Raw genomic sequence first — 57,671 nt, 5'->3', positions numbered from 1 at the left:
TACCCATTTCCAGGTATATTGCAGATGGCATAAGAACTATTTTTGCCCTATTTCGACTTTTATGTTCAATTAGAGAAATGTTACAGATAATAGAGAATCCATGAACCTTATCCCTATTTTTTGGCCACCTATTCTTTTGATCACAATGTAAACTGTGCCTGTCTACAGGGTAGAGATTTATGAGGTAAAAGAGGGAATGAATGGTAACAAAAACTCATGAAAATTAGCTAACGTAACTTTGAATGATTTAACCACTTTTTGTAACGACTGCCAATATGGCTGATATTGTAGGGAGGGCATTTTGATCAAAAGATGGCGGAGTTACACAAAAGGCAGGGATAAATTTTCTTAGTATTAATTTAAGCAATGTCTACCCCTACTATCTTTCAAATGTAGTATTGAAATTACTATTTAAGCTCCTCTCCTTTTAACAAATAACTGGTTGTGTATCCCCATTCGTCTATCACTCTTACAGAGCTTAGTTTATGTAGTTAGTAGAAAAACAGTGCATTTTTAAAGTTAATAGCGAAAAGGGCAAAAACACCCTTCTTCGATTTTAAAAAAATTCTCAAAATAATCTCTGCATTTTGGGTACTGCAGAATACAGCGAATTTTTAAAAACAAAAAACCGCCAAATTTCGCAAATTTAGCGGTTTTTATTGAGCCCCCAGTCGGAATCGAACCAACGACCTACTGATTACAAGTATAGCGCCTCTATGCTATCAGTCAAGTAGTTATAGGCCATGGGTCTGAAATAGGTCTGAAAAAATAATTTCTAAAACACCCTTTTTACCTCTTTTCGCTAGGAAAAATCAATGGCTTAAGGAGGCTAAAGAAGCATTTTGCACGGGCAATACCTGTTGAAAGATAGCCCTCTTCCCTCCTAGGCTATTGCTTCAGTTAAATGTACAAGTTCATAAATAATAGTGGATGTGATCCTGAGTATTTTTGCCGGCTTCTTTTTTAAGCAAGTCGCTCAGATAACTAGGTGATAAATGCACTTGTTTTGCCAGATACAACTTCCTCTTGCAAGTATTTATAGCAAAAGCTGGAAAAGTAAAGAGGCTAACTAAGTAATTATGATTTGATTGCTATAGTTGTATAATACATGCCAACATAGGCGCTTACTAAAACAAGCATGTAAAAACAAACAGTAAAGTATAGAGCGTATATGGTTATATGCCCTATACTTTACTGTTTGTTTTATGTATATGCATGTTCTGCATTATTGTACTATCTCGTATGCCCGGGATTTTGCGTGATTTGTCCAGGGTTTACATCTATTTGTCTTTGCGGTATTGGAAACAAAAGCTGGTACTCCTCTACAACTATGCCTTTAGAAGCCATTACTGGGATTGCTCTACCGGTACGTACCAGATCAAACCAGCGGTGGCCTTCAAAAGCTAGCTCCACCCTGCGTTCATTTTCTAATGCCAGTTTAAAGGCTTCATACGATAAATTTGCCACCGGAGCTACATTGGCCCGTTCTCTCACCAGATTCAAATATGTATATGCGTCTGTAGTAGGACCGTTGTTCAGTTCATTAAGGGCTTCGGAATACATCAAAAATACATCAGCTAGGCGTAGGACATACCAATTATCATCCGAATCGTTGTTCTGAAAGGGAGTATCGGAAAATTTCTTTATGTGTTTCCGTTCAATAAACTGGCCGTTTCCATTCAGGTACCCATGTGCCATAGATGCCTTAAACCGGACTGAATCCCGTAGGGCGATGTTGGGATTATTCAACTGATAGGCATCTTCCATATCCTGGGTGATAATATTATTCCCGCCAGTTCCGCCAACAGAAACTACAAAAGGTGCAGAAAATTCTGGCGCAAAGTTATTAGGGTAATTGCTGCCTTCGCCAAAGCCCCCTTTTTTGTACTGCACTTCAAATATAGATTCTTTATTGTTTGCATTGGATGGCTTGAACAAATCTGCATAACTGGGCAGCAATTCATATAGATTCAAGTCTATCACCTCCTTGAGAACTTTGGCTGCTGCCTGATAATCTCCACTGGCTTTTCTAGTTAAATACACTTTCCCTAGCAGGGCTTTTGCTGCTCCTTGCGTAGCTCTGCCTATGTCATTGCCAGTATAACTAGCAGGCAGGGCCGCTGAGGCTTCCGTTAAATCTTTAATAATTTGCTCATATACTTGTGCGGCAGGTGTCCGGCTGTGCCTATAGCCTTCACTTACAGAAGTTACTTCGTTCAAGACTAAGGGTACATCACCAAAAATTCTGACTAGGTTAAAATACATTAAGGCCCTCAGAAATTTAGCTTCTCCAATATAGCGGCTTTTCAGATTTTCATCCATTGAAACAGCAACAATGCGGTCGAGTACAGTATTCGCACGGGCAATACCCCGGTAGGTATCGTTCCAGCGTGCATCCAGGAAAGGATTGGTAGAACGGATGTAGAACTTATCAAACTCATCCATATCTGTTACCGAACCAGACAGCGGATTGGTGGTGTTGTCAGAAGGAATTTCTGAAAATACATACCAGTCGGTGTATTGTCCGGCAAGTTGTAGGGCTGAATAGGTTGCATTTACTGCTGCATTCATGTCGGAAGCAGTTTTATAAAAATTGTTCACATTGGTCTGTGAAACCGGCGACAAATCCAGGAAATCATCTTTGCAAGAAACCAAGGTGCTTCCAAGTATACTAAGGAATATTAAGGTCTTTTTCATAAAATTTGTTTGTAGATGATGAATGTTGTGCCTGATTAAAATCCGAGATTAAGCCCCAGCGTAAACGTACGCGGTAAAGGATACCCACCGTAGTCGGTACCGGGTGTCAGTGCCTGATCGCCGCCCAGGTTTACTTCCGGATTATAACCGCCATAGCTGGTAAAGGTATAAGCATTCTGTATACCCGCATACACACGGGCACTCTGCAGGAAAATTTTACTAGCTACCTCTTTGGGTACATTGTAGCCCAAGGTGATATTGCGTATCCGTAAGAAAGATCCCTCTTCAATCCAACGGGTAGAAACCTGATTGTTGTTACCTGTAGTACGGCTATTGGAGCGGGGAACCCGGCCATTGCCTGGCTGTTCAGGGGAACGCCAGCGGTCCAGTACCGTAGACCTTTGATTCTGGTTACCTTCCAGATTTTCCAGGAACCGCAGCGAGAGATTTAAAATATCCGCTCCTTGTACGCCTTGTAAAATTACGTTCAGATCGAAGTTTTTAAAGATGAGTGTATTGGTTAAGCCATAAATAAAGTCTGGCTGGTTATTACCAATCCTGGTGCGGTCGTTGGGTGTAATCAACCCATCTCCGTCAATATCTGTATATTTTACATCTCCTGGCCTTGCATCCGAAAACTTTGCACTGGCATCCAGGTCGGCCTGGTCGAGGAATATGCCTTCTTGTATATAGCCGAAGAAATTACCTAAAGGTTGCCCTACTTCTGTAATGTGGGTATCGCCAATACCTGACCCGCTACGGATAGGGTCGCCTTGTGGGCCTAGAGCCAGTACTTTGTTCCGGTTGAAAGAGATATTGAAGTTAGTTGTCCAGGTGAAGGCACCTGTCAGGTTACGGGAATTGATAGCAAATTCAAATCCTTTATTGTTTACTTTCCCAATGTTCTGTAATGCCGTAGAGAAACCAGTAGAGGTAGGCACCGGCACATTCAGCAGCAGGTCATAGGTATTCTTATCGTAATAATCGGCTGTAAAGAACAGGCGGTCTTCAAACAGGCCCCATTCCAGGCCAATGTCCAGCTGGTTACTGCGTTCCCAAGTGAGGTCTGGGTTAGAGATGGTAGTCTGGGCCAAGCCGTTTACCAAAGTACTAGTACCTGCTCCAAGAGAATAATTATCTGCTCCCAACAAGCCAATGGCTCCATAATTTGGGATGGTATTGTTACCTGTTAACCCATAACTTATCCTCAGTTTCAGATCAGAAATGAAGTTGACGTTCTGCATAAACCCTTCTTGTGAAATTCGCCAGCCGATAGAAGCCGAAGGAAATACACCATATTTATTATTAGCCCCAAATCTGGAAGAACCATCCCGGCGGATAGTAGCGGTTAATAGATATTTATCTGCAAAACGGTAGTTAATCCTGCCCAGGTACGAAACTAAAGACCATTCATCCTGGAATGACTGACCACCAGTGATGGTGCCTGCATTCAGTGTCCGGACTAAATCATTAGGAAAATTGGTGGCTGAGAGGTTGTTTCTTTCATACAGATTTTTCTGTGCTGTAAACCCAACCAATGCATCCAGGGCATGCCGTTCGTTGAAGGTGGTACTATAGGTAAGTGTATTTTCATTAAGCCAGTTTATTTCCTGCGATGTTTCCGAGCGGCCAGTGGCAATAGTAGGTGCCGGTTGCTGATTGGCAGGTACATTGGATGGCCGGTAGTAGTTATTTCTGTCCAGGTTAATGTCGGCTCCAAGTGTGGTACGTAACCGGAGATTTTTAATAATTTCAAGCTCTGCATATACATTTCCTAAATTTCGGAAGGTAGTAATAGGATTGTCTATCTCTCTGGCAATGGCTACCGGACTTGGGATACCAGGGGTACCAAAGCCGAAGTTTACCTGCGAAGCATACGATCCATCAGGGTTGTAAACTGGAATAGAAGGAATAATGGCTAAGGCCCCATTGATTACGCCATCGCTTGCCCAGTGCCCATCAGTGTTTACCCGGTTTTCCAGAGCATAGGAAGGAGCCATATTCAAACCTACAATTAATTTATCCGATAAGTTAGCTTCTACATTAGCTCTAGCCGTAAATCGTTTAAAGTCTGATCCGATCACAATACCTTTCTGGTTGAAGTATCCGGCAGACAGCAAAAAGCGACTTTTCTCACCGCCCCCAGAAGCGGTCACCTGGTAATTATGCATGGGAGCGGTTCTGAAAACCTCCCGCTGCCAGTCGGTTCCTTTGCCAAGCGAAGCAGGGTTTTCAAACTGATCCGGATACCGGAGCCGTTGCCCATCAGGCCGGGCACTGTTAGGGTCAGAAGCACTGCCGCCCCGGTCTATCCAGGCAGCATTGAACGCTTCTTTTGAGTGTTCGGCAAACTCGGCGGCATTAAGCATATTAATTACTCTTTCTGGTTGCTGAAGACCTGTGAAATAATCAAACTGGATACTTGTGCGGCCAGGCTTTCCTTTTTTGGTAGTAATTAATACTACGCCATTTGCCCCTCTGGAACCATAGATAGCAGCTGCGGAAGCATCTTTCAGTACTTCAATGGATTCAATGTCGTTTGGATTGATCAGGCTGATGTTTTGTGTACCTAAAGGATAGCCATCCACCACATATAAAGGAGAGTTGGCAGCACTGATAGAGCCTGTTCCTCTTACCCTGACCGTAAGGCCCCGTCCAGGTGCGCCAGTAGTTTGCTGCACTTGTACCCCGGCTACCTGTGCAGCCAGCCCTTCCTGGATAGAAGCTACCGGCAAATCTTTAATATTTTTGGCAGATACGGAAGCTACCGCGCCAGTAATGTCTCTTTTCTGCTGGGTACCATAGCCTACCACCACTACCTCACTTAACGACTTTACATCAGGCTGCAGGGTAACATCTATTACCGACTGATTATTAATAGGTACCTCAGAAGTGGTATAGCCAATATAGGAGAATACGAGGGTTCCATTACCATCGGGGGTATTTAACGTATAATCGCCTGTTACATTTGTAGTGGTACCAATACTGGTACCTTTTACCACCACGTTTACTCCAGGCAGTTCTTCCCCATTGTCTGCTCTAACTTTGCCGCGCACAGCAAATACTGGTGTAGAAAGGGTTCGAAGCACAGGCGTCTGAAATGTAGACAGATAATTATTTTGTACTAGATTATCCTGGTTGCCGATAGTGCTTTCCGTTAGGTTTACTTCTCTTTCAATTTTCTCCAGTGTTGTGCCGGCACTTTCTTCTTTAGGAGAGATAACATACGTATTTCCTTTAATCTTCTTATATTTTAAGTTTAGCTGAGGAAGCACTCGGTCGAGTACATCATCCACGGTAGTTTTATCGTTTCTCTCTAATTCGATCGTTTTACTCTTCACGAGTTTGGTTTCGAACACAAAGCTTACCTGATAGGCTTCCGTTAATTCCTCCAGCAAGTCGGACAAGTACAAAGTTTGCTTATTTCCTTCCTGCCCTTTGTTAGCTGCATAAGCTATAGTCTGGGCATGTATCTGCCCACTAACGCCATGCAGCAGCAGGACGAACAATACCCAATAGCGGGGTGTTTTTTTCATTTTCATGCGGGTGTTGGATTAAAAGGTGAAAATTTAGATTTATTTACTCTGTATGATTACCTGACGGTCTTTCCGAGTTAAGCGGATATTCAGGGATTCTGCTAATACTTCCAGCACCGTCTGTTCGTCGGTTGAAGAGATTTCCCCGGTAAGTTTCCGGTTGCGTAAAAGCGGATCTTGTATGGTGATTTTTAGCCCATAGGTGTCTTCCAGCATCTGGGTAATTTCCTGCAAGGTGTTATCGGTGAAATAGAGTTTATGATTGCGCCAGGAAGAGTATATATCCGGATTTACTTTCTTTCTACTAAAAGAAAGAGCGTTTTCTGAAAATTCCACCATCTCTCCAGGAACCATTACTACCCCACGTCTTTTCTTAGATTCTCCGGCAAGCAATTTTACTTTGCCTGAGTTTAAAACTACCTTGGTTTTTCCCCTCCGGCTGTTTACATTAAAAGCAGTCCCTAATACCTCCACATTGAGCTTATCGGTATGCACAATAAATTTGGCATCTCTGGCTCGGGGTTTCTTTACGACCTGTAAAAAAGCTTCGCCTTCCAGCCATACCTCCCTTGCCTGCGCACTGTTCCACCTACTTTGGTAGCGAAGGGTCGAATTGGCATTCAGGGTAACTTTTGAGCTATCGGGAAGCAGAATGGTTTTAGTCTCACCAAAGGACGTATGGTGAATTTGAATAGGGGGCGCCTGCAGCCATACATATATACTAACCAATAAAATACCTACAAATACAGCGGCTAGTTTATGCCAGTGCCCAAGGAAAAAAGATACCTGGTTTGTAGGGAAATATGAATGTACTCTATCAATTTCTAGCGAAGGCTGTTTTACAATAGATTCTATTTGTAACCATACTTCTGCAGTATCCTGATCAGAAAAGGTGGTTTCTTTAAGCTGGAGATTCTGCAAAAACTGCTTTGCTCTTTGGATGACTTCCTGCTTTTGCGGATGAAAAGCTATCCATTCTTCCCAAAATTGCGTATCCAATTCATTTTTGTCAAATACCCAATTGTAAAAAGAATGATCCAGAATGAAATCCTCTTCGGTATAGTTTGTGTAATCCATACAAGTCGTGTTGATCAGATATAAGCAACAATGATAAGAGCTGAGTTATTTGCTCACATAATACCAGTATGGGCATTTTGTAATCACTTTTGGAAGAAAAATTTTGGGAGAAGAATAACCTAAAGCTTGTCTCAGGAATTCTAATTACTTGGTACATAAAAAGAATGCTGTTCAAGCAAGAGAAGTATAGCCAATACAATATCTACTTTTTTTCGAAGGGTTTTAATGGCTTTACACGCATAATTGCGAACTACCTGATAGTTGATAGCCATAACATCTGCAATTTCCAGATAACTTAAATTATTGAAAAACCGCAGGTAAATAATTTCTTTCTGTTTGGCAGGCAGAGCATTCAAGCTTTTCAGCAACCATTCCTGCTGTTCAGCCTGGGTATGGCTGAGTGTTAGGTTGTCTTGCAGTGTAAAATTAAATTCAAAACACGGAAGATCTGGGTTAAGGGTTTCCCAGCTAATTTTCTTTTGTTTCTTGAGAATTCGTATGAGCTTTCCGCGCAACGATTTTAACAGATAAAAGTGTATGGCTTCCGTATAGACAAGCTTGGTTCGGTTATGCCACAAATGAATAAATACCTCTTGTACACAATCTTTAATCAGGTCTTTGTCTGGAATGATCTTATATCCGTAGTTACATAATTTTCTAAAGTGCAGATTAAAAAGTTCAGCAAAAGCCTGTTCATCACCGTCTATAAAACGTTGCCAGCGTATTGCTTCTGGAGTACATATCACTAATTTTTTTTGCATGTAACTACAAGCTGGAGGTATCCGGGCAAGAACATTGCTTAAATATAAAATTTATTTTAGATAAACTATAAATAAACTTATAAGTAGCCCTATTCAGCTTTAATAGGATACACAAATGGCTCTTAGAATGCTTTATAATGAATGTTTCTGTCTGTAGTACCTTATCATAGCTAAATTTTGTTGAAATGATTTTATATTATTCACTCCTTATGCACCCATACATCCCTACATGGCTTATAAAATTAGAGCAGATGGGGTATTATTATTGCTATTAGAAGGTTGTCATAAGGAAGCTATATTATTGAATTAATATAAAATACTGCTATCAACTAATAACCTCCTCCTAATAAATTAGACATATTATATTATAAGTAAAGCGAAAGGGGAGGTTAATTTAACTACGCTTTAGCTTTACTAACTTACAACTCAATTCTTCTTTACATTTGTCGGTAAAACTGTACAAAAAGCAATGAACCATTGATTATGATAGTTGCTAATACAATTTTAATTGAGAGATAAAGTTCAGGAATATCCCGGAAAGCTGTAGCATTAGCATTTTTATATAGTGGAGATTCGTACAGTATCATTACCATATAAGAATCATAGAGATTGTAGCCTCATATTAAGGCGGTGTTATGACAATTGCGCTTTCTAGCACTTCTATCCTCTTAATGAAATGAATATAACATGGACATGAGGACAGAGAATCACCCTTGCTCAACTAATTCTCAAATACAAGGCTCTACTTATCAGTTCATTATAAAATAATACAATAGCTATATTTTTTGGTATTCTTTCTAGAGATTTCAAAAAAAGATTTCATTTGTATGTATAAACATATATCTTAAGCGCTTATCCATATCTGGCCTGCAGTTTTGCTACAGGGTGACGCAGCCAAAAACAGCGTCTATATAAATAATAAAAGCCCTCATTATCAATGAAGGCCTTTATAGATATACACTTTTTGCATGATGAATCGCTTCATAACTGGTGAAAATCTACATATTTATTAGATACGCATGTGCATTTTTATCGAAAATATTTATGAGGTCAAAGGCAGTCTATGTAGTTCTTATATAGGCTGCTTTTTTGCTTGTAAGATGGGAAAGTCCATTCATCCAATTCCGGCTGAATATGAAAAATATTTTCCAGAGACGACACTAAACCTTTATAAGAAAGCATATGAAGAGTTGCCAACGACCAAAAAACAATTCTACTCTATTCCTAGCGTGGCTTTTCCATTAAACTCTGTAACAGGTAATCAAAAAAAATAGCCTTAGTGGTAGACAATCTATGTGGAAGCTCCACAGAATACTTCTTTTATCTATCAAAAGAAAGTGCTAAAACTACCAGTTACGGAGTGAATACGTTTGGTATGATGGATTATGAACGGGCTTCTTCTAACCTGCTACCCTATGCTAATTTTAGGGTGAGTATTCCTATTGTAAAATCAAGCTAGACAGATAGCAATCCTATAGATAGAACAGGTTTTACCCCTGATGTTATATTGGACAAAGCAAAGCCTGAAAGCTGGATAAAAGATATCCAAAAAAGGTTGGAGAGGTAAAACAACTCACAATTGAGGTACTGTCTTAAAAAGCAAGTTTTAAATAGAAGTCTTTTAATAATTTTGTTTTACGGGAAAGAAAGCTTGGGGTGACTTATTGCATTTAGAAGTTAGAATTTTTTATATGTATGGGATACATATGGAGCGAATTTAGCACTCCATTCTAGAGTAATAACAAAGGGGTCTGGGTGTTGCACAACTGCTGATTTGAAATCTGCCTTTTGAGTGGTAAATTCAAGAATGGTAGGCAAAAGAAAACAGTTCAACAACACTTGCCCTTCACTGATAGTGGAAAATTATGTTCCCAAGAATAATTTTTATCGCCAAATCAAGCCGTTACTCAAGTTAGACTTCCTCTATCAAGCAGTAGCCCCTTATTATGGCAAGTGTGGGCAGAAATCTGTAGATCCGGTTGTCTTTTTCAAACTACAGCTGGTAGCCCATTTTGAAAATATCTGCTCTGATCGGGCTCTTATTGAAAAGAGTGGGTTACGCTTAGATATCCTTCATTTTTTAGATTTCAATGTAGGGGAACGGCTTCCATGTCACAGCACCCTATCCCGCACACGCAAGCGCTTACCGGCAGAGGTGTTTGAAACTTGCTTTCAGTCTATTCTTACTGCATGTGTAGAGGCAGATATAGTCAGTGGACACACCCAAGTTGTGGACGCAGCCTTAGTGGAAGCCAATGCTTCTACTGACAGCCTCAAGCGAAAAGCCATATTAGAATGGCAACTGCTCCAAGGGGAAGCAAATCTAAGTACACCTGCCGAGCTTACAGAGCAAGTTTCGCCTTTTCCCTTGATAGAAAAGACAGTTAAGCCTAAAAGCTGTCCAAGAAATAATCGAACGCATATCAGTATGAGTGATGCTGAGGCAAAGATCACCCAAAAAACAGGCAAACCTTCTCGTTTATACTACTTGTCCAGTATGGCTGTCGATACAGCGGATGTGCTTTGCCATCCGTTCGCCATGTGATTACTCACATGCAAGCTAATTTAGCCGATGAAAAGGACTCACGACATTTAGTGGAAATAGTAAATAACCTGTCTAATAAACTCAAACAATACGGCCTGCCTCTTGATAATCTATTAGCAGATGCAGGCTTCGGATCGGGGGAAAACTACGCTTATTTAGAAGCCAACAAGATCAAAGGTTTTATTTCTTTACCAGGTAGTTATCACCCGGTAAGAGAAGGTTTCCATTATGATCCAACGCAAAACGCCTATATCTGTCGCAATGAAAAGTTGCTTTATTACCATGGTATTAGAATGGAAAAAGGCTTTGCTACTCATTACTATCATGCCAGAGTGAAGGATTGTAGTGTATGTCCTTTCAAAAAAGCATGCTGTGGCGCTAAAAGGCGGCAAAGCCTCACTTTTAGTGTCTACCGTCACTATCATTGGACCTGATGCTCCGCATCATCGGTCCATTACGTATGCAGGAGAGAGTAGAAAGCAAAGAAGGTAAAAAAATGATAGGACTAAGAATGTCTACCGTAGAACCTGTTTTTGGCAGTCTACTCAACTATTATGGAATGAAGAGAAGCAATGCCAAAGGAAAGCAAGCCGCTCATAAGTTCATGCTCATGTCAGCTACAGCTTACAATCTGCAAAAGTTGCTGCTTTGTTTAAATCATCCTAAAGCTAAAGCTCAAACCCTTGCTGTAAAGCAGGTCAATACCCTTTATTATTTTCTCTTTTACGTTGTGCAACATCCAGGGGTAAAATTAGTAACTATGTTCATAGTAGGTAATAATCAAAAAGTGTAGATTAGATCTTATAGCCAAAGACTCTCAAAATCAATATCTCCTATGAAGCAGGTATTACTATTTTTGGCACTGATAGTTCAATTAGTGGTTGCCTGCCTGACTTTTATCTGGATACTTGCTTTTCTAGGCTTTACCGATGAAACTAAAAAAAGGACTTCAGCAAGGGTGTTTGGCAAGCTTTTAGTCATACTCTGTGTGCTGCTGGCTATCCTACCTATAGGTATCACGCTTTGGGTAAGTGTTTGTTATTATTTCTTACCTGCTTTCTATAGACAGCTACCTCTTGGGCTTCTTTTACCGGTAGTAACTCTGCTTTGTAGTGTTCTACTCTGTGCAGGGATGATCTACTTATTTAAAGTAGTAGGATACAGAAACGGCAGCTAAGAACTAATATTGGTAATAAAATATCCCCCTTTGCTCATACTTCATTGCTTTGGCGAAAGAGGAGTTACATTTAAGATACCTTCTTACAACCTATAACAGGATAAGCTCATAAGGACAGTAACTTCAACTGTCCTTATGAGCTTAGTTGTGATTGTCGGAGTCTTTTGCTCCTACCAAAAGCTTTTTTCTTTGCCAAAAGTAACCATCATCGTAGCCATTTGTTCGTTGAGTTCCTGCCAGTTAATTTGCAGTTTATCCATAACGGCCTGTGAACGGTCTGATACAAGCATTACACTACTTTCGTTAATTTCTAATATCCGTATATTTACAAGGATATGCTCAATGAACTCTTTCGTAGCAGGGTCCTCATACTTCTCCATTACTAGTTGCGCAAACTCATCTAAAGATACCAATTTTACCTGTGGAAAATGAGGTTTAACTACCTGATGATAGAGATCATGTAAACTGTATGTATGTGTATTATAAACATAAAATACATTGTTTATGAGTGATTTTTCTTTAGCGAACTTTATAATAGCCTCGGCGGTGGTGTTAATAAAAGAAAAGTCATAAAACTTATCTCTCATATCTGGCATGATGCCTAAATTGATAAAAGAGCGTAATAGCATATAAAAAGCACTATTCTCAGTATTCTCCTGAAATTTTCCTGTATCATTGTTGAACACCAGATTGCCTGCTCTATAAATACTAGCCTCTACACCTTCTTCTATAGCTTTGAATATGATGTTTTCTGCATCGAGTTTAGACTGCAGATAAATGGTATTATTTACATCTGGAATCTTTTCTACCCGGTCGTATTCACTAAATACGTATTCCTGCCCAAACGATACGCCGGCTGTAGAAACATGGTGTATACGTTTAGGGCGACCTGATTTTGCCAGATTTACTAGTTCCTGCACACCAGTTGTATTTCCTTTGTAATCTACTTCTAGGCCGTAATGCTTTACATTGGCTGCAGGATTTACTATGGTATCAATGATTTCTTCAAGGGTTTTATAGATATTTTTATGAAGACCTAAGAATGGTTTTTCCATCTCGCCAGCCAGCGGGTGAATTCTATTTTTATATGCATCATAGAATTCAGATCCGAAGAAGAAAGAAATCTTTTTTAATAACCTGCCTTTGGCAGCAGCCTCATTTTCAGCCCTAATTAATAAATAGACGTTAGCAGTTGTAGTAGTCAGTAATTCATATAGCAGATGAATACCCAGGTACCCGGTGCTTCCGGTTAGTAATACTTCTCTTATTTCTTGCTGTTCACCTGGAATTTGGAAATTATCCTTTTTCATTCTCTCTTTGTACCATACTTTCCGCTCTTCTGCCTTACGTTTATCAGCCTCATTCAAAGGCTTTTTTTTGAGGCGCTGGAGTGTTTCCAGAAGATTTCCTTTTTTATACACAAGGTTTTGTGCTAGCTCCCTAATAGTGGGATATCTGAAGAGTGTGGTAAGCTTTAATTCGAAATCTTTGGAGAGTTTGTGGAGCACCTTCATTGCCTTCAATGAGTGGCCACCCATGTCGAAGAAGTTATCATGGACGCTTACTATAGAGACTCCCAAAACCTCCTTCCATATTTCCACTAGTTGCCTTTCTGTTTCATTGGCTGGCGCTTCAAATTTACTCTTACTTAGACTAATGGGGTCTGGGAGCTTTAACATATTTAGTTTTCCATTAGCATTAAGCGGTAATTCATCCAATTGCATCAGTGCAGATGGAATCATATAATCGGGTAGTTTATCACCTAACAGGTAGGCAACCTCTGCAGGGTCCATTTTTGTAGAAGCCGTAAAATAGCCAGTAAGAGACTTTTCATCGTTCTGATCCTTTGTTACCACTACACGTGCTTCCTTGATTCCATTAATATGTAGCAACTCATTTTCTATTTCTGAAAGCTCGATCCTAAACCCTCTGACTTTTACTTGCGTGTCGACCCTACCTAAAAATTCAAGTGCATACTCTTCATTAAATCGTACCAGGTCGCCAGTATTATATAATATTTCTCCTTGTTTGAATGGGCTTTGCACAAAGCGCTGCTGGGTAAGTTCAGGGCTATTTAAGTACCCTTTGGCTACGCCATCTCCACCTACATATAAAACACCCTCTGCCCCTGGTATTACTAGCCTTTGTTTAGTGTCGAGTACATAGCATGTAGAGTTGTGTATCGGCTTGCCAATTGGTACAGCTCCTGTATAAGGCTTGTTCACTAAATGAGCCGTTGAAACAACTGTATTTTCTGTGGGTCCATACAAATTGTACAGTTTGGTAGACTGGTTATGCTGTAAGAATTTATTTATATGCTTAGTAGACATAGCCTCACCTCCAGTCAATACATAGTTTAACCCATCGAAAATGGTTACATCCTGCTCTACCAGTGCATTGAAAGCGGCCGTTATGACAAAAGAAATAGTAATCTGATTTTGTGCGATATACTTTTTTAATCTTTCGGCATTCAGTAAAAGTTCAGAATCTATGATGTGCAGGGAAGCGCCATTGGTGAGTGCAGTCCATATTTCAAAGGTAGAAGCATCAAACTCCATGGCCCCAGTCTGAAGCATCTTTTCGCCAGGTTCAACTTTTACACAGTTTGTATTTTGAACCATCCGCAGTACATTTCGATGGGTAACAATCACTCCTTTTGGCTTTCCGGTCGAACCAGACGTATAGATTACATGAGCCGCAGCATCAGGTTTTATCTCTGTTTGCACGAAAGGCTTTTCTGAATAGGAACTAAATTCCTGCAACGAATGCTGATACTTGTGCCTAACCCCGGGTGCTGGAGTTGCTTTCTTATCAATAAAAAGCATGGCATCATACCGGTATTTGGTAAGTTCATTTTCTATGGTATGTATCTTCTCTGAGAAAGTTGTCTGGTGAATACCTTTGATATCAAATCTGAGATCTTCCAGAAAACTTCTTGAGTAGAAAATTTCATTACTGAAATCTGTTTTTACCTTGTATCCTTTACCTAGGTTGCTCTTTTTGAAAGTGTTTAAAGACTCAATAAAAACCTCTCGGGTATCTTCATCCATAATATCTCCCAGGAAGATGATCCCCGTGTCTTTCATTAGATGAACCACTTTCCTGAGTACATCTCTCAAATAATTGTGTCCTTCAAAGCATTGAATCACACTGTTAATAATCACTACGTCAAAATTTTTCTCCTCTACCTGGTCAATTTCATGGGCTGCCAAGCTCTTAAGTTTAATATTGGCTATGCCCTCTCTGTTAATCTTCTGCCTGTTTTTTTCAATAATTACCCGTGAAATATCTGTTCCATAATACAGGCCAGTCTTAGGTGCCAGTTCAAACATGCTAATACCGGAAGCACAACCAATTTCAAGCACACGGGTGTTTGTATGGAGCAGTGGGGTTAGTTTGTTGATGATGTTATCCCGGTACTCATTCATTTCCGCTCTGGACAGATTTTCGCCCGTATAACTGTTTTGCCAGCCACCGCCTTCTATATCATCCGTAGCTTTTTCTCCTACATGCTCCCACAGATTTTGGCTATTCAGCTCATTTTTAAAAGAGGTTTCTTCTTTTTCTAAATGGCAGTCCAGGCTGTCAATACACAGGAAGGTCTGAAAACTTGCACACTCCCATTGAAGCTTATTCAAAAGCTTGATATGTGCCTTGGAAGAGATAATTGTTTTTAAACGGGAGTCGTTGAGGATCATCCTGATCCGGTCTGCCGGGTATCTCGGTGAAATAGGCAGGTAAGAGCCTCCTGCTTTGAGTATACCCAACATACAAGCGATAGTATGATGAGATTTAGGCAGCAATATACCTATTTGTTCTTCGTTGGCAATTTTAATCGTATGTACTAGATAGTTGGCAATCTTGTCTGAATAAATGTCTAATTGACTGAAAGTTAAGGTTCCATTTACGGATACCACGGCTGCAGCATCGGGAGTTTTCCTTACCCATTCCCCAAAAACACGTACCAGATTTGAACCAGATGGATAGGGAGCCCCTGTGTCATTGATTACATGCAACAGCATATTTTCTTCTGCTGCTTCCAGAATTGATAAATCATCTATGGCTACATCAGCACTTGAGAGCAGACAACGAATGGTATGCTGGTATTTTCTGGTAAAATTCTGGATGAATGCCTGTGAAAATAATTTTGCATTGTAAACACACTGTATTTCCAATCCCTCGCTTGTTTTTTCAAATACAAAATCACACTCTGTCGCTTTATAGAAAGGGTGTATATTTTTAAAAAAAACAGCCGTTTTGGGTGTTTTATACTCGTCAATCGTCTGAAGCGGATAATGCTGATGCTGATAAGCTGCTGCAATTTTTTCTTTTTCTGCTTTTAATACCTGCTTAAAGCTATATTCAGGAAGTATTTTAGTGTAAACTGGCAACAGTTGAGCAGTAAAAAACTCTGCTGCCTGATTTTTAGGAACCATCGTAGGAATACCTAATTCCAATGCTTGCTGGCCTAAATATTTATATAATAAAATTCTATAAGAAGCCACTAAAATAATGAACATAGCCTCTAAATTTCCTTTAGATGCTTTTTCCAGTTGTGCCAATACAGCTGTATCTAGTGAGAAGCTGTACTTTTGTTCTTCATAATCGAGTGTCTGAAAGTAACTGTATGGTAATCTGGTTGCTTCTAGTTTACTGTCAAACTCTTCTTGCCAGTATTTTTTGGATCTTACAAATTCTGGCAAGGATAATAAATGATTTTTTTCTATAATATTTTCCATAAGACATGGTTGATTTTATTCCCTCACGACAAGGGTTCAATTGATGATTTCCGTAAAATTGAAAGAATGGTTAGATGTCAAATTCTACATCTTCTATTGTGTTTTCTGCCATAAGCTGTGTTCTCAACTGTGACATTTTTTTATTGTCAATCAAGGTTATCTCTTCCAGAAGTGCAGATGGGGAAACAATGGCTTTACCAGCTAACGCTATAAAATTTTCAGCAAGCTGAGTAACGTAGTCTTTGCTGTAAATATTTGTGTTATATTCTACTTCTAGTACAAATGATTCTTTTTGTTCAACAATTAAAAAAGAGAAATCAAACTTAGAAGTGGCTGTCGCATTTTCATATTTTAAAGTCAAGCCGGGAATAGCCTGGTTATTGAAAAAGTCAATATTCTGAACAACGAATAAGGTATCGATTAACGGTATTTTCTTATCATTTCCGCTTAATCCCAGTTTAGCGATTAACAGTTCGAATGGATACTCCTGATAGTCAAAAGCCTCCAATACCATGTTCTTTATATTTTTCACAAACTGGTTAAAAGATATTTCTGCAGGAATGGTAGCTCTTAAGGCAAGTGTATTTACAAACATTCCCATCATTTGCTGTACTTCCTCTTTCCTCCTGTTAGCTACTGCCGTTCCTACTACTATGTCTTGCTGATTGGTATATTTGGAAAGTAGTAAATAATAGATGGAGAGCAATAATTGATAGATGGAAGCATCCATTGTAAACGCATAACTCTTTAGCCGGGCAGATAACTCTTTATCTATGGTAAACGACAGTCTTTCGCCTGAAAAGTTTTGGATCTCTGGTTTAGCTTCTACAGGCATTCTGAGTTTAGGAATATCTTTGTAGATAGTCAGCCAATACATCTCATGCTCATGAAAATACTCACTTTTTGAATAGTGACTATTTTCCCATTCTGCATAGTCTTTGTATTGCAGCAAAAGCTCTGGCAACGTTTCCTGATTCAATAGCCGGATAAACTCATTGATCAATATGCCCATAGACGTTCCATCCGCAATGATATGGTGGGTATCAAATACCACTGCTACGCCGCCCTGGGCAATTTCAAAATAACACACATTTAGAATTGGTGCTAGCTTCAGATCAAAAGGACGAACTACTCTTTTGGCTTTCTGTGATAGTTCATGGAGGTTTATTATGCCTCCGTCTAATAAGTTGACTGTTACTTCTGGCAAAACTTGCTGTACTATCTCATCAAACTGAATATCAAACCTAGTACGCAAGACGTCATGCCGGTTAGACAAGGTCTTAAGAGCTGATACCACCGTGTCTTTCGTGACTTTTTCTTCAAATTGCAATACAATTGACACATTATAGCTTATATCCACCTTGTCGGTACTATTCATGATGTACATCCTTTTCTGCGCAGCAGAAGTGGCGTAGTACTTTTTAGTTGGTGCGGGCACGATAGCTTCATAAGCAGACTTGCGGCCCGTTTTTATAAGGTCATGAATTTGGGTAATATGTGGTTTTTTATAGATGTCCGATACAGATAACTCTACGTTAAATTCTTTATTAATTAAAGCAGAAAGTCTAGCAGCTTTAAGAGAATGGCCGCCCATGAGAAAGAAATTGTCAGATCCATCTAAGTGCTGTATACCCAGCATTTCTTTACAGATATCCAATACTCTGCCTAAGGTGTCTTTTAATGTTTCTGGGGAATCTATCGAGAGAGAATCATGGATTTCAAAAGGAGAGGGTAGTGCTTTTTTATCAATTTTTCCATTTTGAGTCATCTTAAATTCAGGTACCTGAATAAACCATTGAGGCACCATAAACGCAGGTAGTTTTTCCAATAATTTTCCTCGTAGATGCTCTCCCAAGATTTGCTCAGAGCTGATGAAATAGGCACACACGAATTTTTCGCCTTCGTGCTCAAATACACATACATGTGCGTTGTTGATAGTGGCTATTTGCAACAGGGTATGTTCTATGGCCCCTAGTTCTATCCGATGTCCTAATATTTTAACCTGATCGTCTTTTCTTCCAAAGATAATTAGGTTTCCATCTTCACTTCTTTTTACAATATCACCTGCTCGGTATACGCGCTCTCCTAATTTTTTTGTCTCATGAAGAAATGCTTTTTGAGTAAGTTCGGGTTTGTTGATATACCCCTTCGCAAGGCCTATTCCTCCTATATAGAGTTCACCTGTTTCCCCCTCTTTTACTGGATCTAAGTCTTCATTGAGAATATAGAATCTAATATTAGGGATTGCTTTTCCAATAGGAATATACTTTCCATATTCCTGATCGGGTATTACCTGATAGAGACAAACACACACAGAAGCTTCCGTAGGCCCGTAAGCATTGAAATAACTTTTCTTCTGACTATAATAAAGCGCATCAGCCATATTACATGCTTCTCCTGCCGTAACAATCGTTTTGACTGTTTTAAAATCAGGACGGTCAAGGGAGTTAAGAAAGACAGGCGGAAGCAATAAGAAGGTTACTTCTTTCCTGTCTATATACGCTAAAAATTGCTTTTTATTTAAGATGGTGTCTTTATCAATAATTACTAGAGTAGACCCGGATAGCAGGGCAATAAAAATTTCATAGACAGATGCATCAAACGAAATGGAGGCAAACTGTAGTACGCGTTCGTTCAAGCCCAGCCCATAGGTAAAAATCTGATACAGGCACATATTGATAAATCCGGCATGCTCAACCATCACTCCTTTTGGATTTCCTGTTGTGCCGGATGTATAAATCAGATAAGCTAAGCTATGTGCATCTGTATGAGAGGAAGTAGCATCTTCCAGTTGGCCTTGTTGTTCTTCAATGTTGAGTTCATTAACCTCCGGATGGTTGCCTAAATAAGTAGAAGAAGTAATTAAATATTTTACATTACTGTCTTCCAACATATACTTAATTCGTACAGCAGGATAGGTAGGATCTATGGGTAGATAAGCAGCGCCAGCTTTCATAATAGCAAGGATAGCAACAATAAGGTTGATCCCTTTATCTAACTTTACGGCTATTATTTCACTTTTTTCTATGCCATTTTCAAGTAGGCACCTGGCAACAAAATTGGCTTTTTCATTTAATAATTTGTAAGTAATAGCTTGCTGCTGATGAACGATTGCTTCTGCATCTGGATATTCTAAGGCAATGGCCTCAAAAATAGAATGGATGCGCTCATTCTTGGCAATAGTCAATAGCTGATCACCTGTCACCTGAGCAGGTGACAACTTGTTAATAATTTTCACTGTTACTAATTAAAATAAGTTAGTTCGGGTAAGATTTCCTAGGTAAAGAAATGCTCCACCTGAACCAAGGCGTTGGAAAAATGATGAAGGGAACTACCGCATGCTTACTTTATGACAGCCATTTTTTGGCCTCTTCTAAGTTTGTGAAATTTTGTATCTCAATTTGCTGGTTCTTTACGGTAACTGTTGTGATCATATTCTTTGCAGAAGCTTGCCCAAAAACATCTTCTGGCATAATCACTGCCTGCTTCTTGTAGCAACCAGCGGTTACGGCTTTAGACAGCCATTCAGTACCTGCCCATTCTTGATCTTTTACGGCAACCACTTTCATTTCTCTGATATCAGAAATCCAATTTTTGATCTTGTACTTTTGGGTTATCTCTAAAGATTTATCTAGCGCTTCTCTATATTTCTGGCTAGGTATAAACCCTTTCCATGTCAATAATATAGCAGTAGAATTGTTTACTAATTCCACTATTACAAATTCATTTTTAAACTGGATCATAGCTAAAGAAGATAATTTTAATTTTGTTTTGTGTACAACGATAAACTTATGTTAATGAGAATTTTTAGAGGATTATTTGCTTATACTGGCATAGAAAGCATCGTTTAGAGGAATTATTTCAATAAAGGTTTTCATACTTTCCCTTAAAGATTAAAATAAGTCAGTATATGATAAAATCACAATTTCGATCCCCTTGAGCTAATGTATTCGCTTTGGATGAGATGTAATATTTTTTAAATATTTACAAGAAAAGCGGAGGAGATATGTTCCTGTCGCTTCCGGCTATCAGAGGTAATAGCCTTTGTAATTGATTTTATTACTTATAAATCAGTATAGGTATATTTTATTTTGCTTTTTTGCGAGCTTTTACTTACATATGCTCTTAAGTAGGATTAGTGTAAAATACATATCTGAAAGACATGAGAACTTAATCAAACTCTATTATACTGACTCATTCAGTAAAAGAAACTCCAAACTATGGTATTAAATCGTTTAAAGGTTCCCTCCAAAATTTTTTAGGCATCCCAAAATTTAAAGTCGAACGAGATGGAGAAATATCACGGTGATAGGGTTTAGTTGTTGAGTAGTTTCATTAGCCACCGTTTATTAGCGCATAAGGTAAAAAATTTAATATTGATCAAACATTTTTTTGAATAGGCTTCCTTCAAAAGTGCATTATAAAATGCCGTATCTTAAAAGATCCAAATGGTAAGTTTGTCTAAAGATGATTTAGTAAATGTCTGTTTTAGTTTTATACACTGATTATAGTTATTGCATGTATGAAAGCCTTTTAGAAACCTATACTAATTTTTTAACCCAAAAGATCAAAGATCAGGTTTCTACATATAGAAGATGGCAGGATCGGCAGGCTTTCGTGCTAGGAAAATTACTAATATGGGAAGGATTGAAGTATCATCGATATGAAGAAGATTGCTTATCAAAACTTCAGCTAAATCACTACGGAAAGGCTTATATAGACTCTAGTGTTTTCTTTAACCTTTCCCATTCTGGACAGTACGTCATTTGTGCTTTTTATAAAGAGGAAATAGGAATTGATATTGAGAAAATTGAGCAGGTAGACTTAGATGATTTCAAAACAATTTTCTCCGAGCAGGAAATGAATCAATTAAGGGTATCTCTTGATCCGCTAACTGACTTTTTCAGGCTTTGGACAGTAAAAGAAAGTGTTATCAAAGCAGAAGGGAAAGGATTGTCACTACCATTACAATTAATTAATGCCTCTAAGTTTGGAACTGTACGAGTTGAAAAAAAAACATGGTATGTTAAAGAAATTAATCTTTTTCAAAACTATTGTTGTGCAATAGCTACTTTGTCTGAACCCTCTTCTTTTTTTTTCGAAAAGGTAAATTTTGAGATTATCAATGAAAGGGGTCGTCCTTTTACTTAAAACTTTTATTCCCAAAGTTAACAACTTTAATTTAGAAGTGATACCCTTATTCGCAATTCTTGTGCTAGTTCTACAAGATCGCTTCGGGTGTTGCCCAGTTTAACAGCCATAAGCTTGAACTACTTATCACACTTCTTTCTTGGCTTTGACATATTCGCTAAGTTATAGTTTGTAACTTAACTTAGTCTCCAAGCAAATGTAGAACTTCCACCCTGTACTTGCAACAAAAAAATGGACAGGAAGTTAAGCTTGTCGGTTTCCGGTTTTCATACAGATGAGCTAAGGAAGTTTACTTCCCTCATACATTTAGATTTGTAAAAAGTGGTTATATTAACTTCCCCTTTCTTGAGACTCTTCAATGTGGCAGGGAGGGGAAGCAGGTCTAAAATAAAGATATTTTTAATAAATGGGCAATGAAATAGCAGTTAGGATTTATTGTTATCAGGCATTCAACGCTACTCTTTGCCTGCAAACAAACTCACTAACTCATCTGCTTTCTGCTTATCATCGCTTTGTATCACATACAATACGGCCCCATTAGGTACGCTTCTTAAGGTAGTACGTGTACTTGCTGATACTCATTAATCCATCCCTTTTTCAAAGCCAACCGTAAATCTTCTGCATGCAGTTCTAACAAGGCGACCGGTTTATTAGTATATCTTTTCACAAAATCCACTTCTTCCTTAATCAATAAGTTTTCTGTTTCCTGTAACGGGGCCATTTTCCGCAGCGATTGCCCAAGGCTGTAGCACCAGGCAATTTGGCGTTTAATGAAGCGTTCCCGGAAATAGTCTACATCTGAAGAATGGTAGGGATCATCGACAAACGTCAGTACATGCCTGGCCAGGGTCCGGGAATCGTTTACAATGGCTCCCCACAACATGCGGGCTTCCCACCAGCGGTCGTAGGCCTGATTAGAGCGAAAGGCAAGCAAGAGTGAGAGAATCGTACCCATAATGGCAGGCACAGAAATAGGAATGGAGATTCTGGTTACATGAAAGGTATTGTAGACGATGGCTACGAGAATGGAGTAGATACCAATTACGATAATCTCTGTTTTAATTTTTCCCAGTATGTATTTAACCGGAATATTTTCCTTTAACAACATAAGTTTGCTTATTAATGTTTTTGATTGTACTTGCTGGCATACTTGCTAAGCAGGCTTAGTTAGTTGAGTGAAAGCTGATAGGACATGTTTCTTACCCAGCGGAACTGTCTGACTTCTTTTGGTTTTTTCTTTGCAGCCAGCATCCATACTTCTCTCCCACTTTTGGCAATAAGCTTGGCCGGATCGCAGCTCTCTTTGCATAGTTGCTTAAATGTGTAAAGCTGTGGATAAACGATTAAATCAATTTTCAGGCCTTCCAGGTAGTTTTTAAAAACAGCTACCGTATTGCCATAAAAACATTCCACTTTGATAGAATTAATCCTTTCGCTGTACTCTTTTTCCAGTCTTTTGCATTCATTCCAGAACTGATCGCTGATATAGCTATATTCTTTGCGCCGGCGGGAAAGCAGCATCAGGTCTACAATAGAACTAGATACTATGAACACATGTACAAACACAATAGTAATCCGCTCCGACTTAAAGGATTGAACTACATCTTCTACACAATCCAACGATTGCAAGGTAAAGTCACTTGGTATCAATATATTCTTCATAGACATTTGTTTTTTATTGGAACTGATACAAAGCTAGGAGCCACTTATTAAGAACTTTTTAAAAAGAGATTAGAATCTGATTAGAAAATGATCTAAAGAATTATGCTGATGAAGTAGCTGTTAACAGATAGTCAATCATCTTAGTGTAGGATCGACTTTTTACTGTTCACTAGCGTTTCACTCTATTATGGGATTATTACTTTTATATTTAGCTATTGCTTTATTTTTCTCCTTTCTATGCTCTTTACTCGAAGCCTCCCTGTTGAGTATCACCCCATCGTATGTCAGTATTATCAATCAGCAGAATCCAATTTTGGGCAAGGATCTACAAGGTTTTAAAGACAATATTGACAGGCCCTTGGCCGCCATACTCACGCTAAACACATTTGCCCATACCATAGGTGCTGCCGGTGTAGGAGCGCAGGCACAGCTCATCTGGGGAGAAGAGTATCTTACCCTGATTTCCGTTCTTCTGACCATTGTTATCCTCATCCTTACAGAGATCATCCCCAAAACCCTTGGAGCTAATTATTGGCGGCAGCTTACTCCCTTTACCGTGCGCGTGTTAAAAATTATGATTTATGCCCTGTATCCCATTATTCTCCTATCACAGTTTATTACTAAACGATTAAAGCAGGAGAAGGATAAAAGTGTTCTTAGCCGGGCCGATTTTACAGCGATGGCTGAGATCAGTATGCAAGAAGGTGTGCTGCACAAAGATGAATCCCGGGTGATCAATAATGTATTGCGCTTGAATAAAGTGTTCGTCAAACATATTATGACGCCCCGGACTGTGATTAAAGCGGCTCCGGAATCGCAGCTAATCCGTGATTTTTACGCCGATTCAGGCAACTTGCGTTACTCCAGGATTCCGCTTTTTGAAGGCAACCTTGATCACATTAGTGGCTACGTTTTAAAAGATGAAGTCTTGCAACGTATGATCAGCCATGAAGGCAACCTGGCCCTTGCCAGCATTAAACGGCCCATCCTAATATTTGGAAATAGTATGCCCATACCGGCTTTATTTACTGCCCTGATGGAACATAAAGAACATATAGCTTTGGTAGTGGATGAATATGGAGGTACGGCAGGGATCATCACGGTGGAAGATATTATAGAGACCTTACTGGGCCTTGAAATTACGGATGAATATGATGATGTGGCCGATTTACAAAAATGGGCCCGGGAGAAATGGCAACAGCGGGCCAGACGCTTAGGCATTCTGGGGGAGGAGTCAGGCCAACCCTAAACCAGCGGTAAATGCATAAGTTATGAGTGCTAGACTCGTTTATAGGGAGTGCTTTACAGGTAGTAAAATATATTATTGGATCAGTCACTACCATGTTAACTTTTATTTAATTGCAAGCTGATTTTGTCTGTGCCTAACTGTATATGGAAATACCTAAATTAATCCAACCCTTGGACTGGAAACGCATCTGGCTGTCAGATGAATTGCCGATCGCTTTTCTGCTTGAAGTAGCTTTTCGAAGTACGCTCATGTATGTGCTTATTGTCTTAACTCTTCGCATTACAGGTAAAAGGGGCGTCAAGCAGCTATCCCTATTTGAATTGACAATTATCCTTTCCCTAGGTTCTGCTGCAGGAGATGCTATGTTTTATCATGATGTTGCTCTTTTGCATGTGCTAATGGTATTCGGCATTGTGATTCTTCTATACCTGGGCTTTAACCGTCTTACGGAACAAAGCCCCCGGGCCGAACGGTGGTTAGAAGGACATGCCTCTTGCATTATTGAAGAGGGTATACTAAATATTGATGCATTCAACAAAGAGAATTTAACATTTCAGGAATTGTTTGGTGAAATGCGTCAACAGCATGTAGAGCATTTAGGGCAGGTAAAAAAACTTTATCTGGAGGCTACCGGAGAAATCAGTGTATTCTTTTATGAAAAAGAACAAGTCAAGCCAGGTATGCCCATTTTCCCCGAAATTATCTCAAAGCCCTTTCAAACCATTGTGAAGACAGGAGAATATGCCTGCAATAAATGTGGTAAATGCCAAAAACTATTACCTGGCAATTTGCACAAATGTTCTAATTGCCAAAATCATCAATGGTTGAATGCCTGCACTGCTATACGTACCACTTAATTAAATGGATAGTAGATTTTTAGGTAACAAACCGCTGAGCATTATTTTGTAGCAAAATATACATACAAGGGTAGCAAACATTCTTACAATCATTAACTGATAATAAGAAAATTTATGGTTTAGAAACTCGAAAGGGGGCATTTCTTTAACTATACTTGACTTCCGTATTTAGTGAAGAATTTATTTTCTGCTTCAACACTACCAATCAGGATGATCTCTGCCTGTGCGGGCAGGACCATGCTTGGTTCAGGATTGATTTGTAAGCTCTCTCCCTCCCGGATAGCAATCAGGGTACAACCGGTTTCCTTTCTGATCGATGATTGGGCAATTGTATAACCGGCTAACTGTGTTGGCACCTTTACCTTTAATAAATTCAGCCCTTCAGCAACCATCACAATGTCACTGCGCTTAAGCAGGTTAAAGATGGTGTTTGCTCCCATAGAGGCATAGGAAAGTACAAAATCTGCCCCTGCCCGGTGCATGGTTGCCAAATTACGCTCTAAGGTCGCACGAGTGATGATTTGAATATCCGCTCGTAACAGGCGACAGTAGATGGTCAGGTACACGTTCATATCATCATCATGGGTAGTAATAATCACGCAGGGTGCCTGCTCGATGCCGGCTTGCTTGAGTATGTCCAAGTGAGCTGCATTGCCCAAGATATACTGCCTATCCTCTTTTACCCTTTCCGCTGCTTTCTCTACAATACGATAGTCTAGCTTGCGCACTGCCAACGCCCTGGCTGTGGCCCGCCCCACCCGCCCGCCTCCGATGATGATTACCGGATGGTTCATCTCTTTGCTAATCTTAAAGGTTTGGTTGTATTTTTCTATCTGTTCATCTGACCCGGCAAGTACCAGTACCATCGTAGGCGTTAGGCGTGTGTCTGGCTGGGCTGCATTAAAATTTCCCCGATCCCACACACCTACCACACTTACTCCTACCTGCTCTCTCAGCTTTGTCTCCCGTAGCGAGCGTCCGATTAGGGGAGTGCCTGCTACGGCTGCTTCAGCTATCTGCAGCTGGCCAAACCTGCCAATGGTATGCGAGCAGGCATCGCCTCCAGAGGCTCTACGGGCCAGAAACAGACCCATCATCTCACTCAGCCGTATCACATGGGTGCTCCCGGCTAAGGTTAATATATCCTGAGAAGCCTCAAAACTACAGGTAGAGATGATGGGCACGCTACTGCTTACCCCATGGACTGTAAAAGCCACATAGGTATTGATTACGTCAGAGGCAGTGGTAGCTACAAGTGCAGCCTTCTCGACCTGTACGCGGCTATAGGTCTGAGGGTCATCCAAGTCTCCTAGCATGACTTGTATGCCTAATTCATGTAAGCGCAAACCTTCAGTCAAATCCGCTACCAGCACGACATACGGGTAATTAAACTGATTGAGTTTTTTTATCAACGCCTCACTCACCGGGCCATAGCGGGTCAGCACCACATGCCCACGTGTGCTCTTGGGCAGCTCTCGGGGTACGCGGGCATTTTCCTGGGCTTTCATCCAGGGAGCATAGAAAAAATTGATAAAGGTAAAGGGGAACAAGATCAGCAGGAAGACCATTCCTGATAAGAGCACCAGGATAGAAAAGAAGCGGCCGGCATCGCTATGAAAGGTGATATCGCCAAAACCTAAGGTAGACATAACCGTCAGCGTCCAGTAAAAGCCGGTAATCCACGAATAGCTTCTCCCCTCACCAAGCATGAGCAGGTGAAACACTAAAGTAAAGCCCACCACCATTCCCAGCAGCACAGTCAGAAATTTAAATAGCAGCCTCAGGTTACGGCGGTCAGGCTTGCTGCGCAGAAAAAGAATAAGCTGGGTTGGGAGAAACTTCATAGGCTATCATCCTTAACGTAAAAAGCGGCATATGGTATCAATAGATGACAAGCCAAGTAAGAAAACAAAAGGAAAAAACGTATGTTGAAAATTGAATTTATTTCATGGGGCAATAATTTGCTGGAGGGAGATTTTGAGTTTAGGTTTTTTTCCACCTATTTTCTGCCATCGGTGACTAATATAATACCCCCAATGAAAATCTTAACGGAAGATACCTAGGATAAATACATCAGAGAGGCTACTACAAATATATGTGAGAAGTAATGAAAAGTTTTTTAACTACTAATGTATCTAAAACAAGTTGTGGCCTTTATCTACGTATAGTTGGCAAGAAGTGAATAATTTCTTATATCATCTTTTGCTATATGGCTGATAATTTATACCTTATCTACTAAATTAGCATCCTATAGCTTTCCTGTTTTGAGTCTACGAGCAATAGTCTATCATGAGCAATGAACGTCTAAAAATGAATGCAGAACGCTTAGAAACTCAAGAACTCTTCGATCAAGAGCAATTGCGTTTAAGCTTTTTTGCTAATATTTCTCATGAGTTTAAAACACCGCTTACCCTAATACTTGCCCCCCTCGAAACCCTTCTAGCAACTGCTCAGCCAGAGAGCAAAGAGCATCTTCTTTATCTGATGATGCAGCAGAATGCCCGCCGGTTGCTTAACTTGATCAATCAGCTGCTAGAACTTTCCAAGCTGGAAGCCGGCAGCTTAAAACTTGAACCTACACCAGGAGAAGTCATGGGACTGCTCCGCTCACTTGCTGCTACTTTTGCCCCACTGGCAGAAAACCGCCGGATAGATTTTCAATGCCGATTGCCGGAAGTAGAATGGATAGCCCTTTTTGATAGTGATAAAGTGGAAAAGATTGTCGTTAACCTGCTTTCTAATGCCTGTAAATTCACTCCTGATGGAGGAACAATCCTTTTAGAAGTAAGCGTAAGTAATGTAGAGAAAAATGAGCAAACAGATACAACTTTAATTATTGAGGTTACTGACAATGGGATTGGTATAGAAGAGGATCAGCTAGCCAACATATTTGACCGCTTCTACCAGGGAAACCATTTCCCTATCCGTGAAAGAGAAAGCAGCGGTATTGGCCTTGCATTAACAAAAGAGCTGGTCGAACTGCATGGAGGGAGCATAGAGGTAGATAGCAAGTCAGGTCAGGGGACTTGCTTTTGTGTTCGATTACCCCTAAAAACGGCTATTGAGCCTCTATCTTCAACCCGCAATCCTGATTTTTTCCTAAGAAGCTTTACCAATGCTTTAGCTGCCGGACAGCCGGAAAACAGTACGAGCTCCTGGAGGGAAATCTTTCAACCTCCTGCCCCAAATGCGTTAGTAGTAGGTGATAAACCCCTCCTGTTGATTGTAGAAGACAATAAGGAACTATCTGCTTTCATTGCTTTACACTTTCACTCAGCTTACAAAGTTTTAGAGGTATCCAATGGCATGCTTGGGTGGCAGAAAGCGCTGGAGACTATTCCTGACATTATTATTTCTGATTTGATGATGCCCGAGATGGATGGGATCGAGCTGAGCCGAATGCTGAAAGCCGATGAGCGCACCTCTCATATTCCTATAATTCTGTTAACGGCAAAAACCGCCCAGCAAAGCAAAATAGAAGGTTTGCAATCAGGTGCAGATGATTACTTAACCAAGCCCTTCAGCACAGCTGAGCTACAACTACGGGTAACTAATCTGGTGGAGGGGCGCAAACGGCTCCGGGAGCGATACAGCCGGCAAATCAGCCTGCAGCCTGCACAACTAGCTGTTACCCCCGCCGATGAAAAGTTTCTCAAACGTGTCATTGCCATTATTATTGATCACATTGATGAGGTTGATTTTACAGCTGAATCTTTCGAGAGAGAAGTAGGCATGAGCCATGTGCAATTGTACCGTAAAATGAAATCATTGACCAACCAGGCACCAGGTGAATTTCTGCGCAACTACCGGCTGCAACAAGCCGCCATGTTATTAAAAGCAAAGCATGGGAATGTTACCGAAGTAGCTTATACCGTGGGCTTTACCAGCCTTGCCTATTTTACCCGTTGTTTCAAGGAACTCTATGGACTAACTCCTTCCGAATACATAGCTGATTAAAACCTGTTGGCTGATTCCGGCCGCTTAAGCATCTACTAGTATTTGTTGCATAGGGAAGGCAACTTGCCTGCAAATACAAGTTAATTACACTAGTAGCTAAGCGTATTTACTCAGTCTGCGTAAATACGCTTGATTTGGTTAAAAACACTTTTGATGGCCAGTTAGCTAACTTCCTTATTCAGAACAGCTAATAAGTAGGGTTGGCGCCACAAGACGTAGAACTTTGTAGTTAATGAAGCAGCGCAATAAACCAGAGACGGAACTATTGTGCAAAAAAATGGAACTATTGTGCAAAGAGAGATTCCTTTTTTGGAATACTTTTGATTAGTAGCTGAAAGATACCAGAAGCGTAGTGATAAATACATGGATACCTCTTCAGTGAATCAATTGCCTAGTACGCTTAGAAGTAAAATGAACATACAGCATTTCTAACTTAACTACCTAAAATGATGACCAAAATAATCCACTGCCGAGATGTCGGTTTTGATTGCGATGGGGTGATCCGCGCAAATACGGAAGAAGAGGCCTTACAAATGGCTGCTGAGCACGCTAAGACAGTACATGGAATGGAAAGAGTATCCCCGGAAGTGGTGCAGAAACTCAAGTCTATTATAAGAGAGGAGTCGGCTAAGACGATATAAAGAGAATAGACTATAACCATTAGTTTAACTCCACCTACAAAATAGCCGGTTAGTTTTGATAGTTACCCTTTCCCTATCCGGGAGATCAGACAGGTTTATTAAATTTTTTAACCCACAGGATACTTTTCAAGTGGATGTTCACTTTTAACCATACTATTCTCTTTATGTATGTAAAAGTCATTGTTGCATGTAGCCATTTATTGGTAGCAGAAGCAGTTACAGAATGGATTAAAGGAATCAAAGCTGTAGAGAAAATCGCCTATGCTACTAGCTTTGAAGACACTATTAGCTATCTGACAAAAGAAACCTACCAGGTCATGCTTATAGATACAGCTATGCCTGATGCAGAGCAAATGGCTCTATACTTTAACGAGCATTTTCCCACAGTCCATCAGATATTATTGCTACAAAAGGACATATGCCAAGGAAATCAGTTGATAGGAATGGATAGGGTAACATACCTGTATCCAAGACAAGGAAAAGGTGAGTTAGCACAACTAATTGTACAAGTAGCGATTAGTAAAATGAGCGAGCTTAGGGCACTAACTGTTACAAATAATTTTCATCCGAAGGCCGCAGAAAAGCAGTATAATTCTGTTGAGGATGAAAATTATCTGTCAAACCTTAGCAGAAGGGAAAAGGAGATTTTAGCCATGATAACTCAAGCGTTCGCCTCCGAACAGATAGCTGATAGTCTCTTTATTAGTGTAAAGACTGTACAAACTCATCGCCGTAATATGATGAGAAAGCTTGGGGTACATAATCATGTTGGCCTTCTCAGGTATGCTTTACAACAGGGATTACTCTAAGCTATAATGGTATAAATTTTTTACTATTTTCTCCCCTTTTGTCCACTTTCCTTTGACTATATACACCTGCAGGTTCATCTTATCTGCTTTACTCACTCCTAACTAATCCTCATAGTATACATACTAAAGTAGAAGTACAGAGCATCTTCATATCCTGGAAGATGGCTATCAAAAATAGGCCTACCCAGTTGATTTTCTACTCAAATAGAGGTGTACAAGCAAACCTGATGTCGAGCCATCGTCAGGTTTGCATGCTTGTCATGAATTTAGAGATGTGCTTAAAGCTCATCCGCTAGTAATGCAGAGTATAAGCAGAAAGGCAAATTGCTCTCGATAATGAAGTGGCTGAAAATTTCTTTAGAACCCTAAAAACTGAATTGATCCATCAGATGGAAGTCAAACCGGTGGCAATGGCCAAAATTAAAATTTTTGAGTTCATGAATTGACCATTCTCGGTCAATAATCTGGTACAATGGAAAGAGAATACACGCTTCTCTCGGATATTTGACACCTAATGAATATGCTATACAAGTAAACCAGCATCGAAACGCAGCTTCACTTTTTGTCCAGTTTTTTGTTGCAAGTTCAGATGCGGTCTACTCCCTTATGAGAGATTTTTTCAATACTTACTTTGCAATTCATTGTTTGAACATAGTTTAGCCCAGGGCATGTGTGCGCCTGGACATTTGCCTCCATGAATCCACTTTCTACCCCTTCAGGTAAATAAAGGCACTACGATGAAAGGATATGGACAACAGATATAAGTTATGCTTGCAACCATTCACTATCGGAATAAAGGTCAAGTAATCAAATTATAACTACCAGCTGAAGGTCATAGGTTGGAAAGCAGCTTTTGAACAGATAAGGAGATGTCAACTGAATGCTTCGTTTAAAGATCTATAGCTGATAAAAAACAGGTAGATGCTTGCTCTCTTATAATATAGTATTGAAAGTACTATGTAAGCATCTCCCTTTTGTACTCAAGTAGGGATATTGACGCATGCTCCCTTTCAGCCCCATTGCCTAAAACAGTAAGAATAGGTTCTTTTTCCCCGGTCAGTATTTTGATTATCATAAATTCCTGTCCATTTGATCCCAAACTCTGAATTTTCAATATACCAATAGTATTCTATTACGCCAGTAGTCGAATCCATTGACTGGCTCCTTCTGCCCAATAAATTTGGAATAGAAATCCTGTTTTCTGGTAGTGGTCTGTTTTGAATCGTAAAGAAAATAATGGTTTTATATCCCGATTTGGCTCTCTACCCTTACAGCACTTAGCAAATGTAGTTAGTAGAAAAATAAGTCATTTTTTTAAGTTAATAGCGAAAAGCCCAAAAACACTCCTTTTCGATTTTAAAAAAATTCTCAAAAAAATCTCTGCATTTTGGGTACTGCAAATTTTAAAAACTAAAAACCGTCTAATTTGCGAAATTAGGCGGTTTTTGAAGAGCCCCCAGTCGGAATCGAACCAACGACCTACTGATTACAAGTATAGCGCCTGTCTGCTGTCAATCAGACACTTATGATATACAGGTCTCAAATAGGTCCCGAAAAATAATTTTGAAAACATCCTTTTTACCTATTTTCGCTAGGAAAAATGAATGACTTAAGGAGGCTAAAGAAGCTATTTGTACCAGTAGAGCCTGTTGAAAGATAGCTCCCTGTCCACTGCTGTTTTTGCATCACTTATCCAACTTTATCTGGCTTTATGCTACAATAAGGGGATCCAAAGACTGATGCGGCCATTGATAGCTATAGTAGGTAAATTATTGATCAATGCCTGCTCGGAGTTCTCTCCCACAGCTGAAGAACAGACTGGTTATCAATAAAGCAAGGAAATATTTTTTCATAATTCTATCCTAATAAAGCACAACACAAATTTCATGCTGGGTTAAGACTACCTCATGAACCCCCATATGATAGTTTAATACAACAATATGCTCAAGCTGGCTAAAGAACTTAACGATTAAGTCCAACCTCATCTCTGAAGGTAGATTCATTAGGAATATTGGCAACTACACAAATCAAGGCTGCTTCGCCTGAGGCATGCTCTTAGATGATTTATTTATCTTTTTATTGAGAACCTCTAATTCTTGAGTAAGTCTATCGTTAAGGTTATTATTTTTCTCTGTTAAAGATTTGATTTCAGTTTTCAAATCTTTAAGAACTTTCATACTGTATTGGAGATTTTTTGATATCTCAATATTATCTTTCTCAAGTTCTGATATTTCGCTATTTAGCTTATTTATTTCTTTATTTTGTTCATCTGTTGTGTGTGAATGTAATCCGTTGCTATCAATGGTAATTACCCGGTTTTTCATCCATGGTAGAGAAATTTTCAATTCATAAAGTGCAATTAACAAAGCAATTAGCAATAAGAAAGTAAGTGTGAAAGTTGTAAAAACAGATATGGCAATTTTTACTTTGCTATTATTAGGCTTTTGAATATCTTGAAAGTTTATAGTTTGTGATTTTGGAATATTCTTCGTTTGTTCTGAATCAACATTTATTCCAAAACTATTAGTATTTTTCGCTGTATTACTTTCCTGGTTATCATTTTGTACTTTTGTAAAATCTTCTTTTTCTGTATTAACATTTATTTCAAGACCAATAGGATTACTCTCAGAATCATTCGACTCCTTGTTATTTTTTGGTTTTGGACTAACGTTCAATCTTGTGTTACTAAGGTCATTAAGTTTATTTACCGTACTATCTGCTTCATTGATGTTTTGTGGTTCTAGATTATTCTTTTTTTCTGAATTAACAGGTTTTTTAGGACTATTAGAATTATCTACAGGTTTACTAATCTCTCTATTAGAAGAAATAACAAAATCATCAGGATTAATTTCTTTTAAATCTGCAGCAGAATAATACTTAAACCCATCTGGCAAACTTGATTCTTGTTTGAGAAAAATAAAATCTATTTCTCCATTTACACTTTTGAGATTAAGATTGTCAGCAGAATCATTAATTAAAACGCCTCGTTGAAAGATGAAGTTACGTTTGTAGGGATCTAACTCTTTTAAAAATTCATATGGAGATGAGCTAATTAATGCAGCTTTAACTTTTTTGGGAGAATTATATGATTTTTCTTGAAATGCATGCTGAATGGAGGGGAAAGCAATAGGTATATCATGATTTATTTTTTCTTGATTAGATATAGCCCAAATCCTGTTATTGTAACCAACTATACCAGATGTAGTAATTTCCTTTACAAAATATTTTCTTATTGACAAGGGATCAAAATTAATAGACGCAAATGACTTTTGGTCTATTAAAAAAACATGAAAAGATGTTTTAAACCGTAATTTAGGATCAGAAGTAGGATAATTCCTAAAATACAAAAAGGAATTAAAATCTTGAGAGAATCTTATTATTTCATACTGCTTACCATTTGAACTTTCTTCAAGTTGAACAACCAATAAATTTTTTAATATTTGTTGAGTTCCTAAATGGTTTACTGATTTATTACTGAAAATAATTCTTCCATCGTTATGTTTATCATTTGGTATAGCTCCGTAAAAAAAGTGATTTAGCGTCATAACATATGTACTAGCTAAGCAATTGCTATTTTTAGCACTGTTAGAATAATTATTACTACACTTCCAATGACAAACAATAGATTTTTATTATCTTTTTTTATCCAATTTAGAAACTTAATAAAAATATTTGAATCTCGTACTTCATCTATAGTTGATGTCCCATTAGAATGCTCATTTCCTGGTACAGATCTTCTTTCTCTATGAATTAATGCAAGATAGCGATGATAATCTTGAAAGATATTGTAGAGGCCTGTAATTGTATATTTTTTTATCGCTTCCCCGTTTCCATTATATGACATACTATTAATTGTATATGGTATACTTGTTATATATAGATTGAAAGGAAGTAATTCATTATCACCAAATTTAATATTGTATAATATATCTCTAAGTTGTTCTAAACAGTAACCCAATAGCAGATTAAATTCCTCTAAATCCTTGTTTTCATTGTATGAGGTTATACTATTTTTAAAGGCTTTCCACTCTGAATCAGTATCTCCTTTTTTATTTCTAAATTGTTCAAAATAATTATATTGTTCTTGTGTATTTATTATTCTTCTATTTGATGGGAGTAATATTCCATATTCATCGAATCTTGAAAAGATGATAGAAATAAAATTAATATTTTCGCCTTTTCTTACGATATCTAAAAAATTATTGACATTTTGGCTAAATATTATTTTTGATTTCTCGCCATTTTTCTCAATGATAAATTCAGGCGAAATCATTAAAAGTAAGTGATTAGTTTCTTTTAGCTTAGTAATGAGATCTAAACTATCTGGATCTTCTATATTGATAATTTTCTCAGTAAGACTACCTTTGCTATCAATCAGGTCATAATAGCATTCCAATCTTCCAATATTATATCTGAAAAGACCCTCTTTCACAACCGGCAATGGAGTAGCCTCACCTTCTAGTATTTCTACATCGCCACCTTCACTCATATTAGTCAGACCATAGCCTGCAAGTCCTCCTCCCGTTGTCATTAAACTTTTTAAAGAACGTATCATATGGGTCTTACCGTTGCGTTGTGGTCCTATTACATACGCTTGAATCGATTTTTCTTTAATTTTGGAATAATCGTTTAAATCTATAGAAAAAGATTCTGCGATATTATCGTATATATCGTATTCATCTATCTTCTCATTTGAAGCTTTGTTATATATAAATAAGCTCTCGCCATTTTCTTTATATCTGGTTGCAAAATTTAATAAGGGGTGCTGTTCAAGGAGAGAAATCTTTTTTCTAGGATCAATAAAGAATTTTAAATAGTTAAGCAAGTCTTTTCTTTTGTCTTCTCTGAAACCCAGTTCATCTACTACTTCTTTGATTTCTTTTCCTTCTTCTTCATCAATTATCGATTTGACTTCTTTTTTTATTGTATCGAATAAAAAATATCTTCTATAGTTGGCTTCATCTAAAATGACCTTCATAAGTTCATAAAAGGCTAAAGGCCTTGAGACCCAAGTTATGATTTTATCAGCTTGGCAAGATTTATTCCATGAATTATAGAGTTCATTGATTATATCAATTAAACTAATTTCATATTGCCCATTGGAAGCATAAAAATGTTTGGAATACTTAGTATCTAAATCTAATAACTCATTCCTATATCTATCAACAATCACATAATTAGTAAAACTTACAATTGCTAAAGACCATTTATTACTTTTATTTGAAATTTCAGCTTCACATTTGTCTAGTATTTGCATCAAATTATCTCTAGATAACTGTGAGTTTTTAAGCATCTTTTTCCAATTCTCAAATTCAGACTTCGGAAATATTAGGCCGACCTCATTAAGAAGGTTTTTTTCTAAATTATTCATATTTATAGCATGAAATTAGTTAGATTTTCCATCGTACAATGTTGAATAAAATAATTGATAGTCTTTTCCATATTGTAAGTTCCCTATCTTTAGAAAAAAAAAGGTAATTGTATTAGCCTGCTTTTTCTTAATAGGAATCTTATAAATTAATGTTAAATTATTCCCTTTAGTAGTAGATTCTGTTCTGATACTCTCAAGTGATGAGTTAGATCTATTAATTGTAATAGAATTTTCTCTTTTTAGAATTTCAATAACTTCATTCGTTAGGAAGCGGAACTCTATTTGGTGATCATCGTCAAATTGCTTTAAAATATGAATTGTATCAATATCGGTAGTAAAATCCTCTTTCATAAATGGCAGAAGATTGACACCTCCACGATTAAGATTTTCAGATATGTCCATTGCCAAATGATTTGTCATCTTCATAGTATAAAATAGTTCCCACCCTCTATTTTTCCTATTAGAACTATTTACAATTGCATCGATCTTTGCCTCAAGATCATGAAGATTATCTTCACGACTACCCAAACTTTCGCTTTCTAAGTATAACTCACTTAGCGGAAGATCTAAACATCTTTCACCAAATTTGATTATTTCACTTAGGAAATACCTGTCATTTTCATAAATTTTAGCCATTCTTTTTAGCGCTTGCTTGATAGGTAGTACCGTATTATTGAATTGTTTTTCCCATTCTTCAATGGCCGATAATTTATAGATCAAAGGTATTTGTACCATTTCTATTTCAGGATCATTTCCTGCCCTCTTTCTTATAAGAAATCTTCCAACATATAATTCATTATCTTGGCGAATTTGTACTTCGAGATCATCCTGATTTTGCTTAGAGATTTCATAGACTCTAATGTTTAATCTACTTTTATTTTCCTCACTTACCTTTGTTAGTTCATCTGTAATAAATATATCATGTACTATATCATTTTCCGGTATATGTATTTTCTTCTTCAAAGGAGGGCTTTCACTATTTATAATTATTATTCCCTTTTCTTTTTTAAACCCTGCTATTTCTCTTATCCTTAATTCAAATTCATTATTTTCATTTGTAATTGTTTTTATTTCTATGCCTTTCTTTGGAAACCAAATTACCCCATAATCAGTGTTAACACTGTTTGCTAGCAGATACTTTTCAAAATTGTGAAAGTCCCTAGCCCGTAAGGGCATATTTGAATAAAATAAAGCCTGCTCCATTTTATTAGTTATTATCTAATTATGAAATTTTTATCTAATAGTGCTTGCGGGTCATCAATTCTTGATGAGACTCCTCGTCTCACCTTTGCCTTCTCTGGTAAGAAAAGCCTTAATTGCATAATTTGCCCAAGGTGTAAATTCTTATGATAAATGTATGTATCTTGTTCTTTTTGAATATTACTATCTATTGTGTTTACATTGAATAGAAAGTTCATACCCTCTTCTAGGCTTCTATACAAGTTTTCTCGTTTTTGCCAATACAGCATTTCCAGCACGCATTGTTTCCAAGCCCAATACATATTCTGTTCACCAATTATCCTAAATTCCTTTCTATAGGTGGATTGAATATTTCTATCGTTTGAAATAATTCTTTTGGCATCACAAAAGGGGTAAGGCACAAAATTTCTCATAAATACCTCCAAAGCACCATCATTATCATTGTTTGCTTTAAAGACATCTATTACATTTTTTATATAATTACCTTCCCCTATTTCATCTGCTAGTATTAATATTTTATCAACATGATCATTTGTTCTTGCATCCTTAATATAACCAACTTCATCATTATTTGTCCAAGTATTATCGCTTTCAACTTTCTCACTTTTTCTTTCTATTTCCAAATAATTAAAATGATACTTTAAATCTTCATTTATAGCCATTTTTAATTCTTCGAAGTCTTTCTCAAATCCGTTTAGTGCTTTAAATGCTTCTATTGAATGAGAAGCCCTTTTTTCCAATAATTTACCTCTCCACTGATGTATCCAGCCATTTCCGGGATAAATGAAACGTAAAATATTTTCACCTTCTCTTTCTGGAGCATTTTCTACATTTTCCCCTTTGCTTATCAATGTAAAATAGCCACCTTCTTTAAGAAATTCCCTAAACACAGGGCTGTCACTAGCCTTCCAAAGTTTAAAGAATAGACTTTCTTTAAAAAAAGTATAGCTTTCAAACTTCTTACGTAATGCATCTCGAACTTTTAGTTGGTCCTCCCTATAATAAGTCTTAACATCGTCATAGAATTTTAAAGGTAAGGCTATTGGAAATCTATTTCTATCTTTGAATAGGGCATCAAAAGTAGGAAAACCATCCTCAATGGGTTTACTTTGTAATGGGGATAAGAAAATTTTTTTACCTTCCTTAAAGCAGTTTAGTATCACATGTTCATGTCCCTTTTCAATAACTTTTTCTATAGCTATATTTTTGGAGCGTGAGATTTCATCCATCCCTGTTCTTCTAAAGGTTATTTTTCGAAGTGAACACATAGAGAGGTTAGCCTCATAGCTTTCCTCAATCTTTATCGTTATGAAAACATCTACACTATTATCAATTCCACTGGTTACTATGTCATTAAATTCTTTCAATTGCCTGTATGGCATGGTTGTTATACCTGTTACTTCATTCTTGCTAAGTCCTCCTAGTGATCTGTCTTTGAATTGATCAAAAAAATTGTTTTGCGTTTCTTCATTCTCAAAAGCTATTTTTGGAATTTTGTCTCTTCCTTCTCTGTGAATATATAAAGCACAAGGTACGCGTGCGCTATAATCCCGGTTTTTTTCAGAGCAAATTCTGTTTAATTTTTCCTGATCAGATTTATCATTAACCTTATCAACTATGACTACTAGTGAATCCATATTTTATTCCAGAATTATCTTCAAGCAATATAAATTTTCAAGCACATTGTAGGTGATTTCAAGAGTTTAATCCTACAATTTTAGAATTGAGATTGACTTTATCTGTTCCATCAATACTGATCGCTTTACCAGTAATTTTAGCTTCTGTTTCTCCTGCTACATTAAGTGTTTTGCTATTTATGTCAACAGAAGTATCACCACTAATTGTTATAGTATCGCCACTAACTGTTATTTCTTTCTTGGCAATATTTTCAATGGTAGAGGCTGAGATTTGTAAAGACTCATCGTTGCTAAATGATAGTTTTTTAAAACTCCATGTCGCCCCTTCTTCTAACTTCCAGTAGGGGGCACTTTCAACGGCTTCGGCGCTACGTACATTGCCTGTTGAAATTATTGGAGAAAGTATATCACTGCCTCTTATTAAATTAATTTCAGTTCCTTCTTCTGGAACTAAATGGAAGCCATCACTTCCTCCTTTACCACTATAAGGTGTACTAACTTTGGCATCCACCGTATCGTCTCCAGACTCGAACCCTCCTAGTTTCACTTCAAGCCACTGTTTTTTAGGATCTCTCTTTGATATTGTTCCTACACCTGTCCAAGGTAAAAGGCTTTTATCTTCAACCTCAAAAATTAAAGTTCTAGGAAATATACTGACCAAACTATTGTACACAGTTTTACCATCCTCCAATTTTAAATAATCCTTTATTTCATACACGAACTTTTCCTCCAAAAACAAGGGCAAGTCCAACTTATACCAGTCATTCCAATCGGTCTCAACAAATTTTCCCCACCTGATTTCATGGGTGATTAATTGTAGAGGTTCATTTTTATAATAAGTAAGAGGACTAGAAATATTAATTTCATTAAAAATGAGAAAAGGGGCGGGGTTCGCAGGAATTTCTCTTGTTATTTTTTTCCCTTCTACTAAATTAAGTTCTCTAAATTTTAGCTCTTGTGCCCATTCAAGTTTCATTTTCTTGTTAGTAATGGCTCCTGTTAACACCAGGGAATTGGCTGATCCTTTCCAATGATTATAGACTGCTATTATTTGCCGAAGCATTTCAAAATCGGAAATACCGTTTTGAATAAAATTAGTTTTTAACGTTTCACCTTCTATAAGTTTATCGTTCATGATGGTGTTTTTTACCGGGTCATCCCAATAAACAATATCATCAAAATAAGAGTTAAGCAGTTCTTTAAATGAATTAGCTTTAAGTACCCTTTTCTTAGGAGCAAAAGCAGCTTCTGGTAAACTTGTGTAAGTGGCTGTTATTGTAATCTCAGGTATATTTCCTTTAACAGAAACAATTCTGCAATCTGGAAATATGATAGAATCATCCAAAAGAATTTGAATTATTATTGATTCTTCGGCTAATTTTTCCTTTAAAAAGGTTGCAAAATCATGTTCGTATTGATCAAGATGATCAAAGAGTAAGTTTACTACCAAGGTAGTAGGGCAGCCATGTCTACGACATAAGGTAATATCTAAGCAGTCAAACTTTCTTTCCCCTATCTTTATTTTAAGTGACATACATCAGCATTATATAATGTCTTTAAATTTTATGTCATCATTATTCCTATTCATTACAATAATGGCCGTTTCTATTGTATCAATAGAAAGTCTACGGTCTTCTTTCACTGGATTCTGATTGACTGCATGGTCTAATATCTGTGAGGGAAGAAACGGTACAATGTCATAAGATACATAATCACCCAAGCCCCGATTCGCATCAACAATAATATTATCCAAATCGGGAGTTATTTCGTAAACAAAATCTCCATGTGATTCAAAAACTAAGATTCCTTTTAAGGTTTGATAATTGATTTCAGCGGTTAAATCTCCTTTGTAGGTAATTGTTTTGGGTTCAAAGCCTTCAACATTTGGGTCCTGTAGACTTTTTGATAGTTCTAAAACTAACTCCAGAAATGAATTTTCATTAGAACGGCTATTTTCAAACTTAAGCATTTCTAAGGATAGAGGTTCCTGCGCAATAAACCTATTGGCAAATGAAAGCAGCGAATGGGGCACATTACCTAATTTTATATTATAAGGCAGTACTTTCCCCTCAGAAATTTTTCTTTTATTAGTAACAGTAACATGCTTTTCATATGATTTACCAGTATTGTTAATATCATCGGGATCATATTTAAAAATAAGATATCGTACTTTTTTCTGTTGAGTTACGTGGGTTTCCCCTCCAATAAGCTTAATTTTATTGAAATCGTACTCACGAAAACCCTGAGTATCTCTAATACTCAAATTTCCAGATCCATCTGGTTTAAGTTCCACAGGAGGAAACTCATTTCTTCGTTCCGTCACTTCTTTCGTGTACACATGAAATTCCGCAAATCCATTTTCATCAAAACAAGTAGCTATTCTGTATCCGGACGCACTAGAATTAAAGCCATCAAATGAAATTGATACCATAATGTTAAGATTTTAATTAATTATTAAACCATTGTGTATTCATAAATTTGGGACCACCACTGGTTGGGAAAAGCTGCAACAAATAATTTGGGTTATCATTAGAAGGTAGTACCAGGCTCCAATCAGTAGCCTTGCCGTCCAGCATGCAACCATTAAGGATGTTGCTGCTGTTATGAGGATTTGGATTCCCTAAGTCGTAGGTAAAATCCTTGTATAAATTATTTAAACTTGGAGCTCCTCCGATATCACCATTCTCAACTATGTATTCAATAAGTTTAAGGAGGTATAAGTAATGGTCACCTGTATAGGTGAATTCAATCTTACCATCCTTACTACTTCTGTTTACCGTAGAATTTAATATCAATCCATTCGGCGTATTTACCGGATCAGCTCCATTGAAAAGTACTCTAAATCTTTCTGAAGATTTTTTACCAATTAATTCGTTGGGATCGAAGACCAACCTTTGGGTACTTGACCTTCCTAGGTCTTTTAAAAAATGTGTACACAAGATGTAACCGGAGTAAAGTACTGTGGAGAAAACTGTATCTACATTACTATTTAAGGGAAGTGAAGGACCAATAATTGATAAGGGAGCAACTGAATTATCAGCTAAGGTGGCCAAGGTTCTACCGTTTTGATCCCAGTCTATAGTCATATAACTAGCCGTTGACAGGCAAATAGGTGGAAAAACTGGCATAGGGTCTTTGTTCAGATTTCCGGCAGACAGTGCCTGGGCAAAAGCATTTTTATTACTTTCGTTAAACTCGAAGGCAAGGTCAGTCATATATATCATCACCGGAAAGTAGGGATTGGGTTGATTAGGTAAAGCTGATAAACTATTAGGCTTTAACAATTGATTTCTATTATTACCTACCCAATTCATAAATTCTTGCCAGTTCGCATTTACCACGATGATTTCAGCACCTGAATCTTGTTTACCAGCTTGATCAAACAAATATTTTACTCCATGTAATTCTGAGACAACCTGTATTACGTTTTTAAGACTATCAGAAGCCTGATTTTTGAGAACTGTTTTTAATGCACTAAATCCCATTCCTTTGTAAATATCTTCAGGATTGGAGAACAAGGTTTTGTCTATATATTTTGTTAAAGAATGTTTTTTCCAAAATTTAGCGAGATCAGGATTAGTACTATCCAATTCTTCGACCAGGTCCAGCAATAAATCAAAAAGATGAGTACCGGGTTTGTCTAAACTTAATTCTTCAGCGTGCAGAATAAGAAGCCTGGTTAATGCCATGGCTTCTGTTTCTTTGCGAAAAATAGATATAGATGGAGCTTCTGAGTAGATTGAAGATATCAAACTCTTTTTTCTATCAATTATTTCAATATCTCCTTTAAGAATATCAGTAATTTTTTTAAGTGCCACAATTCCTTCCTCATCTTTTTTGGCCAGATCAGCATTATTGTATTTTTGTAACCAGCCTTTCAAGTTTCTCTCATCCATAAATACTTTCTCAATATTTTCTGGTAATGCTTTCTGATCATTGCTATTTTTTGGTAATGCTTTTTGTCCATTACCACTTCCAGCACTAAGGCTTTTCAACACATCACCTGATAGCTTTTCTATTTTTGATTTTTCATTGTGTGTTCGAGAAGCAATAACTGGTTGCTCATAAGGATCAGCTTTTGGAGGAAGTAAAGTAGGACTATAACCAGTTAGACCGAGGCCTCTCTTAAGATTTTCATTCAACAGAGCTTGCTGTGTTCTTTTTATTTCCTCTGCCACCGTTTTGTCACTAACCATTTTTAACTGTCCCTCTCCTAGCCTTCTGATTATCTCATTCATCTCAGAGATGGCATCAGCATTTTTGAAAATCTCATCATTTTTAATAAAATCTCCCTCGGTTCTTAGTACAACATTGATAAATAGGTTTTCTTCATAGCCTTTATATCTACTTCTCAGGTCGTCAAAACCAATACCAGGTTCTTTGAAAAACCTAGGTATGATTACGTCAATAAAATAGCTATTAATTGAATTTACAAAAGAGCTAAGAGACTGTTCGTCGTTTATTACCTTCTCTATATTTTGCTTCTTCAATCCGTGTCCTTTAAGTCCATTCTCTCCTACTTCATTGATAGTTTGATTAACCATCTCTTGTATAGGTTTTAATAAGCTATTAAATGATTTTTTATTAACTTCGTCCTCCTCAAAACTCTGACACCTATCTTGATAAGCTTTTTCATCTTCACCTTCTTCCTGTTTGGGATAAAAAGCAATGTACCGTAACATAATAGGAGTAAATCTTCTTAACTCTACAATTACACTTTGCTTTGTTACTCCTTCCTCCCGCTCTATCGGCGTCATCAATAATGCTTCGCCATTTTTTCCCATTTCTCCTTTCAAAATGGCTTCTTCAATTACCTTAAACTTATTTGGCTCATCCTTTTTCACAGAAGGTAAGGTCTCAAAATATTCAATAGACCATTGCAACACCATGGAGAGTAGCACTCTGCTTCGTACAATTTGTTGCAGCATGTTATAGGCTTTTCGAGCCTTCTTAAATCGTATTATGAGGTCTCTATCAATTTGGTTCAAGTAAGCGAGTGAATAATCTTTTGATGTGCCAAATATTCCCTCTGTAAGATATCTTTTATAGTGTTCCGATAGATCTTTAAGCCCATTGTGTCCGATGAGTTCTAAGGTATTAATGCCATTAGTAGAGAAGCTCTGATCTTCAGAATAAAGATACTCAATGAACCGTTCTAAAAAGTCCAAAGGAAAAGGAGAGATTTGATTATAACCAGCATTAATTTCACCCCTACCAACATTATGTAACACAAGTCCTTTAAAGGCTTGTATTAGCTCATAGTTTCGCTGTTGAAACTTACAGTACTCCGTAAGATTTTGTTTGATTTGAATAAAAATAGTTTGCCCAGCAGCAGCACTTAAGATATCATCTACGTCTGGGCGATCTTCCCTAAAATGAGGATGATCGGAAGTAGCAATGGCTCTTTGAAAAAAATAATTAGAAGTATCAATCTTATAAGAAGAATCTTGCCCTTCTCCCTCTATTTCTGCTCGAATTGCTTGTGGGGAAAGTGTAAAGTAGGGTAAGTTATTATTGATACCTGGGATGCTTTGGTTACCAAACTTTTCAGTAAATGAGGGTCTGATTTTATCTACAAAACTGTTGTAACTTAGGCTACCTATACCGGCAAAACCATTCGGGTTAGGTTCTGGGTAATTCTTTTTATTGGTAAAAAGAAAACAAGTAGGATTGGGATCAGAAGTGTTAAATTTACCAACCAGATATACTCTTTTTTTGATATCCTGCAACTGATCGACACTTACCCCTAGGGTTGTCAGATATTGATTTAACATAGACGTTTGTAATTACGAAGTAAATGGATATTGATGTCAAAAATAAATGAGTGAAAATCTACATAAGCCACTTGTTAGAAAGTGTCTAAAAATAGGGATTACACAAACAAATTTCAGCATAGCTAATCCAACAGCTAGTACTTGAAAAGTTTTTATTACTAAATCCTTACGCACGATTTATCGAGCCAATGAAAATTTTTCCTGACAACAGCTTCAAATTCCCACTATAGCCACCATCCACAAAAATGAATGACAGGCGGTATAACATTGGCATCTGTTTAAAGAGCCGCTTAAGCACAAAACCTGCGGCTCTTCTTTGATCAATATCTGCTCGATTCACTACTACATAGACCAATCTCGGTCTATAATAACAAGCCTAATGTATCTCCTAGAATGTGATGTTTACGACCGTTGACTCTCTTAACTGCATCAAATCCACGCAGTCTCCTACAAAAGTTGCTTTACACACTTTGGCTATTTATAAGGACTATGGATGGACTCACTTGGCGTCCATTTTTTGCTAGTATTTTTCCCGCAAAGTATTATTCGATCCTTGCCTGATATTTGATTTGCGATACTTAGCATAGTAGTAATAGACACTTCCCAGGGAAGTAGGACCTTAGGCATTAACTGCCAAAGTATGCCTTCCTTAACTACATGCAAAATCACATTAAATATTCTGTGCTGTTTATATTTTCGTTTGCGTTGATCTAAAAGTAATTCTTGTATTACTTGGCACTGGGAATCTGTGAGATTAGTTGAATACAATGGCCATGCTTTGTATCTAGCAACTCATTGATTCCCTACTTTATTTTAACTTACTATTTTTTGAAGGGCTCTTAGATTTATTATGAAGGTGATGTTAAGTTAAAAAAAAATATTAAAGTTTTCCTATATTTTTTTTATTTTTTTGATGATCAAGATTCTAAATAATAATTTATCCTTTTCTAAGTATTTTTTATTTAAAAATAAACTTCTATAAAATGAAATCAATAGACTAAAAAACTGTTAGATCATTGGTATAGATCTTTTGGCAAGTTACTAAGCCGAGCATGCCATTTCCATAAGTTTAGACATATATCGTTACCAGGCATCTTGGATATTTTTCTATATCCCTACTGAACTCATTTAACCCTGATAACTGACAAGCTTTGCCTAGAAATATATTTTACTGTGTAAAATAGCCTTTAGGATGGACTATTTCTTCAATATTCATGAAAGTATGGGGTTAGGGGTTATATATTTGTTTAGTGGCTACAAATTAATTTTTAAATAACCTTTGAAATCTTATGACTAGAATAATTGCCGATCTTCAGCTAGCGGAGTTCAAAGTGTATTCATCGTTCAACACAAGCTAAAATCTTAAAAAGTTGAGAACCAAATTTGCACCAGGAATAAGTTACTCTATCCTTTCTTTAAATTAATAAAAAAACCTTGCAATATGTCCTCATTAATAAAGCAAAAGCAGTGATTAGATACTTTATACATTTTTAATATTTCGTTTTGACTACTTAAATTGAAAGTTATCATTAGACTTTCACTTCTTTTATCAGTAAATAATTTAATATCCCCGTAGTTAAAACTTTTAATTTTGATAGAGGAAGCGTCAACTTTAAGGTTATATATTTTATCTTCAATAAGATTCCAATCAGGGAAGTTATCCACTTTCTTCCAATATTTTTTATCAACGCACACATCCAAATTCTCAATTATTAAATCTTCATCAATATCAAAAATTATAACTCCATCAATATCGATTCCATAAATCCATTCCTTGCTCTTTCTTGAAGTTATTTCTAAGATCCCTGACTCTTTATCATACCTTGGAATTAAGAAGCCATAATCGCTTGACATTACTTTTTTTACTATTATATCATTCATATACATTCTGTTTATAGCCTCCATCTCACAGGTTCCCAGCTAGGTGATGCATTGCCTTCAAATACAGTTATAGCTTTACCACCGCTCGGTTTACTAACTACTACCGAAACGCCAGTTCTCGAACTGTGCCTAATATAATTCTTAGTTGCACGGTTATAATACAATCTTCCATTATTATATGCATCTATAGCATTTCGCCTTGTAATACCTCTAGATTGTCTTTGTGCAAGTCTGTTACGAAAGTGCCTTGTTGTTTCAAAAGGGAAATTATCTTGCCCGCATTTAAGCCCAAACTCATCACTCCAAACCAGTGGATCATCAACATAGCGATAAAAGTTTAAAATTTCACTCTTTAACCCAATTGGATCCTGACTTACATATATACCCTCTTTGGCATCATAATAGCGGAACCGATTATAATATAATCCCGTTTCTACATCTTCATACTGGCCGGGGTAGCGGAAAGGACAATCTTCGGCTTTCCCAAGTAAATTTACTACTCCACCATAGCTATTTAAATCGGCAGACCATACTGTTTCCCCTGAATCAGTGTGCATACTTAAAGGCGTACTCAGGTAATCATTTATAATTCCATAAGAATGCATTTTTGTCAGCTTGGCTAATGGAGTAAAAGATTCAGGCTCAAATAACCAAGTTATTAGATTATTGTCTACTTCACCTCCGCCATTTGCAGCCATTTGTTCAATTGTACGATAGGATGCCTTAAATAATGTAGTGCTTTCTATCCATTCATGCAAAGGGATATTGCCATCCCATACCCAGCGAGTAATTTTGTTACGGAAAGTTTTGGAAAGGCGGCGGCCTAATGCATCATACGTAAAAGTTACTGCTTCTCCATCTGGCCTTATTACCTTGCTTAGCATACCATAAGCATTCCATATATAACGCCATTCTTTTCCACCAGTCTCTGTCTTCCGGATAAGGTTGCCTTCCTCATCATATTCATAGTATGTATTCCCTGATTTTTGCAATTGTCCCGCTGGACCATACTTACGGTCACTACGATCGCGGGTGCGGAACAAATTACCTACTGCATCAGGCATCCGGAATTCAAAAGTACCGTCACCGTACTGAGCACTTATCAGGTTGCCTAAAGGATCATGTGTAAAGGTGGTTGTGCCTTTCTTGGTATCTATAATCTTTTGTAAGCGGTCGTTCACATCCCATTCATACCGCTTGTCTATAATGTAGCCCTTAGTGCCGCTGATCTGTTGATGAATAGGCCTCCCCAGCTTATCCCGTTCTATGCTGCTGTGGATTCCTCCTGGTAAACTGCGTTCAATTTCTAAGCCCAGCAGATCTCGTTTAAAGGATGTTTGCCAGGCTGCTTGTTCACCATTTTGAGCGAAGAGTTGCTCTAAATCACCCATTGCATTACGTACTAAGTCTATCTTAGCTCCCCAGGTGGAACTAAGGGCTATCCTATTCCCCAGTATGTCATAAGTAGAGATTACTTCATATTTTCCCTGTATCTCCTTAGTTACCATGCCCAGCAAGTCCCGTTCAAACTGTACTTTCTGGTATTGGTTCTCCGCGAGCAGCATTTTTCCATCTGGCCGGTATGCATATTTTTCCTGCGTTTCATCATGGTAGGTCACCTGTATCACTCGTCCGGCACGGTCGTAGTCGTATCTGGTCCAATGCTTTTCGGGGCGATGTACCATCGTTACTTGTCCAGCAGCATTGCGTTCATAGATACGCTCCTGCAGGTCAAAACCTACTTCCTTGGTTATATTGCCCAGCGGATCTATTTCAAACCGATATACAAAGCCAAGCTCATTTTTGATGCCAGTAAGCTGACCTTCAGTATCATATTGGAATTCCACGGTAGTGCCTTCTTCAGTTCTTGAAGCCAGACGATTCACACCCTGATATGTAAAATGTGCCTCGTGCTGCTGGTCTTTCACATGGCGGACATTGCCTTCCTCATCATACGTTAATAAACGTTGGTTTCCATCGGGTTCATCTATCCGTATTACCTGCCCCAGCTGGTTAAAACGTCGGCTCTGGATATTACCGTTTGGATCAATACTAGCAATACAACGCCCCAGCTGGTCGTACTCCCAGCGGGTGGTAGCCGTATCAGGCATAATAAGCTCTTTCAAATTGAATTGTTCATCATAACTCAATTTGAATTCGTTACCGGCAGCGTCAATGACTTTGATCAATTGTCCGTTTTGGTACTCATATTGAGTTATCCGCTCTAGGCAGTCCAAGCGTTCAATTAGATTTCCTTGGGCATCGTATTGCCACTGCCATTTCCCTCTAACAGCATCGGTAGCGGCAATTAGGTGATCCTGTTCATCGTACTCCATTTGTATGGAAGCGCCGTCAGGATAAGTGACTTTTGTTTGGTTTCCGCGTTCATCATACTCATACTTGGTTCCAAGACCTAGTTCATTATATTCTTCTATTAACTCATTGTATACATTGTATCTTTGGTACCTGCTATCCGCCTTCGCATTGATAGTTTCGGTTACCAGGCCTGCAGCATTCCAGTAATAAGTAGTTTGGTGGCCTAGTGAGTTCGTCACTAATGTCATAAATTCGTCTACGAAGTACTCTAACTTGCATTCGTGAATACCACCGTCTCCCCAAACATGTACGCATTTACCATCATGCTTTAATTTGTTGTATCTATAGTAAAAACTTAGTCCTGTTCGATTGGTCTTTTTAGCCATCAAGTGGCTATCGTACTGATAGGTCATGGCTTTATCTACGGCATCCCTGACCGCAATTAGATCACCCTGCCAATCATACTCGTATTGTACCATATGAAAGGATCTCCCATTAGCTTCAGGATGTTGACTTGCTATAGAGAGTATTCGGTTATGATCGTCGGTACTCACCAACAATTCTCTGCCTCCACTGTCTATAATCCTACTTATATAGTTTCCTCGATCATTCTTTGCGTATTGAAATTGAATGGAATGCCCATTTGTGTTTTCTATTTTGGACAAAAGGAACTTATGATTATCTACAGGCGAAAAACGGTAATACAATTCTTCTTTGTCGCGCAAAGCATAACCATTTTGATCATGCAATAAGGTAAGCTTTTCAGTACGATCATAAAATGATTCATTAAGCGCTAGCAAAGGAAAGCCGATTAATCGTCCTTCTTTTAGGCGAACGCAAATCATTTCCTCTTTTTCATCGATAAAAAGAGCCATATCATAACTATGGTGCCATCCACTTCCTAATGGTCCCCTATATCTAGAACTAGAGTACCAGACTCTTTCCAGTTTAAAAGGAATAGGTCCGGGTAATTCAATGTCTGTATATTCATCAATTACTTCACCGGTGGCTACATCTACTGGATCGCTTAGACATGTCTTTTTACCATTGTCTAATTTTTTCACTCCGTTAACATCCGAAGCATTTTTCATGCCTTTTTTTCCAGGAACTTTATTCCGGATTTTTTTAAAACAACCTCCTATACCACTCATAATTCCTTTCATGGCTAAGGCACTCATAGACACAGTAGGCGAGCCCCCAATGAGTACCTGATTGCCTGAAGGTATGGGTAAGACCACTGAAGTAGGCAGTTTTAAGCTAGGAGTTGGTTCTTTGCCAGCTCGGAAGGGTGATGGCATACCAACACAGGAACAGCTCAGCACTCGAAGCGACATATATGAGAAAGGCTCCCCATCGGTGAGTACTGTAGAAGAACCCATGAAAACCTCACAATCATCGCCTACTGATTTAATAAATTTTTCACCAAGAGGAAAATGAGAAGGTTTTGCACTTCCACCTGATCCAGCTTGTGAAGCAGGTACTCCATTAACCCGAGTTTTAGACCCAATTATGGGCGCATAATCTGCTGGATCCCATACAATTCCTACGAAAGGATGAGGAATGGGAAGGACCGTAGGACCGATTTTGACAATGTGAATGTCTATTCCTATAACCGGATCAAAAAATTTAGCAGCAGGATTCATGGTTGTTTAGAATTCTCTTTGGCATCTTATAACAAAAATTGAATGCTTATTTTATTTCCTAATTTCTCGGATAATTTTTGCAGCTCCGCTTTAGTTTCAGCAGTTGCCATGTTTTCACGCTGTTCTTTAGGTAAGCCTTCGGATATAACTAAAGAGGCAAAATATGCTGAGAAAATTTCTATATCTGGTGCCTTGGTTTGTGCAAGGCAATATCCAAGAAGTCGCCAAGCTTCCATTTGACTGTATTGCCCGTCTTCTATTTTTTCAGGTAATTTTTTTGCATTTTCAGATATTTTTATAGCTAAATTCTTTGCAGTTAGGTAGACAGGTATTGCATTTGTATAGTTCTTCTCGCTGAGAAAAACCGTACCTTTTGAAAATAAGGCAGTAATTGCAACTGGGCCACAGCCCTGATATTCTTTTTCGCCAGTTTCGTAAGCCTTGAGAGAAGCTTGATAAGCAGCTTCGTATTCATCTAAAGCTTGTTTGTTATTTTTGAAACCCAGATAAGCACTGCCAAGTGCCATATGTACTACAGCTTTCATGTGAGGCCATTGATTAGCTTGGGCTATCTCTAATGCTTTAGTTCCATACTTTTTCATGGTTAGTATGTCCCTTTTCCCAATTGCCTGCGTCAGTTGAACAAAAGCTCTACGAAATTGAGTCCCAGGATCATTGGGGTCTCCTGCTTGCGATAACTCATCCAAAGCTGCATCCATTTGTAAATTGGGGGACAGTGTAAATACTTTTTTACTTTTTGCCAATTCTTCCATCTTGGATTCTTCCTTAAAGTCAATTACCATAAAACGAATTCTATGTGGGATGCTCAACTGCAAAGCCTGTTCTATCCATTGAATCCAAGCATTAATTTTATCTAATTCTATTTGTGCAGGAGAAAGATAAACCACCAAGTTCCCTTCCCAATCTGATATTCGACTAATAAATTCATTAAAATTTCTAAAAAGGGAACTAGTCAGTTCTTGTACACTCCCCTTAGGTAAATTAGAAGGAGACCAACCATTGACTATTTCCTTATCAATTTCCTTAAATTCAGCTTTATGTTCTTTACTTGTAGAAGCTTCTTTAAATACATCTAAAAGTTTCTTAAAATCAGAATTAAGTCCTTCACAATAAGAAATCTCATCAACAAAAGGAGACGTTAGACGAATAAACAAATCATCTGTCTGACCTCCTTCGGAACTTTCTACCCTGTAGAAAGTATCAATCATTTTTACATCGTTCACTGAAACAAACCATCGACAGAGCCGGGCAAGTTTATTTCTGGAAAATTTTTCCCACTCATTGGCTAATAGGTTTAGCCTATAGGTTATGGCATTTGCAGATTGATCAGTCACCTAAGGAACATTTGTAAAATTTTAAAAATCCTAAATGTATACTTCAATTAATTTTTATATTTTCGTTACGAATAGTACTAATATATATTATTCAAGAATATTTTCTTTCAGCAATTCTGAACAGAAAATCATACTCTAGAATGATTTTGCAAATCATCATAACTAAATAAAAACAACTGTGAACCTAATAAAGTACAGCCGGGTGCACTAGTTTTGTGTTGAAAAGTATTGCGTATTTTTAGATGATTAACAGCCGCAGGTCTTATTAGGGCAATATCAGAAGAAATTAGAAAAAGAACCTTTATTTACATTGATTTCCAAACGGAATTTTTTCAAAAGTGCTAAACTTAATTTTAAGTTACAACTTTATCTATCCTCTCAAAAATATTTATTATTTTTTTTTTAAAGTTCTTTTCCTGATTTACTTAAGTAAATAAACTATTTGGGTTAGCAATCTTAGAGGGCTATTGATTGTAGTAGTACATTAAAGATTTAAGCGAAATAATTTTTAATCTGCTTTAGAAAAATAGCTATTTCGAACTTATACCATTTTCTTTGATAGCAGTATGAGAGCCTACCAAATATTCACTTATACTTTATACAATAGTAATTATTAGTGAATTGCTGTATATGTTTCAGATATAAATTCTAAAACTTTATCATTGTTAACTAGGTTATATAAAGTAAATTAGGCAAAATATATGAGCCGGTCAATACTTAGTTTTAGGTATTTTTGACAAGCTGTTTGCGAGTTATTCAAAAGTGCAATGCACTGTTAGCTGCTGGGTTATTTCACATGTTCAGCGTCAGATTAGGTGAAAAGTAGGAGGATTCATTGCTAAGTCAGGATGAACTTCACCTTGCTTTTACCTCCAGGCTTCACTTTACGCTACAGCAATATTTCTGCCCATACGATTGCCCTTGGCCTGATGAGTTGTCTTCCTTATGGTATTTGTCATATGCACCTGAGTCACAAAGTGCACTAGGCCTACCATTATCAAAGTTTCTCATCAAAAAAATAGAAGAGGAGTTGTGCCACAGCCAGTATGACTTTTTGGACATCTCTACATTCAGTAATTAGTGTTCTTTAGTAGGTGAGCAAATGTTTTCTGGTATTTGGGAGAATATTATTGATGAAAACAAAACAATGGCCATCCACATCCTTAATAAGCATTTTTCAGCTATAAGTTGAATTAACGAATTACTTTTGCTTAACTACTCAAGTCAAAAAATACCTAAAAACAGGTATTGACTCTAGTAGGTAAAAAGCATAAATTACTTGCTTATTTTAAATCAAATACCAATTATTTCTGCTGGAAAAATTATTGTGGATCAAACGCTAAAAATTCACACATTGAAATTACACTTGACCGCTTGAGTGTTGCCACTTATCCAGGTAGTGGTATTCATACGATCCTTTTTGATTTCTTTGCACAAAATCAGATTCCCGAAGGTGCAGAGGATGTTCATTTTAACTCTACCTTCCAGATTAAGGAAGGTGCAAAAGCAGGCATTGAAGGTTATCCAATTTTCTTGGGTTTAGGTGTGGGGTCAGTTAGAGGGGCTTTCCAGTGCTATTCAGTCAATCTAAAAAACGAACAGTATGAAAAGTTTCTTTCAGTTTTAGAATCAACAGTATTTAAAAAGGGCTGCAGTTAGCTACTGTTGCACAACCATCACTAGGTCCTTTATCAGAACTTGCTATTGGCATCGCCAAAGGTATTGATTCACGGAATAAGAATGTTTCTGCGTAGAAATCCTATAAGTCAAAATTTTGGAGGCGCTAGAATGGGTGTAATCCTTTCAGATATCTACATTGCCGTTCAGATTCCGATGAATTTACAAAAGATGTGGAGTAGGGATGAATGGGAATTTGACGAAGAATCCGGACAGATCCTGAACATAGAGGATGGCTCTAATATTCCTTTCAATTATATTATTTTCGGTGTCACTAAATACGAAGGAAAATGATTACAGAACAGAATGCAAAAAGAGCTAAACAACTGAGTGCACAAGGATTTGTTCTAGCGAAGTCTGGAGAATTTGGAGCTGCTGCAGAAATTTTTGAACAGGCCATTGCTCTTGATCCTACCGATGCATTACTTTATAAACTTCTTGGAACTATTTATAATGAATTGAAAGAGTATAAAAAGGCACTAGAAGCATTTTCAAAATATTTAGACTTGATTAAAGATGACCCCAAAGGGTATGTTAATCGTGGTGCTATAAACTTAAAATTGAATGCATTCAACGAAGCTATTGCAGATTACAAACGTGCTGTCGAAATGTGCCCCCAAAATTCAGATATAATTGTCTGGCTCGCAAATGCATACGATACTGCTGGCCAATTTGATAAAGCAATAGCTATGTATGATAGAGCAATTCAGATTGACCCTAATAATCTCAATATCTATTTTGAACGAGGTTTAACACTTGGAAATAATGAGCATTTTTCGGAAGCACTTAATGACTTTGAATATATTCTCCGCTTAGATCCAGAACATAAAGATGCCCTTTCATGTAAAAGAAAAATGTTGATGGCTTCACATTATCTTAATCTAAATAAGCAAGATGAAAAATATGAGGCAGAAAGTAACTTATCATTAAGTGAAAAGGCTACCAATAAGCTAGCAGAAGGAAACTTGCAAGGTTCTATAGACTTGTATTCAAAAGTTATTAAAAATGCGCCAAAGAATGCACTTGCTTGGAACGACAGGGGATGGGCATACTATCTATTGGGAAGATTAGATGAAGCTTTGGATGACTTTGCCCAAGCTATTAAGTTAGAGCCGAATTATATTCTAGCCTACACTAATCATGCTTTGGTGTTAGGTAGATTAAATCGATATCAAGAAGCATTGGATGATTATGCTAAAATATTAGAGATAGATAATTTATACGCTTATAATTTCTACAATATGGGTGTAACCTTAAAATTACTACTGCGATACGAAGAGGCAATAGAGCAGTTTACACATGCAATACGGATCGATAAGGAAGACACTGACTATTTTATAGAACGTGGATTATGTTTCGAAGCTCTAAAAAAAACAAATGATGCCCTAGCTGATTTTACGCAGGCTGTTAGGATCAATCCAAAAATGAGTATGACTTATTTTCATAGGGGAAATATTCTGTATGATTTGGGACGCTATGAAACAGCTTTAAAAGACTTCACAAAATCAATTTCACTTGACCAAAACTTTTTCATGGCGTATATCAATCGAGCAGCTACCCTAGAAGACCTAGGACGAAGAGACGATGCATTTCAAGACTTATTAAAAGCAGTAGAGCTAAAAGAAAGCCATCCTTTCACACATATAAAGCTTGGATATCATTATATTAGAAAGAAAGATTTAGAGAAAGCAAGACAACATTTTAAAAGAGCTCAGGAATTAGATCATCCGGATGCTAATTTAGGTCTTCAGGAAGTGGAAAGATTAATTTAAAACTAAACCAACTATTGACAGAAACTATGTTGGTATCATACAGAAAAAAATATAGTCGAAAATGTTCAGTTTGTTGAGCCGTTGTTTCAAGTGAACGATGGATAATCATTCATAGTTTGGAACGAAATGCTTATTATTGACTAGAGGAGATGTTTTCAAGAACGGGCTTGTATCTCTCCGTTCTTGAAAACATTTCCTCTAGTCATATCTTCGAAGAAAACGGAAAGCTTGTAATACATTGTCCGTCCGATCACTATCTTATAACTCAGAACCGTTCAATCAAATAGTGGCTAGTACAGTTAATGAGAGTTTAGACTTTAGTTCTTTAATACGTCCATACTGGGCATTAAAGAAACGGTTTCTTTTTCTGAAGTATGAAAATCAGGACGAAATACCCATTTGTATTGTATTGCTTAGCAAGAACGAAAAAACAGGAGCTGCAAGCAATGCACAAGTAATTATTGCCATTGGCTCTGCGGCAGTAGGTGGTCTAGCTGGCATGCCGACCCTTTTCATGGGAAAGGAGAACTGATGCACAGCTACAAGCGGAAGTAAGTAACACAAAGCCCTCTCCGGAGAGCTTCCTTATTAATTGATAATAAGGCTGGGCGCATCCGCATAGTGGAACTGGTTATAAGTCTGAGATGTAAGACACCCTGTTCTTCGGACAAATTGTATATCAAGCAATCGACCGTTTTTCGTGCCTTATCCCCTACCATTATAGACATTGCCCGCTACATTGACCAAGAGTAACAGAAACCCGTTACACAAATCAAAGTAACGAAAACCTCTTCAAGCACTGTTTTTTGTTACGATTATACTCGCGGGAAAAGCAACTTGGAAGGGCTTTACAAGCAGTAATAAACCATGAACTAAAAAGATAGTTTCTTAGCGTAAGTGATTTACCTCTATACTAGGAGAACCCCGATTTGAATTGAATCTCAAGAATCCGAGTACGACCGTAAAACGAGTACAACCGTAAAATTTAAACAGAGCGGCTGAGTAAGCAGTTTTATCAGAAAAACATGCCATATTATGTATAGGTGTCTATCAAATCAATGAGGATTAGTGGTGATCATTGCAGTATGGATAAAACATAATAACCTTACAAAATAGGATAAACCGAAAGCTCCTAATTCAAATATGTGTATCTCTTGCAGTATTGCAATTTTATTTACTTTTAGCTATCTCTCTTACCCTTCCTTTATTTTCAATTACTCCCAAGCTTGTCTCTGTGAATTCTAAATTATTCTCATATACCCTAACGAAAGTGCTAACAATAAAATAACTCTCCTTGTTAGAACTTATTTCAAATAAATAGCAATCAACATTTTTTAAGAGATTTATGACTGATTCGTGAATCACAGATCCAGGGTTACTAATCTTGCTAATTGATACTCCATGCAAAAAGGTAGCCATTTGTATATACCTCGTATCGTAAAATATTATGTCTATATTTTCAGAATAATTACTGTCTTTACTTGACCTTAATAGAAATTGCCCATGACTTATATAAAAATCAAAGATGGTGAAGTACCTTTCTGAAACAAAAACCTCTTCTTTATTCATATTGATAAACTTTAATAAGGACTAGGAACAACTTCTCCATTGTAGTAAAATGTGGTACGCTTTAATGCATTTGGATTTGAATATATTTGAAATAATTCCCAACTCGTAGCTCTACTGCTTACTCCTTTTGAACCTTCTGTAACAGCTTGCCATGCATTGATCATTCTACCATCTGGCCCTGTCAGATTAAAATGTATCCTATTAGCAGGGTCATTAATAGTGCTTAAAAACTGTGACTGAAAATCTTTATTACCCCAAGTCTTCCATGTTGTACCTCCTACATTTCTTGCAAAGTCGTCAAGATGTTCAGTAACTCCTAATGCAATATTTCTTTCTGCATTAGCTGCTAATTTACTAGCTTCATCAACCGGTCCTGAACAGCTTAGAGCTCTAGGACTTTGTGTTGCAACTTTAGCAGTAGCTTCAGTTGCTGATACTGTATTTACTCCTCTCCCCCCGCTAACTCTTGCAAAAGAACTAAAAAATCCTACAGGATAACCAAGATTGAACCCAGCCATTATTAGCTCTTTCTCTTGTGGATGGGCCCATTCATTACCTTCTACTGTATGTCGTCAGATAGAATTGGACAACTGATGGCAAAATGGAAGGAGCGGATTC

37 protein-coding genes are annotated in these 57,671 nt (G+C 37.6%); 15 read left to right on the top strand and 22 right to left on the bottom strand.

The annotated features are described in order from the left end of the window. Positions 1–1,233: 1,233 nt before the first annotated feature. From Q0590_RS28405 to Q0590_RS28390, 4 genes are all read right to left on the bottom strand, one after another. Positions 1,234–2,697, bottom strand: a complete 1,464-nt coding sequence (locus Q0590_RS28405; RefSeq protein ID WP_302041036.1) for a RagB/SusD family nutrient uptake outer membrane protein — start codon at positions 2,695–2,697, stop codon at positions 1,234–1,236. Positions 2,698–2,732: 35 nt separating this feature from the next. Beyond that, positions 2,733–6,233, bottom strand: coding sequence for a SusC/RagA family TonB-linked outer membrane protein (locus tag Q0590_RS28400; protein ID WP_302041035.1), 3,501 nt, complete (start codon positions 6,231–6,233; stop codon positions 2,733–2,735). Positions 6,234–6,272: 39 nt separating this feature from the next. After that, complete coding sequence (locus tag Q0590_RS28395) at positions 6,273–7,310, bottom strand: FecR family protein (protein ID WP_302041034.1); 1,038 nt, start codon at positions 7,308–7,310, stop codon at positions 6,273–6,275. 140 nt (positions 7,311–7,450) lie between these two features. Beyond that, complete coding sequence (locus Q0590_RS28390; protein WP_302041033.1) at positions 7,451–8,071, bottom strand: RNA polymerase sigma factor; 621 nt, start codon at positions 8,069–8,071, stop codon at positions 7,451–7,453. A gap of 1,100 nt (positions 8,072–9,171) precedes the next feature. Between Q0590_RS28390 and Q0590_RS28385 the strand changes: the two genes are divergently transcribed. The 4 genes from Q0590_RS28385 (at position 9,172) to Q0590_RS28370 (ending at position 11,409) form a co-directional block, all read left to right on the top strand. After that, entirely contained in the window at positions 9,172–9,345 is a 174-nt protein-coding gene (locus Q0590_RS28385; RefSeq protein ID WP_302041032.1) for a hypothetical protein, read from the top strand. A gap of 533 nt (positions 9,346–9,878) precedes the next feature. After that, entirely contained in the window at positions 9,879–10,616 is a 738-nt protein-coding gene (locus Q0590_RS28380; protein ID WP_302041031.1) for a transposase, read from the top strand. An 8-nt stretch (positions 10,617–10,624) separates the two neighbouring features. Continuing rightward, the gene (locus Q0590_RS28375; protein ID WP_302041030.1) at positions 10,625–11,050 is read left to right on the top strand and encodes a hypothetical protein; all 426 of its coding nucleotides are present in this window, start codon (positions 10,625–10,627) and stop codon (positions 11,048–11,050) included. After that, entirely contained in the window at positions 11,050–11,409 is a 360-nt protein-coding gene (locus Q0590_RS28370) for a transposase (RefSeq protein ID WP_302041029.1), read from the top strand. Before Q0590_RS28375 ends, Q0590_RS28370 begins: the two co-directional genes overlap by 1 nt. Positions 11,410–11,963: 554 nt before the next feature. Here Q0590_RS28370 and Q0590_RS28365 read toward each other — a convergent pair. From Q0590_RS28365 to Q0590_RS28355, 3 genes are all read right to left on the bottom strand, one after another. Beyond that, positions 11,964–16,532, bottom strand: a complete 4,569-nt coding sequence (locus Q0590_RS28365; RefSeq protein ID WP_302041028.1) for an AMP-binding protein — start codon at positions 16,530–16,532, stop codon at positions 11,964–11,966. 70 nt (positions 16,533–16,602) lie between these two features. Further along, positions 16,603–19,770 (bottom strand): non-ribosomal peptide synthetase, encoded by a 3,168-nt coding sequence (locus tag Q0590_RS28360; RefSeq protein ID WP_302041027.1) that lies wholly within the window; start codon positions 19,768–19,770, stop codon positions 16,603–16,605. Between the two features lie 109 nt (positions 19,771–19,879). Then, entirely contained in the window at positions 19,880–20,275 is a 396-nt protein-coding gene (locus tag Q0590_RS28355; protein ID WP_302041026.1) for a hypothetical protein, read from the bottom strand. 736 nt (positions 20,276–21,011) lie between these two features. Between Q0590_RS28355 and Q0590_RS28350 the strand changes: the two genes are divergently transcribed. Next, positions 21,012–21,683: a 4'-phosphopantetheinyl transferase family protein gene (locus Q0590_RS28350; protein ID WP_302041025.1), complete on the top strand. Its 672-nt coding sequence runs from the start codon at positions 21,012–21,014 to the stop codon at positions 21,681–21,683. A gap of 550 nt (positions 21,684–22,233) precedes the next feature. Here the strand turns inward: Q0590_RS28350 and Q0590_RS28345 are convergent. Further along, positions 22,234–22,791: a bestrophin family protein gene (locus tag Q0590_RS28345; RefSeq protein ID WP_302041024.1), complete on the bottom strand. Its 558-nt coding sequence runs from the start codon at positions 22,789–22,791 to the stop codon at positions 22,234–22,236. Between the two features lie 59 nt (positions 22,792–22,850). Next, positions 22,851–23,345, bottom strand: coding sequence for a hypothetical protein (locus Q0590_RS28340; RefSeq protein ID WP_302041023.1), 495 nt, complete (start codon positions 23,343–23,345; stop codon positions 22,851–22,853). Between the two features lie 187 nt (positions 23,346–23,532). Between Q0590_RS28340 and Q0590_RS28335 the strand changes: the two genes are divergently transcribed. Further along, entirely contained in the window at positions 23,533–24,594 is a 1,062-nt protein-coding gene (locus tag Q0590_RS28335; protein ID WP_302041022.1) for a CNNM domain-containing protein, read from the top strand. 143 nt (positions 24,595–24,737) lie between these two features. After that, entirely contained in the window at positions 24,738–25,451 is a 714-nt protein-coding gene (locus Q0590_RS28330; RefSeq protein ID WP_302041021.1) for a DUF421 domain-containing protein, read from the top strand. Between the two features lie 149 nt (positions 25,452–25,600). Here the strand turns inward: Q0590_RS28330 and Q0590_RS28325 are convergent, their stop codons facing one another. Beyond that, positions 25,601–27,295 (bottom strand): potassium channel family protein, encoded by a 1,695-nt coding sequence (locus tag Q0590_RS28325; RefSeq protein WP_302041020.1) that lies wholly within the window; start codon positions 27,293–27,295, stop codon positions 25,601–25,603. Positions 27,296–27,740: 445 nt separating this feature from the next. Here Q0590_RS28325 and Q0590_RS28320 point away from each other — a divergent pair, with 445 nt between their 5' ends. The 4 genes from Q0590_RS28320 (at position 27,741) to Q0590_RS37630 (ending at position 31,304) form a co-directional block, all read left to right on the top strand. Next, positions 27,741–29,408, top strand: coding sequence for a hybrid sensor histidine kinase/response regulator transcription factor (locus tag Q0590_RS28320; protein WP_302041019.1), 1,668 nt, complete (start codon positions 27,741–27,743; stop codon positions 29,406–29,408). Between the two features lie 446 nt (positions 29,409–29,854). Beyond that, positions 29,855–30,049: a DUF1059 domain-containing protein gene (locus Q0590_RS28315; RefSeq protein ID WP_366970533.1), complete on the top strand. Its 195-nt coding sequence runs from the start codon at positions 29,855–29,857 to the stop codon at positions 30,047–30,049. Positions 30,050–30,213: 164 nt separating this feature from the next. Then, positions 30,214–30,858, top strand: a complete 645-nt coding sequence (locus tag Q0590_RS28310; RefSeq protein WP_302041018.1) for a helix-turn-helix transcriptional regulator — start codon at positions 30,214–30,216, stop codon at positions 30,856–30,858. 341 nt (positions 30,859–31,199) lie between these two features. Then, positions 31,200–31,304 carry an IS3 family transposase gene (locus Q0590_RS37630; RefSeq protein WP_366970532.1) on the top strand — a complete coding sequence of 35 codons (105 nt, stop codon included), beginning with the start codon at positions 31,200–31,202 and terminating at the stop codon, positions 31,302–31,304. A gap of 1,581 nt (positions 31,305–32,885) precedes the next feature. Here the strand turns inward: Q0590_RS37630 and Q0590_RS28305 are convergent. From Q0590_RS28305 to Q0590_RS28260, 10 genes are all read right to left on the bottom strand, one after another. Then, the gene (locus Q0590_RS28305) at positions 32,886–34,403 is read right to left on the bottom strand and encodes a hypothetical protein (protein WP_302041017.1); all 1,518 of its coding nucleotides are present in this window, start codon (positions 34,401–34,403) and stop codon (positions 32,886–32,888) included. A gap of 14 nt (positions 34,404–34,417) precedes the next feature. Continuing rightward, the gene (locus tag Q0590_RS28300; protein WP_302041016.1) at positions 34,418–36,229 is read right to left on the bottom strand and encodes a hypothetical protein; all 1,812 of its coding nucleotides are present in this window, start codon (positions 36,227–36,229) and stop codon (positions 34,418–34,420) included. 15 nt (positions 36,230–36,244) lie between these two features. After that, on the bottom strand, positions 36,245–37,432 hold the full coding sequence (locus Q0590_RS28295) for a hypothetical protein (RefSeq protein WP_302041015.1): 1,188 nt from the start codon (positions 37,430–37,432) through the stop codon (positions 36,245–36,247). Positions 37,433–37,443: 11 nt separating this feature from the next. Then, positions 37,444–39,066: a hypothetical protein gene (locus Q0590_RS28290; protein ID WP_302041014.1), complete on the bottom strand. Its 1,623-nt coding sequence runs from the start codon at positions 39,064–39,066 to the stop codon at positions 37,444–37,446. A 58-nt stretch (positions 39,067–39,124) separates the two neighbouring features. Beyond that, positions 39,125–40,600: a hypothetical protein gene (locus tag Q0590_RS28285; RefSeq protein WP_302041013.1), complete on the bottom strand. Its 1,476-nt coding sequence runs from the start codon at positions 40,598–40,600 to the stop codon at positions 39,125–39,127. Between the two features lie 9 nt (positions 40,601–40,609). Then, positions 40,610–41,497, bottom strand: a complete 888-nt coding sequence (locus Q0590_RS28280) for a hypothetical protein (protein WP_302041012.1) — start codon at positions 41,495–41,497, stop codon at positions 40,610–40,612. 16 nt (positions 41,498–41,513) lie between these two features. Beyond that, positions 41,514–44,840: a hypothetical protein gene (locus tag Q0590_RS28275; RefSeq protein WP_302041011.1), complete on the bottom strand. Its 3,327-nt coding sequence runs from the start codon at positions 44,838–44,840 to the stop codon at positions 41,514–41,516. 1,404 nt (positions 44,841–46,244) lie between these two features. Then, positions 46,245–46,721: a hypothetical protein gene (locus Q0590_RS28270; RefSeq protein WP_302041010.1), complete on the bottom strand. Its 477-nt coding sequence runs from the start codon at positions 46,719–46,721 to the stop codon at positions 46,245–46,247. 11 nt (positions 46,722–46,732) lie between these two features. Continuing rightward, a complete protein-coding gene (locus Q0590_RS28265; protein ID WP_302041009.1) occupies positions 46,733–50,680 on the bottom strand; it encodes a DUF6531 domain-containing protein in 3,948 nt (1,315 codons plus the stop codon). 26 nt (positions 50,681–50,706) lie between these two features. Further along, positions 50,707–51,909 (bottom strand): hypothetical protein, encoded by a 1,203-nt coding sequence (locus tag Q0590_RS28260; protein WP_302041008.1) that lies wholly within the window; start codon positions 51,907–51,909, stop codon positions 50,707–50,709. A gap of 1,374 nt (positions 51,910–53,283) precedes the next feature. Here Q0590_RS28260 and Q0590_RS28255 point away from each other — a divergent pair. The 4 genes from Q0590_RS28255 to Q0590_RS28240 all read left to right on the top strand — a co-directional run bounded on the left by Q0590_RS28255 (position 53,284) and on the right by Q0590_RS28240 (position 56,016). Further along, positions 53,284–53,694: a hypothetical protein gene (locus tag Q0590_RS28255; RefSeq protein WP_302041007.1), complete on the top strand. Its 411-nt coding sequence runs from the start codon at positions 53,284–53,286 to the stop codon at positions 53,692–53,694. Between the two features lie 81 nt (positions 53,695–53,775). Then, complete coding sequence (locus tag Q0590_RS28250; protein WP_302041006.1) at positions 53,776–54,006, top strand: hypothetical protein; 231 nt, start codon at positions 53,776–53,778, stop codon at positions 54,004–54,006. After that, positions 54,003–55,484, top strand: coding sequence for a tetratricopeptide repeat protein (locus tag Q0590_RS28245; protein ID WP_302041005.1), 1,482 nt, complete (start codon positions 54,003–54,005; stop codon positions 55,482–55,484). Before Q0590_RS28250 ends, Q0590_RS28245 begins: the two co-directional genes overlap by 4 nt. A gap of 286 nt (positions 55,485–55,770) precedes the next feature. Continuing rightward, positions 55,771–56,016, top strand: coding sequence for a hypothetical protein (locus tag Q0590_RS28240; RefSeq protein ID WP_302041004.1), 246 nt, complete (start codon positions 55,771–55,773; stop codon positions 56,014–56,016). Between the two features lie 638 nt (positions 56,017–56,654). Here Q0590_RS28240 and Q0590_RS28235 read toward each other — a convergent pair. After that, positions 56,655–57,053 carry a hypothetical protein gene (locus Q0590_RS28235; RefSeq protein WP_302041003.1) on the bottom strand — a complete coding sequence of 133 codons (399 nt, stop codon included), beginning with the start codon at positions 57,051–57,053 and terminating at the stop codon, positions 56,655–56,657. An 11-nt stretch (positions 57,054–57,064) separates the two neighbouring features. Continuing rightward, the gene (locus tag Q0590_RS28230) at positions 57,065–57,571 is read right to left on the bottom strand and encodes a hypothetical protein (protein WP_302041002.1); all 507 of its coding nucleotides are present in this window, start codon (positions 57,569–57,571) and stop codon (positions 57,065–57,067) included. Between the last annotated feature and the right edge of the window lie 100 nt (positions 57,572–57,671).

It is taken from the genome of Rhodocytophaga aerolata (genome assembly GCF_030503435.1).
GTDB lineage: Bacteria > Bacteroidota > Bacteroidia > Cytophagales > 172606-1 > Rhodocytophaga > Rhodocytophaga aerolata.
The sequence above is the reverse complement of the archived record's forward strand: the minus strand, read 5'-3'. Positions and strand labels throughout refer to the sequence as shown.

What these genes read in the sequence shown, in the direction of transcription:
- Q0590_RS28270 (WP_302041010.1), bottom strand. Translation starts at nt 46,721, where the DNA reads ATGAATGATATAATAGTAAAAAAAGTAATGTCAAGCGATTATGGCTTC.
- Q0590_RS28320 (WP_302041019.1), top strand. Translation starts at nt 27,741, where the DNA reads ATGAGCAATGAACGTCTAAAAATGAATGCAGAACGCTTAGAAACTCAA.
- Q0590_RS28285 (WP_302041013.1), bottom strand. Translation starts at nt 40,600, where the DNA reads ATGTCACTTAAAATAAAGATAGGGGAAAGAAAGTTTGACTGCTTAGAT.
- Q0590_RS28350 (WP_302041025.1), top strand. Translation starts at nt 21,012, where the DNA reads ATGTCTGTTTTAGTTTTATACACTGATTATAGTTATTGCATGTATGAA.
- Q0590_RS28250 (WP_302041006.1), top strand. Translation starts at nt 53,776, where the DNA reads ATGTTTCTGCGTAGAAATCCTATAAGTCAAAATTTTGGAGGCGCTAGA.
- Q0590_RS28340 (WP_302041023.1), bottom strand. Translation starts at nt 23,345, where the DNA reads ATGAAGAATATATTGATACCAAGTGACTTTACCTTGCAATCGTTGGAT.
- Q0590_RS28235 (WP_302041003.1), bottom strand. Translation starts at nt 57,053, where the DNA reads ATGAATAAAGAAGAGGTTTTTGTTTCAGAAAGGTACTTCACCATCTTT.
- Q0590_RS28385 (WP_302041032.1), top strand. Translation starts at nt 9,172, where the DNA reads ATGGGAAAGTCCATTCATCCAATTCCGGCTGAATATGAAAAATATTTT.
- Q0590_RS28345 (WP_302041024.1), bottom strand. Translation starts at nt 22,791, where the DNA reads ATGTTGTTAAAGGAAAATATTCCGGTTAAATACATACTGGGAAAAATT.
- Q0590_RS28405 (WP_302041036.1), bottom strand. Translation starts at nt 2,697, where the DNA reads ATGAAAAAGACCTTAATATTCCTTAGTATACTTGGAAGCACCTTGGTT.
- Q0590_RS28315 (WP_366970533.1), top strand. Translation starts at nt 29,855, where the DNA reads ATGATGACCAAAATAATCCACTGCCGAGATGTCGGTTTTGATTGCGAT.
- Q0590_RS28395 (WP_302041034.1), bottom strand. Translation starts at nt 7,310, where the DNA reads ATGGATTACACAAACTATACCGAAGAGGATTTCATTCTGGATCATTCT.
- Q0590_RS28365 (WP_302041028.1), bottom strand. Translation starts at nt 16,532, where the DNA reads ATGGAAAATATTATAGAAAAAAATCATTTATTATCCTTGCCAGAATTT.
- Q0590_RS28280 (WP_302041012.1), bottom strand. Translation starts at nt 41,497, where the DNA reads ATGGTATCAATTTCATTTGATGGCTTTAATTCTAGTGCGTCCGGATAC.
- Q0590_RS28300 (WP_302041016.1), bottom strand. Translation starts at nt 36,229, where the DNA reads ATGAATAATTTAGAAAAAAACCTTCTTAATGAGGTCGGCCTAATATTT.
- Q0590_RS28305 (WP_302041017.1), bottom strand. Translation starts at nt 34,403, where the DNA reads ATGACGCTAAATCACTTTTTTTACGGAGCTATACCAAATGATAAACAT.
- Q0590_RS28375 (WP_302041030.1), top strand. Translation starts at nt 10,625, where the DNA reads ATGCAAGCTAATTTAGCCGATGAAAAGGACTCACGACATTTAGTGGAA.
- Q0590_RS28275 (WP_302041011.1), bottom strand. Translation starts at nt 44,840, where the DNA reads ATGTTAAATCAATATCTGACAACCCTAGGGGTAAGTGTCGATCAGTTG.
- Q0590_RS28260 (WP_302041008.1), bottom strand. Translation starts at nt 51,909, where the DNA reads ATGATTGATACTTTCTACAGGGTAGAAAGTTCCGAAGGAGGTCAGACA.
- Q0590_RS28390 (WP_302041033.1), bottom strand. Translation starts at nt 8,071, where the DNA reads ATGCAAAAAAAATTAGTGATATGTACTCCAGAAGCAATACGCTGGCAA.
- Q0590_RS28295 (WP_302041015.1), bottom strand. Translation starts at nt 37,432, where the DNA reads ATGGAGCAGGCTTTATTTTATTCAAATATGCCCTTACGGGCTAGGGAC.
- Q0590_RS28245 (WP_302041005.1), top strand. Translation starts at nt 54,003, where the DNA reads ATGATTACAGAACAGAATGCAAAAAGAGCTAAACAACTGAGTGCACAA.
- Q0590_RS28335 (WP_302041022.1), top strand. Translation starts at nt 23,533, where the DNA reads ATGGGATTATTACTTTTATATTTAGCTATTGCTTTATTTTTCTCCTTT.
- Q0590_RS28330 (WP_302041021.1), top strand. Translation starts at nt 24,738, where the DNA reads ATGGAAATACCTAAATTAATCCAACCCTTGGACTGGAAACGCATCTGG.
- Q0590_RS28325 (WP_302041020.1), bottom strand. Translation starts at nt 27,295, where the DNA reads ATGAAGTTTCTCCCAACCCAGCTTATTCTTTTTCTGCGCAGCAAGCCT.
- Q0590_RS28265 (WP_302041009.1), bottom strand. Translation starts at nt 50,680, where the DNA reads ATGAATCCTGCTGCTAAATTTTTTGATCCGGTTATAGGAATAGACATT.
- Q0590_RS28230 (WP_302041002.1), bottom strand. Translation starts at nt 57,571, where the DNA reads ATGGCTGGGTTCAATCTTGGTTATCCTGTAGGATTTTTTAGTTCTTTT.
- Q0590_RS28370 (WP_302041029.1), top strand. Translation starts at nt 11,050, where the DNA reads ATGCTCCGCATCATCGGTCCATTACGTATGCAGGAGAGAGTAGAAAGC.
- Q0590_RS28380 (WP_302041031.1), top strand. Translation starts at nt 9,879, where the DNA reads ATGGTAGGCAAAAGAAAACAGTTCAACAACACTTGCCCTTCACTGATA.
- Q0590_RS28290 (WP_302041014.1), bottom strand. Translation starts at nt 39,066, where the DNA reads ATGGATTCACTAGTAGTCATAGTTGATAAGGTTAATGATAAATCTGAT.
- Q0590_RS28355 (WP_302041026.1), bottom strand. Translation starts at nt 20,275, where the DNA reads ATGATCCAGTTTAAAAATGAATTTGTAATAGTGGAATTAGTAAACAAT.
- Q0590_RS28400 (WP_302041035.1), bottom strand. Translation starts at nt 6,233, where the DNA reads ATGAAAAAAACACCCCGCTATTGGGTATTGTTCGTCCTGCTGCTGCAT.
- Q0590_RS28310 (WP_302041018.1), top strand. Translation starts at nt 30,214, where the DNA reads ATGTATGTAAAAGTCATTGTTGCATGTAGCCATTTATTGGTAGCAGAA.